This is a genomic window from Saccharopolyspora sp. NFXS83 (assembly GCF_026241095.1).
In the GTDB taxonomy this organism is placed as follows: domain Bacteria; phylum Actinomycetota; class Actinomycetes; order Mycobacteriales; family Pseudonocardiaceae; genus Saccharopolyspora_C.
In genome coordinates this window covers 1-57287 of sequence record NZ_JAPFGB010000010.1, presented here as the reverse complement: position 1 = coordinate 57287, position 57287 = coordinate 1, and the positions used below count along the sequence as shown (strand labels likewise).

Annotated in this window: 53 protein-coding genes and 1 tRNA gene (1 of these 54 running past the window's edge); 36 read left to right on the top strand and 18 right to left on the bottom strand. The window is 71.3% G+C overall.

What is annotated here, in order from left to right; all coding sequences use genetic code 11:
• A protein-coding gene (locus OOZ19_RS13405) for a phosphotransferase family protein (RefSeq protein WP_266090425.1) crosses the window boundary here: on the top strand, positions 1 to 161 show its 3' portion. The gene continues 748 nt to the left of window position 1, outside the view; 161 of the gene's 909 nt are visible here — the last part of the coding sequence; its start codon lies off the left edge, out of view; the stop codon is at positions 159 to 161.
• 154 nt (positions 162 to 315) lie between these two features.
• Positions 316 to 600 (top strand): hypothetical protein, encoded by a 285-nt coding sequence (locus OOZ19_RS13400; RefSeq protein ID WP_266090424.1) that lies wholly within the window; start codon positions 316 to 318, stop codon positions 598 to 600.
• Between the two features lie 229 nt (positions 601 to 829).
• Here the strand turns inward: OOZ19_RS13400 and OOZ19_RS13395 are convergent, their stop codons facing one another.
• The 3 genes from OOZ19_RS13395 to OOZ19_RS13385 form a co-directional block, all read right to left on the bottom strand.
• Positions 830 to 1351, bottom strand: a complete 522-nt coding sequence (locus tag OOZ19_RS13395; protein WP_266090423.1) for a copper resistance CopC family protein — start codon at positions 1349 to 1351, stop codon at positions 830 to 832.
• Positions 1348 to 2097: a YcnI family copper-binding membrane protein gene (locus tag OOZ19_RS13390; protein WP_266090422.1), complete on the bottom strand. Its 750-nt coding sequence runs from the start codon at positions 2095 to 2097 to the stop codon at positions 1348 to 1350. The genes OOZ19_RS13395 and OOZ19_RS13390 overlap by 4 nt, the downstream gene beginning before the upstream one ends.
• A gap of 117 nt (positions 2098 to 2214) precedes the next feature.
• On the bottom strand, positions 2215 to 2646 hold the full coding sequence (locus tag OOZ19_RS13385) for a hypothetical protein (protein ID WP_266090421.1): 432 nt from the start codon (positions 2644 to 2646) through the stop codon (positions 2215 to 2217).
• Between the two features lie 417 nt (positions 2647 to 3063).
• Here OOZ19_RS13385 and OOZ19_RS13380 point away from each other — a divergent pair, with 417 nt between their 5' ends.
• The 5 genes from OOZ19_RS13380 to OOZ19_RS13360 are packed head-to-tail and all read left to right on the top strand — an operon-like array spanning position 3064 to position 8350.
• Positions 3064 to 4731, top strand: a complete 1668-nt coding sequence (locus OOZ19_RS13380; protein ID WP_266090564.1) for a BCCT family transporter — start codon at positions 3064 to 3066, stop codon at positions 4729 to 4731.
• Positions 4728 to 5375 (top strand): ABC transporter permease, encoded by a 648-nt coding sequence (locus OOZ19_RS13375; protein ID WP_266090420.1) that lies wholly within the window; start codon positions 4728 to 4730, stop codon positions 5373 to 5375. The genes OOZ19_RS13380 and OOZ19_RS13375 overlap by 4 nt, the downstream gene beginning before the upstream one ends.
• Positions 5368 to 6579, top strand: a complete 1212-nt coding sequence (locus OOZ19_RS13370; RefSeq protein ID WP_266090419.1) for an ABC transporter ATP-binding protein — start codon at positions 5368 to 5370, stop codon at positions 6577 to 6579. Before OOZ19_RS13375 ends, OOZ19_RS13370 begins: the two co-directional genes overlap by 8 nt.
• Positions 6576 to 7343, top strand: coding sequence for an ABC transporter permease (locus tag OOZ19_RS13365; RefSeq protein WP_266090418.1), 768 nt, complete (start codon positions 6576 to 6578; stop codon positions 7341 to 7343). Before OOZ19_RS13370 ends, OOZ19_RS13365 begins: the two co-directional genes overlap by 4 nt.
• A complete protein-coding gene (locus OOZ19_RS13360; RefSeq protein ID WP_266090417.1) occupies positions 7340 to 8350 on the top strand; it encodes a glycine betaine ABC transporter substrate-binding protein in 1011 nt (336 codons plus the stop codon). Before OOZ19_RS13365 ends, OOZ19_RS13360 begins: the two co-directional genes overlap by 4 nt.
• 58 nt (positions 8351 to 8408) lie before the next feature.
• Here OOZ19_RS13360 and OOZ19_RS13355 read toward each other — a convergent pair whose 3' ends face one another.
• A complete protein-coding gene (locus tag OOZ19_RS13355) occupies positions 8409 to 9167 on the bottom strand; it encodes a DUF6474 family protein (RefSeq protein ID WP_266090416.1) in 759 nt (252 codons plus the stop codon).
• A gap of 244 nt (positions 9168 to 9411) precedes the next feature.
• Here OOZ19_RS13355 and OOZ19_RS13350 point away from each other — a divergent pair, with 244 nt between their 5' ends.
• Complete coding sequence (locus OOZ19_RS13350) at positions 9412 to 11049, top strand: TM0106 family RecB-like putative nuclease (RefSeq protein ID WP_266090415.1); 1638 nt, start codon at positions 9412 to 9414, stop codon at positions 11047 to 11049.
• Between the two features lie 438 nt (positions 11050 to 11487).
• Here OOZ19_RS13350 and OOZ19_RS13345 read toward each other — a convergent pair whose 3' ends face one another.
• On the bottom strand, positions 11488 to 12246 hold the full coding sequence (locus OOZ19_RS13345; protein ID WP_266090414.1) for an SDR family NAD(P)-dependent oxidoreductase: 759 nt from the start codon (positions 12244 to 12246) through the stop codon (positions 11488 to 11490).
• Between the two features lie 255 nt (positions 12247 to 12501).
• Here OOZ19_RS13345 and OOZ19_RS13340 point away from each other — a divergent pair, with 255 nt between their 5' ends.
• Positions 12502 to 13812: a UDP-glucose dehydrogenase family protein gene (locus OOZ19_RS13340; protein WP_266090413.1), complete on the top strand. Its 1311-nt coding sequence runs from the start codon at positions 12502 to 12504 to the stop codon at positions 13810 to 13812.
• A 601-nt stretch (positions 13813 to 14413) separates the two neighbouring features.
• On the opposite strand, the gene OOZ19_RS13335 is transcribed toward OOZ19_RS13340, so the two are convergent.
• From OOZ19_RS13335 to OOZ19_RS13325, 3 genes are read right to left on the bottom strand one after another with little or no spacing between them, the layout of a single operon-like run.
• The gene (locus OOZ19_RS13335) at positions 14414 to 15076 is read right to left on the bottom strand and encodes a response regulator transcription factor (protein WP_184483912.1); all 663 of its coding nucleotides are present in this window, start codon (positions 15074 to 15076) and stop codon (positions 14414 to 14416) included.
• Positions 15073 to 16575, bottom strand: coding sequence for a sensor histidine kinase (locus tag OOZ19_RS13330; protein WP_266090412.1), 1503 nt, complete (start codon positions 16573 to 16575; stop codon positions 15073 to 15075). Before OOZ19_RS13330 ends, OOZ19_RS13335 begins: the two co-directional genes overlap by 4 nt.
• Positions 16532 to 16801: a hypothetical protein gene (locus OOZ19_RS13325; protein WP_266090411.1), complete on the bottom strand. Its 270-nt coding sequence runs from the start codon at positions 16799 to 16801 to the stop codon at positions 16532 to 16534. Before OOZ19_RS13325 ends, OOZ19_RS13330 begins: the two co-directional genes overlap by 44 nt.
• Positions 16802 to 17050: 249 nt before the next feature.
• On the opposite strand from OOZ19_RS13325, the gene OOZ19_RS13320 reads away from it, so the two are divergent.
• The gene (locus tag OOZ19_RS13320; RefSeq protein WP_266090410.1) at positions 17051 to 20296 is read left to right on the top strand and encodes a glycosyltransferase; all 3246 of its coding nucleotides are present in this window, start codon (positions 17051 to 17053) and stop codon (positions 20294 to 20296) included.
• Positions 20297 to 20353: 57 nt separating this feature from the next.
• On the opposite strand, the gene OOZ19_RS13315 is transcribed toward OOZ19_RS13320, so the two are convergent.
• Positions 20354 to 21562, bottom strand: a complete 1209-nt coding sequence (locus OOZ19_RS13315; RefSeq protein WP_266090409.1) for a flagellar basal body-associated FliL family protein — start codon at positions 21560 to 21562, stop codon at positions 20354 to 20356.
• A gap of 224 nt (positions 21563 to 21786) precedes the next feature.
• On the opposite strand from OOZ19_RS13315, the gene OOZ19_RS13310 reads away from it, so the two are divergent.
• Both OOZ19_RS13310 and msrA read left to right on the top strand, forming a co-directional pair.
• The gene (locus tag OOZ19_RS13310) at positions 21787 to 23436 is read left to right on the top strand and encodes an acyltransferase family protein (protein ID WP_266090408.1); all 1650 of its coding nucleotides are present in this window, start codon (positions 21787 to 21789) and stop codon (positions 23434 to 23436) included.
• 22 nt (positions 23437 to 23458) lie between these two features.
• Positions 23459 to 24121, top strand: a complete 663-nt coding sequence (gene msrA, locus OOZ19_RS13305; RefSeq protein WP_266090407.1) for a peptide-methionine (S)-S-oxide reductase MsrA — start codon at positions 23459 to 23461, stop codon at positions 24119 to 24121.
• A 179-nt stretch (positions 24122 to 24300) separates the two neighbouring features.
• On the opposite strand, the gene OOZ19_RS13300 is transcribed toward msrA, so the two are convergent.
• Complete coding sequence (locus OOZ19_RS13300) at positions 24301 to 24852, bottom strand: lytic polysaccharide monooxygenase auxiliary activity family 9 protein (protein WP_323055132.1); 552 nt, start codon at positions 24850 to 24852, stop codon at positions 24301 to 24303.
• 243 nt (positions 24853 to 25095) lie between these two features.
• Between OOZ19_RS13300 and OOZ19_RS13295 the strand changes: the two genes are divergently transcribed.
• Positions 25096 to 25305, top strand: coding sequence for a dodecin (locus tag OOZ19_RS13295; protein WP_184483896.1), 210 nt, complete (start codon positions 25096 to 25098; stop codon positions 25303 to 25305).
• Between the two features lie 52 nt (positions 25306 to 25357).
• On the opposite strand, the gene OOZ19_RS13290 is transcribed toward OOZ19_RS13295, so the two are convergent.
• Positions 25358 to 25430: transfer RNA gene (locus OOZ19_RS13290), tRNA-Gly, on the bottom strand.
• Positions 25431 to 25819: 389 nt separating this feature from the next.
• On the opposite strand from OOZ19_RS13290, the gene OOZ19_RS13285 reads away from it, so the two are divergent.
• The 15 genes from OOZ19_RS13285 (at position 25820) to OOZ19_RS13215 (ending at position 40044) form a co-directional block, all read left to right on the top strand.
• A complete protein-coding gene (locus tag OOZ19_RS13285; RefSeq protein WP_266090405.1) occupies positions 25820 to 26257 on the top strand; it encodes a DUF983 domain-containing protein in 438 nt (145 codons plus the stop codon).
• A 40-nt stretch (positions 26258 to 26297) separates the two neighbouring features.
• Positions 26298 to 27149, top strand: coding sequence for an Fpg/Nei family DNA glycosylase (locus OOZ19_RS13280; protein WP_266090404.1), 852 nt, complete (start codon positions 26298 to 26300; stop codon positions 27147 to 27149).
• A 144-nt stretch (positions 27150 to 27293) separates the two neighbouring features.
• The gene (locus OOZ19_RS13275) at positions 27294 to 28541 is read left to right on the top strand and encodes a GAF domain-containing sensor histidine kinase (protein ID WP_266090403.1); all 1248 of its coding nucleotides are present in this window, start codon (positions 27294 to 27296) and stop codon (positions 28539 to 28541) included.
• 52 nt (positions 28542 to 28593) lie between these two features.
• Positions 28594 to 29493: a S49 family peptidase gene (locus tag OOZ19_RS13270; protein ID WP_266090402.1), complete on the top strand. Its 900-nt coding sequence runs from the start codon at positions 28594 to 28596 to the stop codon at positions 29491 to 29493.
• A 359-nt stretch (positions 29494 to 29852) separates the two neighbouring features.
• Positions 29853 to 30662, top strand: coding sequence for a LytR/AlgR family response regulator transcription factor (locus tag OOZ19_RS13265; RefSeq protein WP_266090401.1), 810 nt, complete (start codon positions 29853 to 29855; stop codon positions 30660 to 30662).
• A 115-nt stretch (positions 30663 to 30777) separates the two neighbouring features.
• Complete coding sequence (locus tag OOZ19_RS13260; RefSeq protein ID WP_266090400.1) at positions 30778 to 31083, top strand: hypothetical protein; 306 nt, start codon at positions 30778 to 30780, stop codon at positions 31081 to 31083.
• A gap of 2 nt (positions 31084 to 31085) precedes the next feature.
• The gene (locus OOZ19_RS13255) at positions 31086 to 32882 is read left to right on the top strand and encodes a sodium/solute symporter (RefSeq protein WP_266090399.1); all 1797 of its coding nucleotides are present in this window, start codon (positions 31086 to 31088) and stop codon (positions 32880 to 32882) included.
• Between the two features lie 521 nt (positions 32883 to 33403).
• The gene (locus OOZ19_RS13250; protein WP_184483882.1) at positions 33404 to 33754 is read left to right on the top strand and encodes a DUF485 domain-containing protein; all 351 of its coding nucleotides are present in this window, start codon (positions 33404 to 33406) and stop codon (positions 33752 to 33754) included.
• Between the two features lie 35 nt (positions 33755 to 33789).
• Positions 33790 to 35397 (top strand): monocarboxylic acid transporter, encoded by a 1608-nt coding sequence (locus tag OOZ19_RS13245; protein ID WP_507028810.1) that lies wholly within the window; start codon positions 33790 to 33792, stop codon positions 35395 to 35397.
• 236 nt (positions 35398 to 35633) lie between these two features.
• A complete protein-coding gene (locus OOZ19_RS13240; RefSeq protein ID WP_266090561.1) occupies positions 35634 to 35975 on the top strand; it encodes a rhodanese-like domain-containing protein in 342 nt (113 codons plus the stop codon).
• Positions 35976 to 36034: 59 nt separating this feature from the next.
• Positions 36035 to 36910, top strand: coding sequence for a DUF4328 domain-containing protein (locus OOZ19_RS13235; protein ID WP_266090398.1), 876 nt, complete (start codon positions 36035 to 36037; stop codon positions 36908 to 36910).
• 33 nt (positions 36911 to 36943) lie between these two features.
• Complete coding sequence (locus OOZ19_RS13230; RefSeq protein ID WP_323055131.1) at positions 36944 to 37768, top strand: glycerophosphodiester phosphodiesterase family protein; 825 nt, start codon at positions 36944 to 36946, stop codon at positions 37766 to 37768.
• Positions 37769 to 37871: 103 nt separating this feature from the next.
• Entirely contained in the window at positions 37872 to 38819 is a 948-nt protein-coding gene (locus OOZ19_RS13225) for a DUF5926 family protein (RefSeq protein WP_266090396.1), read from the top strand.
• A gap of 215 nt (positions 38820 to 39034) precedes the next feature.
• Positions 39035 to 39532, top strand: coding sequence for a SigE family RNA polymerase sigma factor (locus OOZ19_RS13220; RefSeq protein ID WP_266090395.1), 498 nt, complete (start codon positions 39035 to 39037; stop codon positions 39530 to 39532).
• The gene (locus OOZ19_RS13215) at positions 39532 to 40044 is read left to right on the top strand and encodes a hypothetical protein (RefSeq protein WP_266090394.1); all 513 of its coding nucleotides are present in this window, start codon (positions 39532 to 39534) and stop codon (positions 40042 to 40044) included. The genes OOZ19_RS13220 and OOZ19_RS13215 overlap by 1 nt, the downstream gene beginning before the upstream one ends.
• A 67-nt stretch (positions 40045 to 40111) precedes the next feature.
• On the opposite strand, the gene OOZ19_RS13210 is transcribed toward OOZ19_RS13215, so the two are convergent.
• The 5 genes from OOZ19_RS13210 to OOZ19_RS13190 form a co-directional block, all read right to left on the bottom strand.
• Positions 40112 to 40672: a ferritin gene (locus OOZ19_RS13210; RefSeq protein WP_266090393.1), complete on the bottom strand. Its 561-nt coding sequence runs from the start codon at positions 40670 to 40672 to the stop codon at positions 40112 to 40114.
• 119 nt (positions 40673 to 40791) lie between these two features.
• Positions 40792 to 41490: a hypothetical protein gene (locus tag OOZ19_RS13205; RefSeq protein ID WP_266090392.1), complete on the bottom strand. Its 699-nt coding sequence runs from the start codon at positions 41488 to 41490 to the stop codon at positions 40792 to 40794.
• Positions 41491 to 41611: 121 nt separating this feature from the next.
• Complete coding sequence (locus OOZ19_RS13200) at positions 41612 to 42163, bottom strand: DUF5753 domain-containing protein (protein WP_266090560.1); 552 nt, start codon at positions 42161 to 42163, stop codon at positions 41612 to 41614.
• Between the two features lie 120 nt (positions 42164 to 42283).
• Positions 42284 to 43465, bottom strand: coding sequence for an arginine deiminase (locus OOZ19_RS13195; protein WP_266090559.1), 1182 nt, complete (start codon positions 43463 to 43465; stop codon positions 42284 to 42286).
• Between the two features lie 200 nt (positions 43466 to 43665).
• Positions 43666 to 44475, bottom strand: coding sequence for a CPBP family intramembrane glutamic endopeptidase (locus OOZ19_RS13190; protein WP_416309429.1), 810 nt, complete (start codon positions 44473 to 44475; stop codon positions 43666 to 43668).
• A 164-nt stretch (positions 44476 to 44639) separates the two neighbouring features.
• On the opposite strand from OOZ19_RS13190, the gene OOZ19_RS13185 reads away from it, so the two are divergent.
• Positions 44640 to 45017 (top strand): hypothetical protein, encoded by a 378-nt coding sequence (locus OOZ19_RS13185; RefSeq protein WP_266090391.1) that lies wholly within the window; start codon positions 44640 to 44642, stop codon positions 45015 to 45017.
• Here the strand turns inward: OOZ19_RS13185 and OOZ19_RS13180 are convergent, their stop codons facing one another.
• Complete coding sequence (locus OOZ19_RS13180; protein WP_266090390.1) at positions 45018 to 45797, bottom strand: DUF2470 domain-containing protein; 780 nt, start codon at positions 45795 to 45797, stop codon at positions 45018 to 45020.
• Positions 45798 to 46249: 452 nt separating this feature from the next.
• On the opposite strand from OOZ19_RS13180, the gene OOZ19_RS13175 reads away from it, so the two are divergent.
• The 7 genes from OOZ19_RS13175 (at position 46250) to OOZ19_RS13145 (ending at position 56393) form a co-directional block, all read left to right on the top strand.
• Positions 46250 to 47116 carry a hypothetical protein gene (locus OOZ19_RS13175; protein WP_266090389.1) on the top strand — a complete coding sequence of 289 codons (867 nt, stop codon included), beginning with the start codon at positions 46250 to 46252 and terminating at the stop codon, positions 47114 to 47116.
• Positions 47113 to 48318: a fumarylacetoacetate hydrolase family protein gene (locus tag OOZ19_RS13170; protein WP_266090388.1), complete on the top strand. Its 1206-nt coding sequence runs from the start codon at positions 47113 to 47115 to the stop codon at positions 48316 to 48318. Before OOZ19_RS13175 ends, OOZ19_RS13170 begins: the two co-directional genes overlap by 4 nt.
• 69 nt (positions 48319 to 48387) lie before the next feature.
• Positions 48388 to 49020 carry an IclR family transcriptional regulator gene (locus tag OOZ19_RS13165; RefSeq protein WP_266090557.1) on the top strand — a complete coding sequence of 211 codons (633 nt, stop codon included), beginning with the start codon at positions 48388 to 48390 and terminating at the stop codon, positions 49018 to 49020.
• Positions 49021 to 49189: 169 nt separating this feature from the next.
• Positions 49190 to 50692, top strand: coding sequence for a cytochrome ubiquinol oxidase subunit I (locus tag OOZ19_RS13160; protein WP_266090387.1), 1503 nt, complete (start codon positions 49190 to 49192; stop codon positions 50690 to 50692).
• Positions 50693 to 50820: 128 nt separating this feature from the next.
• Entirely contained in the window at positions 50821 to 51828 is a 1008-nt protein-coding gene (gene cydB / locus OOZ19_RS13155; protein ID WP_266090556.1) for a cytochrome d ubiquinol oxidase subunit II, read from the top strand.
• Positions 51825 to 55094, top strand: a complete 3270-nt coding sequence (cydD, locus tag OOZ19_RS13150; protein WP_266090386.1) for a thiol reductant ABC exporter subunit CydD — start codon at positions 51825 to 51827, stop codon at positions 55092 to 55094. The genes cydB and cydD overlap by 4 nt, the downstream gene beginning before the upstream one ends.
• Before the next feature lie 159 nt (positions 55095 to 55253).
• Positions 55254 to 56393, top strand: a complete 1140-nt coding sequence (locus tag OOZ19_RS13145; RefSeq protein WP_266090385.1) for a GAF domain-containing sensor histidine kinase — start codon at positions 55254 to 55256, stop codon at positions 56391 to 56393.
• 121 nt (positions 56394 to 56514) lie between these two features.
• Here the strand turns inward: OOZ19_RS13145 and OOZ19_RS13140 are convergent, their stop codons facing one another.
• The gene (locus OOZ19_RS13140) at positions 56515 to 57150 is read right to left on the bottom strand and encodes a response regulator (protein WP_266090384.1); all 636 of its coding nucleotides are present in this window, start codon (positions 57148 to 57150) and stop codon (positions 56515 to 56517) included.
• Between the last annotated feature and the right edge of the window lie 137 nt (positions 57151 to 57287).

The window sequence follows — 57287 nt, the reverse complement described above, 5'->3', positions numbered from 1 at the left end:
GGTCCGGGTTCCAGGTGCTGCGCGACCTGCGCGAACTGAAGATCACGGTCAGCGTGCTGCCGATCCTGCGCAGCAATCCCGGAGTGCGCGATCAGCTGCGGAGCAGGTTGCGCTCGATGCGGGAGGGCGACGCGGCGGCACGATGGGAGCCGTACAAGTGAGCGGGTTTATGCGTACGATCGGGCGAAGTTCATCGACGTGTAGGGGCCACATCGGTGATTCTTGGTGACGAGCTAGGTCGCCAGTAATGCGTAAGTGTGAGTGTCTGCGGCACGGGGGGCCCGGATGGACGTGATTACCAGGAACGCCGCGCGAATGCGGCGCAAGCTCACTTGGCGCGGGCGGAAGGCCGTGCACTCGGCTCGGGTGCTCGACGAGGTGGTGAACACCGAGGTCCGCCTCGTCCCGGAGCTGACCGGAGAGGCCCAGCGGCGCGCGGTCGACCACCTCGCCGAACTGGTGCTGCTGAGCCAGGCCTACCGGCACTACTCCTACGGCTGGATCGGCCGGCGCGAGTTGGAGCGGCGCGGCAAGGGCGCGCTGGGACGGTTGGAGGCGCTTTCGGCGCCCAACGTCCAGCAGCTCACCGAGCGCGAATGACCGTTCGGCGACAGCCCCCCGTTTTCGCACTGCGGAAAAACGATCGCTGAGTTCGTTCCGGCTGAAGGCGATCGGGGGCGCCGCTCGGCGACACCGCCCGACTCTAGTTCGCGCCGGTTCCCGATGTACCGCCGAACGTGCCACTCCGCGCTCGTGCCGACGACGAAGGCGGGCCGCTGCAGCAGCGACCCGCCTCCGACGCCGAGCGGCCGGTGGGACCGGTCTCGGCTCAGCTCTTCGGCCTGCCCAACCGCAGGGCCAGCACGAGTCCCAGCCCGACCAGCACGACCGCGCCCGCGATCCACGGCCAGATCGGCATGCCGCCCGCGGAGTCGGACTCGGCCTGGTCCGCGGCCGGCGGCGGCGCCGGAGTGCCGCCGCCCGGCTCGGTCAGCGTGAAGGTGACCTTGCCGGGCACGGGGTGGCCGTCGTTGGACAGCACCCGGTAGCCGACGGTGTAGGTCCCGGCGGGTCCGAGCGGCAGCACCGGCGCGACCACCGAGGTGCCCTCGACCCGCACCTCACCTTCGGTCCAGTACGTGCCGTCCGGGCCGACGACGTTGATCGTGTTGTAGCCCTCGCCCGCGCGCACCGGCTGGTCGAAGGTGAGCCGGACCTCGTTCGGCCCGGCAGTCAGCCGGGCGCCCTCCGCCGGATCGCTGCCGAGCAGGGTGTTGTGCGCCAGCGCCGGACCGGCCGCGCCGAGCAGCGCCGCGAGCGTCAGCGCGGTGATCGTGAGCAGTCGCCTCATGCGTTCCCCTTGGTGCCGCGGCGGGCGAGCACCAGCGCGCCCGCTCCGAGTCCGAGGCCGAGCGCCCCGACGGCCAGTCCGGTGCCGCCGAGCACGCGCGCCGTGTCGTCTGCGGCGGCGGCATCGGCTTCGCCGTGCCCCGCGCCGCCGTGCCCGGTGTCCCCGCCGCCGGTCGTCCCGTGGCCGTGGCCGCCGCCTTCGCTGGCGACCAGGGCCAGCGCCGGTGCGGGGTGCTCCGGTTCGGAGCCGTCGGGGGCCGGCGGCTGGTCCCAGCGCACGACCTCGCCGCTGTCGTAGGTCTGCTCGGTGGGCAGCAGCAGCTCGTCGGTGTCGGTCGGGAAGGTGCCGAGGGTCGCCTCGAACTCCTCGAACTGGTCCGGGGCGATGCGGGTGCCCGGCCGCGCGGTCCAGGTGATGCCGGCGACGGCTTCGGTGACCTGGGCGCCCGCGACCTCCACCGGGCGCTCCAGCCGCACCTTCTCCACCTGCGCGGTCCAGCCGGGCAGCGGTTTGGTGCGCACCGAGCTCAGCGGGTGCTCCAGCGGGAGCGCGACGTGCACGCGGACGGTTCCCGCGTCGGGGCGCTCGTTCGGCACCCGGAAAGCGATCTTGGCGTAACCGCCCTGCTCGGCCTGCTCCGGTTGGGCGCTGACGTGCGCGGCGGCGGTGCCCGCGCCGGCGAGGGCGGTGAATCCGAGCACGGCGGTGACCGCGGTGGATCTGAGGGCTGATCGAGTTGTCGACATGGAGATCTGCGACTCCTGAAAGGCGCGAAATGGTGCGATTCGACACGTGAATTGACAAAAAGTGCGAATCGGTCACCTCGGATACGGGCGAGCAACGATCCGGCCGCCAATTCGGTGTCACCCGGGCAGCCGGTGCGGCTGCGCCGGAGGGCCCCGCAGCGCGTGGATCCGCCGCTGGATCAGTTGTTCGATCAGGAGTACCGACTCGGCCGGGATGCAGACCGCCGGGCGTGCCGTCACGAGGGGTAACGGTGCGGGCGTCCTACTAGCAAGAGTCAGCCGTACGGTTGAAACGATTACAAAGAGTGCATCCTCGGCGCGATGCAGCAGGATCGCCACCAGGAGTCCGGCCAGCACATGACCCAGGGTCATGGCGGCGGGATCCAAGGGCAGTCCCCGTTGCCCGATGGAGCCTTGGTGTGAGCCTGCTAGCTGCAGAAATAAATGAAGGGACACCTGCCCGGCGCCGACTGCCCCTACAATGCTGCTCAACCCGCGCTTGCGATCGGCGAGCGCGACACCCGCGGCGGACAACAAGGTGGTGATCACGATGGTGGTTCCGAGGTCAGGCGTGGAACCACCGGCTGCCGCATGTGCTGCTACTGATAGTGACGAAGATGTGGCGGTCAGGCCGAGGCCACGCAGGGCGCGACCAGCGCCTTGCTCAGGAGCGGAACGGATCGCCACGGAAATCCAGTCTAGGTGTCGGTTCAGCCACGCTGTGCGCAGGTGAGCTTGCCTTGATCCGCCGAATGGGTCACGGTTTATGGGTTGCAGACGGCCGGGAATCACCCCTGCACGAGCAGATAGTGACAGGTGAACAGGTGTTCCGGGCCGTCGTGACGTGAGGTACGGAGAGGAGGGGGCGTCGCGAGTTGGGCGCCGGAACCTGTGTCGACTGAAGCAGATCAACGAGAAGGTGGCTCATCGGGCCACCCAACGGAACTACCCGGGGAACCGGAGTTCATCGGTAAGCCGAGGACCGACTGGATCGTCTTCGGTGTCACCGCAGCCATCATGTTCATCCTGGTGGCCTGGGGAACGGTGAGCAAGGAGTCGCTGCTCAGCGTCTCCAAGACCGCACTGGACTGGCTGGTCACCAACATCGGCTGGGGCTTTGTGCTCGCGGCCACCGGGTTCGTCATCTTCGCGCTGTTCCTGGCGTTCAGCCGGTACGGGCGCATCCCGCTGGGCGAGGACGGCGAGAAGCCGGAATTCAGGACGGTGTCCTGGATCGCGATGATGTTCAGCGCCGGCATGGGCATCGGCCTCATGTTCTACGGCATCAGCGAACCTCTCTCGCACTTCACCTCGCCGCCGCCTGGAACCGTGGAAGCGGGTTCGGACGAGGCGGTGGGCACGGCGATGGCGACGTCGCTGTTCCACTGGACCCTGCACCCGTGGGCGATCTACGCGGTGGTCGGTCTCGCGATCGCCTACAGCAGCTTCCGCCGTGGCCGCAAGCAGCTGATCAGCGCCGTGTTCATGCCGCTGATCGGCAAGCGCAACGCCGAGGGGCCGATCGGCAAGCTGATCGACATCCTGGCGCTGTTCGCCACGCTGTTCGGCTCCGCCGCATCCCTGGGCCTGGGCACCTTGCAGATCCAGTCCGGCATGCAGGCGGCGGGCTGGATCGGCAGTACCAGCACCACGCTGCTCGTCGTCATCATCGTCGTGCTGACCATCTGCTTCATCGCTTCGGCGGTGTCCGGTGTGTCCAAGGGCATCCAGTGGCTGTCGAACATCAACATGGTGCTCGCCGCGGTCCTGGCGATCTTCGTGTTCGTGGCCGGCCCGACCGTGCTGATCCTGAACCTGCTGCCGACCTCGCTCGGTTCGTACATGAGCGACTTCGGTGAGATGGCCTCGCGCGCCGGTGCCACCGGTGGTGCGGAGATGCACGAGTGGCTGGGCAGCTGGACGGTCTTCTACTGGGCCTGGTGGATCTCCTGGACGCCCTTCGTCGGCATGTTCATCGCCCGGATCAGCCGTGGCCGCACGATCCGCCAGTTCATCGGCGGCGTGCTGCTGGTTCCCAGCGTGGTGAGCCTTGTCTGGTTCGCGATCTTCGGCGGTGCCGCGATCGACACCGCGAAGGCCGATCCGACCGTCGTCGACGGCGGTGCGGAGGCGCAGACCTTCACGGTCCTCGAACACCTCCCGCTGGCCATCATCACCTCGGTGCTGGTCATGATCCTGGTCGCGATCTTCTTCGTGTCCGGTGCGGACGCCGCCTCGGTGGTCATGGGCACGCTCTCGCAGCGCGGTTCGATCGAGCCGAGCCGCTGGGTGGTCATCTTCTGGGGTGCCGCCACCGGTGCGGTCGCCGCGATCATGCTGGTGATCGGCGGCGGTGCGGAGGATGCCTTGACGGGCATCCAGAACTTGACGTTCATCGGCGCGCTGCCGTTCGCGATCGTCATGGTGCTGCTGTGCGTGGCCCTCACCAAGGACCTCCGCAGCGACCAGATGACGTTGCGCGATGAGAAGGGTGCCGAGGTCCTCGAGCAGGCCGTCATCGCCGGTACCGAGGAGCACGACGGCGAGTTCCAGCTCGTCACGACTCCCGCGGAGGACGACGGCGACGACGCCGAGGGCAAGGACAAGGCGACGCCGGGAGCGACCACTTCGTGAGTTTCCTGGATTACGTCGCTTCCAGGTGGCAGCAATTGCTGGTGGACTCCTACCAGCACGCCAGCATGGTGCTGCAGTGCATCGTGCTGGCGACCATCGTCGGCGTCCTGGTCGGGGTTGCGGTCTACCGCAGCCCCGCCGGGGCGGCGGTGGCCACCGCCTTGTCCAGCGCAGTGCTGACGGTTCCTTCGTTCGCGCTGTTCGGCCTGCTCATCCCCGTGCTGGGGCTGGGCGTGGCGCCGTCGGTGGTCACGCTGGTGCTGTACGCGCTGCTGCCGATCATCCGCAACACCATCGTTGGGTTGTCTACAGTCGACCAGCCGATCTTGGATGCCGCCCGCGGCATCGGCATGAACCGGTTCCGGGTGCTGACCAAGATCGAACTGGCGCTGGCGTGGCCCGGCATCCTCGCAGGCATGCGGGTGAGCACCCAGATGCTGATGGGCATCGCGGCCATCGCGGCCTACGCCAAGGGACCCGGCCTCGGGAACCTGATCTTCAGCGGCCTGTCCGGGCTGGGCAGCGCGAACGCGCTGAACATGGCGCTGGCGGGCACGCTCGGCGTGATCGTGCTGGCGCTGCTGCTGGACGCGGTGTTCGTGCTGCTCGGGCGCCTGACGACTTCGAGAGGTATTCGTGGCTGAGAACAACAAGCCCGACACCGCCGACCGCGCAGGCGGACACGGTGTCGAAATCCGCCTGGAGGAGGTCTCCAAGCGGTACCCGGGCCAGAAGCTGGCCGCGGTCGAATCGGTCACGATGACCATTCCCGCCGGTGAGACGGTCGTGCTGGTCGGCCCTTCGGGCAGCGGCAAGACCACCACCATGCGCATGATCAACCGGTTGATCGAGCCCACCTCGGGCCGGATCACCATCGGTGGCCAGGACGTCCTGGGCCTCGACCCGGACAAGTTGCGCCGCGAGATCGGCTACTCGATCCAGCAGGCCGGGCTGTTCCCCCACATGACGGTGGGCGAGAACGTGGGCATGGTGCCCGGCCTGGTCGGCTGGACCAAGCAGCGGACCGTGGAACGCGTCGACGAGATGCTCGACCTCGTCGGCCTGGACCCCACCGAGTACCGGGGCCGCTACCCGCGGCAGCTCTCCGGTGGTCAGCAGCAGCGCGTCGGCGTCGCCCGCGCGCTGGCCGCGGACCCGCCGGTGCTGCTGATGGATGAGCCGTTCGGCGCGGTGGACCCGATCACCCGCGGCGTGCTGCAGGACGAGCTGATGCGCCTGCAGGCCGACCTGGGCAAGACGATCGTGTTCGTCACGCACGACTTCGACGAGGCCGTCAAGCTCGGCGACCGCATCGCGGTGCTCGGGCAGCGCTCCGAGATCCTGCAGTACGACACGCCCGAGGCGATTCTGGCCAACCCGGCCGACGACACCGTGGCCGGCTTCGTCGGCGCCGGTGCCGCGCTCAAGCAGCTCACGCTGCGCCGGGTGCGGGAGATCGAACTCGGCCAGGTGCCGACCGCCGGTGTGGACGAGCAGCCGAGCGTGCTGCAGGAACGGCTCGGGACCCGGCGCGGCGCGATCGGCCTGGTGCTGGACGGCCGCAAGCGGCCCCTGCGCTGGACGACCGCTCGGGAGGCCGGCGCGGTCTCCTCGCTGGCCCGCGCGGGTCGTGCGGTGGAGGACAGCGTCTCGCCCGCCTCGACGCTGCAGGACGCGCTGGAAGCCATCCTCACCGACGACGACGGCGTCGCCGTGGTCACCGGGGCGCGCGGCGAGTACATCGGCGTCGTCGACATCGACACCGTGATGACGACGATCAAGGACCTGCGCGAGGAGCACGCCGACGACCACGCGGACGAGCCCTCGGCCGCGGGGGACCCGTCATGAGCGGTTCCTACTCCGCGGATTCGGGTTCCCGCACGGCGGAACGGCTGCGGCTGTTCGCGCAGCCGCTGTTCGCGCTGGTGCTGGTCGTGGTGGTGCTCGCGGTCGCGTTCACCCGCGGCGACGACGTCGTCGTCAGCCGCAACGTCAACGCCTCGACCCTGCTCACGCTCACCTGGCAGCACCTGCTGATGAGCGTGGCGGTGGCGTTGATCGTGGTGGTGGTCGCGGTGCCGCTGGGCATGCTGCTGAGCCGGTCCTGGGCGCGGCGGGTCAGTCCGCTGATCATCGGCCTGGCCAACATGGGCCAGGCGGCGCCGTCGGTGGGTCTGCTGGTGCTGTTCTTCCTGCTCACCAACGGCACCACCGGCTTCTGGATCGCGACGCTGCCGATCGCGGTGTACGCGCTGCTGCCCGTGCTGCGCAACACGCTGGTGGGCCTGCAGCAGGTGGACCGCTCGCTGATCGACGCGGGACGCGGCATCGGCATGTCCGGGTTCTCCGTGCTCACGCGCATCGAACTGCCGCTGGCGGTGCCGTTCATCCTGGCCGGGCTGCGGACCGCGCTGGTGCTGGCGGTCGGGACCGCCACGCTGGCCTGGTTCGTCGGCGCGGGCGGGCTCGGCGAGCTCATCGACACCGGCTACAAGCTGAGCAACTGGACCGTGCTGTCCGTCGGCGCGGTGCTGGCCATGGCCTTGGCGCTGCTCGTCGACTGGTGCGGCGGGCTGGCGGAGCGCTACCTGTCACCGAAGGGGCTGCGATGAAGCGAGGAACACAGCTGTCCCGCCGGGGCGCGTTGAAGCTCTTCTCGGCCGCCGCGGCCGGTGCCGCGCTCACGGGCTGCGGGCTCAGCTCGGGCTCGTCGGTGCCGCTGCGGGTCGGGCCCGGTTCGATCACGCCGGTGCCGGAGCTGGAGGGCGTGCCGTTCACGGTCGGCTCCAAGGACTTCACCGAGCAGATCGTGCTGGCCTACATCGCGGAGTTCGCGATGGCCGCGGCCGGTGCCGACGTGCGGGACCTGAGCAACATCACGGGTTCCGCCAGTGCCCGCAACGCGCTGGTCAGCAAGCAGATCGACCTGCTGTGGGAGTACACCGGCTCGTCCTGGATCAGCTACAACGGCAAGACCGACCCGATCCCGGACGCGCGGGCCCAGTACGACGCCGTGCGCGAGCTCGACATCGAGGCCAACGGCGTCACCTGGTTCGCGTTGTCGCTCAAGGCGGACAACACCTACGCGTTCGCGCTGAACCAGGAGAACGCGGCCCGGCTCGGCGTGGAGAAGCTCTCCGACCTCAAGCGGGTGGCCCAGCAGAACCCGCAGGAGCTGAGCTTCTGCGTGGAGAGCGAGTTCGCCAGCCGCAACGACGGGCTGCCGGGCGTCGCGCAGGCCTACGGGTTCCAGGTGGACCAGAGCAAGGTGGAGACGCTGAGCACCGGTCCCATCTACTCGGCCACGGCCACCGGCAAGGCGTGCAACCTCGGCGAGGTGTTCACCACCGACGGCCGGATCCAGTCGCTGGACCTGAAGGTGCTGGAGGACGACAAGCAGTTCTTCCCGCGCTACAACCTGGCGATGACGACGCGGGTGGACATGCTGGAGCGGTATCCGCAGCTGGAGTCCGTGTTCGCGCCGATCTCGGCGCGGCTGGACAACCAGCAGCTGCTGGACCTCAACGCCGGTGTCGACGTGGACGGGCGCGACCCGGCCGACGTCGCTCGGGGCTGGATGGTCGAGCAGGGTTTCGTGACGGCGCCCGACGCCGCCTGAGCCGACGTGAACGGGCCGGTCACCCGCGTGGTGACCGGCCCGTTCTCGCGCGTCGGTGCTACTTCTCGTGCTGCTCGGTGCTCCGGATCCCGAGGCGTTGCAGCAGGTCGTCCTCGATGCGGTCGAGTTCGCCGATGACGGCGCGGTGCGCGGCGCGGCGGCGGGGCGTCGGCATGCGTTCGGCCGCCCGCACCGCGCTGCCCAGCTGGTTGAGCCTGCTGTTGGCCTCGTCGGCGAACTTCTCGACGAGGGAGGTCTCGGCGGCGCTGCGGCCCGCGGTGCGGGTGCGCAGCTCGCGCAGCGCCTCGGCGTCCCCGGCGATGCGGGCGTGCAGCGCGGCGCCGCGGCCGGTGAACCGGCCCAGGTCGTCCACGGCCACCCCGAGCCGCCGCGCGCGGGCCCGGTCGTAGCCGTCCCGGGCGGCGGTGAACGCCTGCCACGCGTAGGGGGCCAGCGCCGGGCCGAGGATCTTGGCCACGCCGACGGCCTTGCGCGCGTCGCCGGGCGTGAACCTGCCGTGCTCGCCCTTCTTGCGGGCCTTCTCGTCGCGCTTGGCGGCCTTCTCGGCGGACTTCGCCTCCTGCTTGGCGGTCTTGGTGGTCGCCTTGGTCTCCTGCTTGACCGCCTTGGTCTCCTGCTTGGCGGTCTTGGTCTGCTCGTGGGCGGCCTTGGCCTCCAGCTTCGCCACCTTCTTGACCTGCTTCGCGGCCGAACGCACGTCGTCGCCGGAGTCGTCGGTCCGGGCGTTGAGCGGTTCGGTCCTCAAGATCTCCGTGGTCAGTGCTGCGGTGGCCGGTTCGCCGGTGCCTCGCGTCATCGCCGCCTCCTGCTGTTGCGGCACGGGTCCGCGCTGTGCCTGCGGCCGTGCCGATCCGGTCCCGGATCCCGTGGCCAGGGCGTTCACCTCGCTCGGGGATCACTGTAAGGAGTTCGCGCGGCCGGTGCCGGTTGACCGAGCGAGGGAGTGATCGACCGGCCGTGCACGGTGCGTAGCCGTCCGTCGTCCTCCGTCACCGGGGTGATGGGCGCGATCGTCAGGGGTACGGCCTACGCTGCGGGACGTGGAGAACGAGGTGCTGCTGGACGCGGGCGTAGTGACGCGCTGTCGCAGGAGGGTGCATCTCGAAAACGATCCACAATCCCGTGACCTGCCGAAATCCCCGATGGATCCGGGCATCGAGCAGCGCGTCGCCGACGCCGCCGACCATCGCCGCGCGATCGCCGACCGGCTCGGGGAACTGCTCGGGGAGTCGTGGACGCGCATCCCGCGCGAAGCGAGCCTGCGCCGGCGCGAGCGGGAGACGCTGGAGGCGATGCGGGACGGCGTGCGGTTCATCTCCGGGGCGCAGCTGCCCGCGAACCCCGAAGCAGGCCGGTTCGGCGGCATCGACCTGCTGGTGCGCAACGGCTCCGGCTACACGCCGGTGCTGGTGGTGCGGCACAAGACGACCGACCCCGGCAGCGGGGCGCGGACCTCGCCGCTGGAGAGCCCGCTGCCGGAATCGGCGAAGCGCAACGGGCGGCGCAAGGTCCGGGCCCAGCCGCGGGACCAGCTGCGGCTGGCGCACCTGGTGCGGCTGCTCGAAGCGTGCGGGATGGCCGCGCCGGGAACGCCCGTCGGCGGTGTCATCGGAGTCGAGGGCGACCTCGTCGTCTGGCACGACCTGCTGGCGCCGAACTGGCCGGGCGGGCGCACCGCGCTCGCCGAGTACGACACGCGGTTCGCCGACCGGGTGGCCGTCGCGACCGCCGCCGCCACCGGCGCCGAACCGCTCGCCCGCCCGTCCCGGGTCACCGAGTGCAAGGGCTGCCCGTGGTGGCCGACGTGCTCGGCGGAGCTGCGGGACGCGCGCGACGTGAGCCTCGTGGTGCGCGGCGAGGACGCGGCGGTGCTGCGCGCCGCGCAGGTGCACACCGTCGACGACCTGGCCGCGATGACACCGGAGCAGGGCCGGGCGACCTCGCTGGGCGCGGCCCGCGCCGACGAGGCGGTGCTGCTGGCGAAGGCGTGGCTGCGCGAGCTCCCGCTGGTCCGCCGCGTGCGGGAGCTGCGGGTGCCGCGCGCCGACGTCGAGATCGACGTGGACATGGAGAGCTACGCCGACTCCGGCGCCTACATGTGGGGCTGCTGGCTGTCCGGCGCGGACGTCGACGAGGAGCAGGGCTACCGCGCCTTCGTCACCTGGGATCCGCTGCCTTCCGATGACGAGGCGCGGTCGTTCGCCGAGTTCTGGTGCTGGTTCATCGCGGTCCGGGAGCGCGCGCACGCGCGCGGGCTCACCTTCCGCGCCTACTGCTACAACGAGCTCGCGGAGAACCGCTGGATGCTCTCGTCGGCGGAGCGCTTCGCGGGCAAACCCGGCATCCCCGAGGTGTCCGAGGTGCGCCGGTTCATCGGCTCCGACGAGTGGGTCGACCTGTTCGCCGCGGTCCGCGACCAGTTCCTGTGCCCGCACGGCAAGGGGTTGAAGGTGATCGCCCCCAGCGCCGGGTTCGCCTGGCGGGACTCCGAGGCCAGCGGGGAGAACTCGATGCGCTGGTACCGCGACGCGGTGGGCCTGGACGGGCAGGAGCAGGAACCGTCGCAGCGGCGGCGGCTGCTGCAGTACAACGAGGACGACGTCCGGGCGACCTGGACCATCCGCCGCTGGATGAGCTCTCCCGAGGCCCAGGCCATCCCGTTCACCGAGGACCTCTGAGTCCTCCTGGTCAGCGGCGAAGCCGAACCTTCGCGGCGAAGCCGTGCTCGTAGGCGCGTGAGCGCTCAGCCCCACGTGCGCAGGTCGACCACCGGCGGGTTCTCAGCGTTCTCCTCGCGAGGACGGCGACGTCCGTCGCGGCGGAGCCACCGGGGAGATCGGTCCCGCGGCGAGAAGAACGCTGGGAGCCCGTCCGCGTACTTGGTCCGCGTTGGTGGTCGCTCAGCGGAACCTCGGCGGCTTCCCCGCTGCGGGACCCATTTTCTCCTGTACGCCGTGCGCAGCGAAATGGCCGTCCTCGCGAGGAAGCCGCCGAGAACCCGCCGGTGGTCGTCTTGCTCGAGCCGGTCACTGCTCAGCGGCTCCGCCGCTGACAGGTCCGCAGACGGGCTCTGCGGTTCCGCTACCCGGACACCCGAGCAAGAAGACCGGCGGAGATCACTTCGGGGCCATCCGCAGGGCGCCGTCCATGCGGATGACTTCGCCGTTGAGGTAGTCGTGCTCGACGATGTTGACGGCGAGCCGGGCGTAGTCGCCGGGCACGGCGAGGCGCTTCGGGAAGGGGACGCCCGCGGCGAGGCCTTCGCGGTACTCCTCGCTGACGGTGGCCAGCATCGGGGTGTCCACGATGCCCGGCGCGATGGTCATCACCCGGATCCCGGCCGACGACAGGTCGCGGGCGGCGGGCAGCGTCAGGCTGGCCACTCCGCCCTTGGAGGCGGCGTAGGCGGCCTGCCCGATCTGGCCGTCGTAGGCGGCGACCGAGGCGGTGTTGATCACGACGCCGCGCTGGCCCTCCCGGTCGGGGTCGGTCTCGCGGATCGCGGGCGCCGCCAGCCGCAGCACGTTGAACGTGCCGAGCAGGTTGACCTCCAGGACCTTGCGGAACAGGTCGAGGTCGTGCGGTCCCTGCTTGCCGCTGATCCGCGCGGACGGCCCGATCCCGGCGCAGTTGACGACGATGCGCAGCGGCACGCTGGCGCCCCTGGCCTGGTCCACGGCGGTCTGCACCTGGTCGGCGTCGGTGACGTCGGCGCCGCAGTAGGTCACCCCGTCGGCGGGCGCCGCGCCGGTCACCGCGTCCGGCAGGTCGACGCCGAACACGTGCGCTCCGCGTTCGGCGAGGGCGCGGGCGGTGGCCGCGCCGAGCCCGGATGCGGCTCCGGTGACGATGGCCGCGGTGCCGGTGATCTGCATGAGGCTCCTCCTGTGCGGGATCGGTTCGCCCGTAGTTAAGCAGTACTGAGCTCGCTTGTGCAGTACTGCTCCGCGGCCGGCGTCCGGTGCTTGAACGGCCGCTCACCGGTGCGCCACCACCTGAGCAGCAGCGTGTGAACAGTTCCCAAAGCACCGCTCCCGGCATCCGCGGTGTGCCACGATTTCGGCGAGGTCAGCTTCCCGGCCTGGGATTTCCCGGTCGGTCCGCACGCTGTCGACGGAGGTAGGTGCACCGTGTTCGCTCGTCGGATCGTGGTCGTCGGGACGGGATACGTCGGACTGACGACGGGTGCGTGCCTGGCGTCGCTCGGCCACCGCGTGGTGTGCAGCGACGTGGACGCGGCGAAGGTCGCGCGGCTCGAGCGGGGCGAGGTCGGCATCCTCGAACCCGGTCTCGGCGAGCTGGTCGCGGAAGGCATCGCGGCGGGCAGGCTGGAGTTCGTGCTGGGCTCGGCGCAGGCCGTGGCCGACGCCGAAGTGGTCTTCCTGTGCGTGCCGACGCCGATGGGGTCGGGCGGTGGCGCGGACCTGGCGGCGGTCGAGTCGGTCGTGGCCGAGGTAGCCGAGGTGCTGCCGACCGGCTGCGTGCTGGTGTGCAAGTCGACGGTGCCGGTGGGCACGTCGGCGCGGGTCGCCGAACTCGTCGGGCGGCCCGACGTGGCCGTGGTCTCGAACCCCGAGTTCCTGCGCGAAGGCTCGGCGGTGCACGACTTCCTGAACCCGGACCGGATCGTGGTGGGCTCCGCGTCGCAGGACGCGGCGGAGCGGGTCGCGGCGCTGTACGCGCGGCTGGGCGCGCCGACGGTGCTCACGGACGCGCCGAGCGCGGAGATGGTCAAGTACGCGGCGAACTGCTTCCTCGCCACGAAGCTGTCGTACGTGAACGCGGTGGCCGAGCTGTGCGAGCGGCTGGGCGCGAACATCTCCGACGTCACCGAGGGCATGGGCTACGACCGGCGGATCGGGCAGTCCTTCCTGCAGCCCGGCCCCGGTTGGGGCGGGTCCTGCCTGCCGAAGGACACCGCCGCGCTGCTGCAGGTGGCGCAGTCGGTCGGGTTCGACTTCGAGCTGCTGGGCGCGACGATCGACTCGAACACCCGGCAGCGGGAGCAGATGGTGGCGAAGGTCGCCGACGCGTGCGGGGTCGGAGTCGCCGGCTCGCTGGACGGGGTCCGGCTCGGGCTGCTGGGGCTGACGTTCAAGGCCGGTACGGACGACCTGCGGGATTCGCCCGCGCTGGCGGTGGCCGAGCTGCTGGCCGCGCGCGGGGCCGAGCTGGTGGCGTGCGACCCGGGGTTGCGCGGTGATGAGGCGCCGCTGCGCGGCGTGGTGTCGCTGGTGGACGACCCGTACGAGGCGGCCAAGGGCTCTGCGGGGCTGGTGGTGCTCACCGAGTGGCAGCAGTTCCGGGCGTTGGACTGGCCGCGGGTGGCGGGGCTGCTGGCCGGGCCGGTCGTGGTGGACACCCGCAACCACTTGGACCCGGACGTGCTGCGCCGCGCGGGGATCTCCTGGCGCGGCGTGGGCAGGCTCCCCGTCGGCTGACCTCGCCCTCCTGGCGTCGGTCGGCCGAGCAGCGACCCGATCACCGTGGGCAGCGGCCGGGCCTGGATCGGGTGAGCCGGAGGTCGCGACGTCCGGTGGGGTGGTGCCTGCTCCTGGGCGGGGCCGAGCCTGTGGACCACCGGTGCGGGCACGGCGACCGACCGGTCGGCCGCCGACCGGTGCCAAGGCCCGTCGGCCGGTGATCACCGCGTGGTCGGAGAAGTGACCCAGGTCGGTCCGCTCCCGGACGGGCCTGCGCAAACAGTTCTTCCACAGCTTGTGGACAACTCCGTTGGCCAAGGTCCGGGGAGTGCGCGGTACCCGCTGCGGACCGAGTTGTGCACAGTTGTGGACGGAGTTGTCCACAGGTGTGCACAACTAGGGCGGCTGTGCCAGGGGAGTCGGCGCGTCGGCCGGATGCGCCCGCGACCCAGGGTGATTCCAGACCACCGGATCTGGGACTGGCGCCAGCGGCGCTCATCGGGCTCAGGTTCAGGGGGCTCAGGATTTCGGTGCCTCCAGGCCTAGCGACCCGAGTCCGCTCGCCCCTGGGACGGACAGCAGCCGGGACATACGGCGCAGCACGCCCCAGCGCGGACGCCTAAGCGCCGAGGCGGTAGCCCATGCCGCGGACCGTGCGGATGCGCTCGCTGCCGATCTTGCGGCGCAACGCCCGCACGTACACGTCCACCACGTTCGAACCGGGGTCGAAGTCGTAGCCCCACACGTGCGACAGGATCTGCTCCCGGGACAGCACCTGCCCGGAGTGCCGGAGGAACAGCTCCAGCATCGCGAACTCGCGGGCGGTGAGGTCCACCGTCGCCTCCGGCAGCTGCGCGCGCCGCGTCCGCAGGTCCAGCGACAGCTGCCCCTCCCGCAGCACCGTCACCTCCGGCGTGCGGTCCGAGGACCGCAGCCGCAGCCGGACGCGGGCCAGCAGCTCCTCGAACCGGAACGGCTTGGTCATGTAGTCGTCCGCGCCGCCCTCCAGCCCGGCGACCGTGTCGTGCACCGAGTCCCGCGCCGTCAGGATGATCACCGGCAACGTGACCCGCTGCGCGCGCACGGCCTGCAGCACCGCGAAACCGTCCTTGCCGGGCAACCCGAGGTCGAGCACGGCGAGGTCGTAGTCCCCGCTGAGCAGCAGCTCCTGCGCGGTGGCCCCGTCGCCGGCCACCGCGGTGCCGAAGCCGTTGGCGCGCAACCCCTTCTCCAGGAACGCCGCGATGCGCGCCTCGTCCTCCACGATCAGGATCTTGCTCATGCGGGGATCTCCTCAACGGTCGCGGGCGCGGCGGGGCCGAGCGCGGCACCCGGTCGAGCGGGCAGGTCCAGGCCGAACGTGGCGCCGGCGCCGGGCTCGGACAGCACCCGCACCCGCCCGTGGTGCGCCTCGGCGATGGCCGCGACGATCGCCAGCCCGAGCCCCGCACCACCGCGGCCGGGCCCGCTGCCGTGCGCGAACCGGGCGAAGATCTGCTCCACCTCGGCGGGGTCCACCCCCGGCCCGCGGTCGGTGACCCACAGCGTCAGCCGCCCCAGGCTCAACGTGGACCCGATGCGGATCTCCGCGCCGTCCTCGGTGTGCTGCACCGCGTTCTGCGCGAGCTGCACCACGGCCTGGGTGAGCCGCTGCGCGTCCACGACCACGTCGCCCTCGCCGATGCTCTCCAGCACCCACCGCCGGTCCGCGATGGAGCGCACCTTCGCGTCGATGTCGCTGGTGAGCTCGGCGAGCGACACCTCGGCGGGGTGCACGAAGTCCGGCCGGTCGGCCTTGGCCAGCATCAGCAGGTCCTCGACGATGCGGGTCATCCGGTCCAGCTCGTCGGTGCACAGCCGCACCACCTCGTCGCGCTCGTCCGGGTCGTCGCCGAGCAGTTCGAGGTGCCCGCGCACGATCGTGATCGGGGTGCGCAGCTCGTGGCTGGCGTCGTCGACGAACTGGCGCTGCGTGCTGAACGCGGATTCCAGCCGGTCCAGCATCGCGTTGAACTGGTAGGCGAGCGCGGCGATGTCGTCGCGGCCCTCCACCGGGATGCGCCGGGTCAGGTCGTGCTCGCTGATCTCCGCGGCGGCCTGCCGCACGGTGCGCACCGGCGCGAGGATCGCCCCGGCCACGACCCACGAGGAGGCCGCCGCCAGCAGCACGCCGAACGCGCTGACCAGCACCAGGATGCGCACCACCCCGTGCACCTCGGCGACGTCGGCGGTGGTGAAGTGGCCGGTGATGAACCAGGCCTGCTGGCCGCCGTCGGTGTGGGCCTGGATCTTGATCCAGCGCAGCGGGCCGGACCCGGTCTGCGCCGTCCCGTACTTGTTCGGGTCCGCGACGATGCGGTCCAGCAGGCCCGGATCGTGCACGACCTCCCGGATCTCCTTGTCCTGGGACTGCATGTGCCACTTCAGCCCGGTGGGGGTGTCCCACGCGCCGATCATGACCTCCCACGAGTCCGGGTACTGCTGCCGGAGGTAGGTGTCGAACAGCGCGCCCGGCTCGGCGATCAGCGCGCCGGTCGCCGGGTGGCGCCCGACCTGCGCGAAGTTGACGAACTCGCCGCCCTCCTGCTCCAGCGAGGCGGTCACCTTGTTCATCGCGTCGTTGTGCAGGAACCGCCACACCAGCAGCACGATCCCGGTCAGCACCACGACCAGCACGAGCAGCATCCAGCCCATGATCTGCGCGCGAGCCGGGACGCGGGTGCCGCTGCGCTGCGGCTCAGTCGTCATCGTCGAGGTCGTCGTCGGGTTCGTCGTCGTCATCTTCCGGTTCCGGCGGCGGCAGGTCGGCGGGCGGCGAAGTGGACGTCGCGGGCGCGAGCGTCGGGCCGCCACCCGGCTGACCGGGGCCCGACACGTCGCCCACGTGGACTTCGGCGGGCACCTGCGGGTTGCGGGGTCCGTTGGTCACGGCGTAGCTGAACAGCACCACAGCGATCGGCAGGGCCAGCGCGGCGATGAGCAGCGGCAATCTGGTCACCGGCCTCATGGCTTCATCTTCGCCGCCGCAGCCTGGAACGGGGATGAAACCGGCATGAGAACTTTCTCATGCGCGGTTCGCCGGGTTGCCCGGATCCCGCACCTCGCGGGGGCGCCGACGGGCTAGCCTGCACCACGAACGGGTGGGTCCGGGCAGGTTCCGCTCCGGCAGGCGCGCTCGTGCGGGCCATCACCGCCGCCGAGGCCCCGCCACCCGCGTGAACAGGAATGACGGGCACTGGGGTCGAGGACAGACGCGATGGATGACGACAACGACCGGCTGATCGAGTGGACCGGGGAGCGTTGCGTGCCCTGGGCCGACGACGTGCAGGTCATCTACGAGCACTACCACCGCTACGCGCTGGCCGCCCGGTTCGTCCGCGGCAAGCGGGTGCTGGACCTGGCGTGCGGTGAGGGCTACGGGGCCGCGCTGCTGGCCGCCGAGGGCGCCGAGGTCGTGGGCCTCGATGTCGACCCGGCGACGGTGGAGCACGCCACCCGCCACTACGGCGGGCGCGACGTCGCGTTCCGCACCGGCTCGATCACCGACCCGCAGGTGCTGGCCGACGAGAAGCCGTTCGACGTGGTGGTGTGCTTCGAGGCCATCGAGCACGTGGCCGATCACGACGCGGTGCTCGCGCTGGTCCGCTCCCGGCTGGAACCGGGCGGGCTGCTGCTGGTCAGCACTCCGGACACGGCCGTCTACCAGCACGAGCACGGCAACGACAACCCGTTCCACGTCAAGGAGCTCACCGCGCCGCAGTTCGAATCGCTGCTGGAGGGCTCGTTCCGGCACGTGGCGGTGTTCCGGCAGAACACCGCCGTCGGCTCGGTGCTCACCCCGTCCGATCCGGGGGACCTCGACACCGCCATCGAAGGCGTCCGGTTGCAGACCCTGCACCGGGAGGAGTCGGGCGCGTGGACGGTCCGCCAGGGCCTGCCGCACACCTACCTGCTGGGCGTCGCCTCGGACCGCAGGCTGCCGAAGCTGCCCGCCGCCGCGGTGCTGCTCGACGACGAGCTCACCCTCGCCCGCCGGGCGGGGGAGAGCGAGGTGCGGCCGATCATCGCCCAGCGCGACGAGGCCGTCGCCGACGTGGCCAGGCTCAACGAGCACTACCAGCGCAGCCGCGCGGAATCCGAAGAGCTCAAGGCGGCCTTGGCGCGGCTGGAGGAGCTCCGCGTGGCCGAGGAGCGCCGCGCCGACGAGCAGGTGCGGGAGCAGCAGCGGCTGCGCACCGAGTTCGGCGCCCTCGAAGCCCAGGTCGACGAGGCGCGGCTCGGCGCGGAGCGCGACGCCGCGCGCATCGAGTGGCTGCGGGACACGGTGGCCCGCGTCGAGCAGCGGGCCGCCGAGGCGGAACGCCGCTCCGGTGAGCTGGAGACGCGCAACGCCGAACTCGTCGCGCAGAACTCCGCGCTGGTGCAGCGCGCGATGCGCAAGTACCGGACCGTCGTGGAGCGCGTCGCCCCGCGCGGCACCGCCCGCCGGGACGTGTACGAGCTCGCCCTGGGGCGGCAGCCGGGCGCGGCGGTGGCCGCGCAGCCGCGGGAGACGGGGCCGCTGCCGGTGCCGCGCAGCGACGACCCGGCGGTCAGCGTGATCATCCCGGTGCACGGCAAGTGGCCGTACACCCGGCAGTGCCTGCGGTTCCTCGCCGGGCACCTGGTGTCGGTGCCGTTCGAGGTGATCGTCGTCGACGACGCGTCGCCGGACGACAGCGCGGTGCGGCTCGCGGCCTGCGAGGGCGTGCGGCTGGTGCGCGCCGAACGCAACCTCGGCTTCATCGGCGCCTGCAACCTCGGTGCCCAGCACGCCCGCGGGCGGCACCTGTTCTTCTTGAACAACGACGCGGAGGTCACCGAGTCCTGGCTGGACATCCTTATGTCCACAATGGACTCAGATGAGCGGATCGGGCTGGTCGGCTCGAAGCTCGTCTACCCCGACGGACGGTTGCAGGAGTGCGGCGGCATCGTCTGGTCCGACGGCACCGGCTGGAACCTGGGCCGCAACGGCGAACCGAACGCCTCCGAGCACAACGTGCTGCGCGACGTCGACTACTGCTCCGGCGCGGCGATCCTCGTCCGCGCGGAGGTGTTCCGCGAAGTCGGCGGCTTCGACACCCGGTTCGCGCCCGCCTACTACGAGGACACCGACCTCGCGTTCGCCGTGCGCGCCGCCGGATACCGCACCGTCGTGCAGCCGAAAGCCGTGGTCGTGCACCATGAAGGCGTCTCCAACGGCACCGACCTGGCCACCGGCGTCAAACGGCACCAGGAGCTCAACCGCCAGGTGTTCGCGGACAAGTGGAAGGACGCGCTCGCCGACCACCTGCCGGAAGCCTCACCGCGCAACCTGTGGCTCGCGCGGGAACGCGGCGACCGCGGCCACCACGGGCCGCTCGTGCTGGTCAAGGACCACCAGGTGCCGCGCCCCGACTTCGACTCCGGTTCGGTGCGGATCCGCCGCCTGCTGGAGCAGTTCGTGGAGCTGGGGGCGCGCGTCGTGTTCTTCCCCGGCAACCACGCCAAGCTGCAGCCCTACACCACCGAACTCCAGCAGGCCGGGGTGACGGTGCTGCCGGAACCGCAGTTGCAGCAGGCGTTCCTGGCCGAAGCGGGCAGCGAGATCACGCTCGCCGTGCTGTCCCGCCCGCAGGTCGCGTGGAGCCTCGTGGAGGAGCTGCGGACCTGCGCGCCGCAAGCCGTGATCGCCTACGACACGGTGGACGTGCACTTCCTGCGGTTGCAGCGCCAAGCGGCGCTGGCCGGGGAGCAGGGCGAGCCGGACGTGGAGAAGTCGTTGCGCCGCAAGGCATTCGCCTCCCGCGAGATGGAACTGGGCCTGGTGCGCTCCTGCGACGTGACCCTCGTCGTGTCCGAGGCGGAGCAGGAACTGCTCGGCGGGCTCGTTCCCGAAGCCGACGTCCGGGTGCTGTCGAACGTGCACGACGTGCGGGACGGGACGGCGCACCCGCGAGGTCGCCGCGACGTGCTGTTCGTCGGCAGCTTCGACCACCCGCCGAACCGGGACGCGGTGCTGTGGGCGGCCCGGGAGATCATGCCGCTGGTGCGCGAGCACTGCCCCGACGCGGTGCTGCACGTCGTCGGCTCGAACCCGACGGACGAGGTGCTGGCGCTCGCCGGCGACGGCGTCGACGTGCACGGATGGGTCCAGGACCTGGACGCGCTGTACGCGAGCAGCCGCGTCACGCTCGCGCCGCTGCGCTTCGGCGCCGGGGTGAAGGGCAAGGTCGGGGAGAGCCTCGGGCTCGGCGTGCCGGTCGTCGGCACCACGCTGGCGATGGAGGGCATGCACCTCAAGCCGGAGCAGGACGTGCTCATCGCCGACGACGCTGCGGGCTTGGCGGAAGCCGCGGTGCAGCTGCTCACCGACGACGCGACCTGGTCCCGGCTGTCGGCTGCCGGGAAGGCGGGGATCGCGGCCCAGTTCGGCCCGGACGTCTCCCGCGCCGCCCTCACCGACCTGCTGTCGTTGAGCTGAGGCGCGAAGAAGAGGGGCCGCTCGACCTGGTGGTCGGGCGGCCCCTCTTCAGCGGTCTCAGTCGCGGACCGTGGGCGGGGTCTGGGCGAGCTGCTGGTCGAGCAGCTGCGTGAACGCCGCCTCCGCCGCGGCCTTGTCGGGGGCGCTGACGTCGACGATGACCGCCCAGCCGTGCGCGACGTAGGCGGTGCGGTACACGCCGCCGCCGGTCGTCATCACCTCGACCCCCTGGTAGGAGAGGTCCTCGTTGACGCTGAGGCCCTGCTGGTCGTCCAGGTAGGCCTGCGCCACGGCCTGCGCCGCCGTCGGGTCCGGCATCCGCACGGTGAGCAGCACCGAAGTCGCCGCGCCGTCGCTGCGGCTGAAGAAGCCGTCGAGCAGGCCGCCCTGCAGCGCGGCGTTGCGCACCGGCTCGCGCAGCACGCCCGCCTTCGGGCTGTTCTCCAGGGCCGGGCGGTCCAGCGGCCCGTTGTACGGGTGCGGCTGGCCGGGCGGCGGGGCGACCAGCACCTCGGGGGTGGCCACGGGCGCGGGCTTCGCGGCCGGGGGCTCCGGCAGCGGTTCCGGTGTCGGCACCGGCGGTGCCTGCTGCTCCGTCGGCTGCGGCGGTGCCGCCTCGTCGTCACCGGAGGTGAAGTAGAAGACGCCGGCGACGATGACGCCGACCAGCAGCACCGCGCCGAGCGAGATGCCCGCGATGGTCTTGCCCTTCGAGGAGCCCTCGCCGACCTCGAAGACCTCCGGGCCCTGGCGCATCCAGCTGGTGTCGCCGTGCTCCGGTGCCGGCGGCTGATCCGGGTCACCCCAGGGCGAACCGGCGTTCTCGCCGGTGTTCCAGCTGGGCTGCTGGTTCCACTGCGGCTGCTGTTGCTGGCCCCACTGCTGCGGCTGCTGCTGGCCGACGTTGACGACCTGCGTGCTCTCGGACTGCTGCGCCAACGGGTTCTGCACGACCTGCGTGGACTCGTTCGACGGCTGCGGCTGCTGCTGGGCGGCCTGCGCGCCTTGCGCGGCGGCGGCGCCCCAGTTGAACGCGGGCGGGAACGGGCTCGGGTTCTGCTGGCCACTTTGCGGAGTCCCCTGTTGGGGGAAGCCACCGGAAGGAGTGCCGGGCTGCTGCTGCGGGAAGTCTCCTGACGCGGGTCCGCCCTGCGCGCTCTGCGACCTGCCGATCAAGGCGTCCCGCCGGGAGCGGTACTCCTCCGCGGAGATCCTGCCTGCCGCGAGTTCGGCGTCGAGGTTGTGCAGCTCGTCTTGCCAGGTCACCGATGCGCCCTTTCCGGTTTTCACGAGTCGCTGCCGATGTGCGATCGCCCGTCATTTTGCACCCCCCAGTGCGCGCGCGATGCACCGGCCGGATAACGATCCGAACGGTGTGAGCAGTGCGCGCGGCCTCGGTCGCCGAAACGGGCGCCGAGATCACGGTGTCACCCGATACGCTACTCGGTGTTGAGGGCGGGTTCGAGGGTGACTTCCTGGGGGTGAAGTGGGTGGGCACGGTGCGTGTCGAGCACGCTCACCCGGAGCGCTTCGCCGACCCCGCGCACGGTTTCGCGTGGATCCGCATGATCGGCGCGTTGCTGGTGATCTACGGGCACAGTTCTCCGCTGGCCGGATCGGGTGAACTGTTCCCGCCGGAATGGCCGTTGCAGCCCGATGAGGGCGTGCTGATGGGTTTTTTCGCGATGAGCGGTTTCCAGATCGCGGAAAGCTGGATTCGCGATCCGCATCCCGTTCGATTCGCCGCGAAACGAGTCCTGCGGCTGTGGCCGCCGATGCTCACCGTCACGCTGGGCTTGGCGCTGGTCGTCGGTCCGCTGGTGACGACGCTGCCGGTGGGGGAGTACTTCGCCGCGCGCGACACCTGGGGTTATGTCGTCAACAACGCCGGGTTGCTGACGTTGAAGCACGAACTTCCCGGAGTGTTCACCGGGAATCCGTGGCCGGGCGCGGTGAACGGCTCGCTGTGGACGCTGCCGATGGAGCTGCTCGCCTACGGCGGCCTGTACGTGCTGCTGCTGGCGGGCGCGGCGAAGCAGCGGTGGCGGTGGCTGGCCGTCGTGGCGCTGGCCGCGCTCGTGGTGTGGGACCGCTACCTGGAGCAGGACCCGGGCGCGGAGTCCGCGGGCTCGATGCTGAGCGTCCCGGTGGAATCGCTGGTCGCGTTCCTGGTGGCGTTCGCCTTCGGCGTGGTGCTGAACCTGTACCGGATCCCGTTGTCGATGACCGCCGCCGTCGCGGGGCTGGCCGTGCTCGCGGCCATGCCGAACAGCATCTCCGCGTCGTTCCTGATGGTGTTCGCGGCCAGTTACGCGGTGGTGGTCGCCGGGCACTTCTGGCCCGCGCGGCTCACGGTTCCGGGGCTGTTCGTCAACGGCAGCTACGGCGTCTACGTGTGGGGTTTCCCCGTCCAGCAGCTGCTGGCGATGGCGGGCATCGCGAACCAGTACCTGATGCTGCTGTGCGCGGCGCCGATCGCCTACGTGCTGGGCACGTTGTCGTGGGTGTTCGTCGAGGAACCGACGATGCGGCTGCGGCACTACATCGCGCCGGAGTCGCGGTCGCGCCCGGCGACCGACCGCGACCGGTTCCGGGACGACGACGCGGATCGGGACGACTGGGACGACGACCGGGCTTGGGACGACGACCGCGACACCGATCGCGATCACGAGTACGACCGGGACTACGAATACGACCGGGACTACGAGTACGACCGGGGCCGGGACGGCGACCGGAGCCGAGGCCGCGCCGACGCGCGGACCGAGGCCCGGGAAGCGGACCGCGCCGACGTCCGGGACGCCGACGAGTGGGCGGAACCCGCCCGTCCGCGAACCGCCGAGCCCATCGCCGACGACCGGCGGGCGCCGGTTCCCGCCGACGCGGCGGAGACCGAGCGCAACTTCCCCCCGGCCAGGCGCGCGTCGCGACCGGAACCGGCGGAGGTCTGGCCGGCGGAGGACCCGGTCGAGCCCGCACCGCGCCGCGGCCTCTCCGGCGATCTCGGCGCCGCCGCGGGCGAACCCGCCGCCCCCGCGCCGCCGCGGCGCGGCAGGCATGCCGCGCGCCGCCCGGATCCGCCGATGGCGGAGGAGGAGACCCGGCCGCTGGGGAGGGTCTCCCGGTCGGCCGACCACCCCTGATCCCGCGCGTAGCATCGGGGGCATGGCGCTGTTCTTCGGTGACAGGACCCGCATGATCGACCCCGACGAGGCGTTGCCGGGCCGCTCGACCCCGCTCCCGGTGCCCGAGCGGCACGCGGTGTTCGGCGACCGCACGATCGTCCCGCCCTTCCCGCAGGGCACCGAGACGCTGGTCGTGGGCATGGGCTGCTTCTGGGGCGCGGAGCGGATCTTCTGGCGGACCGGGGGCGTGTGGACCACTGCCGTCGGTTACGCGGGGGGCTACACGCCGAACCCCACCTACGAAGAGGTGTGCAGCGGTCTGACCGGGCACACCGAGGCCGTCCTGGTCGTCTTCGACCCGGCCGTGATCGAGCTGTCCCAGGTGCTGCGGGTGTTCTGGGAGGGCCACGACCCGACGCAGGGCATGCGCCAGGGCAACGACCGTGGCAGCCAGTACCGCTCGGCCGTCTACTACGCCGACGACGCCCAGCGCGCCGCGGTGGAGGCGAGCCGCGAGCAGTACCAGGCGGCGTTGACCGCGGCGGGCCACGGCTCGATCACCACGGAGATCGCGGCGCTGGGGGAGTTCTACTACGCCGAGGGCTACCACCAGCAGTACCTGTCGGAGGCGAAGAACCCGAACGGCTACTGCGGCATCGGCGGCACCGGCGTCTCCTGCCCGGTCGGCTTGGCCGCGGAGTAGCTCCGCGGCCGGGCAGGGGGAGCGGTGAATGATCGATCAATTCGAATTCATTCCCACAGCTCCGCGAAATTCCCCTTTTTGCCGGTTCGATTCAAGATCGAAATCGGGGTTGCCGACGCGCTTCGCCCCGGCGTGCTCATCGCGCGCCGGGGCGAAGCGCCGGGGAACGGAAAACGGGGTCAGCCGAAGTTGACGTCCGCGCAGGAGTAGAAGGCGTTCGCGGTGTCCGCGATGTCCCACACGCCGAGGATCACGTGCCGTCCGGTCTTGCCTTCGGGCATCTTGCCGTCGTGGGTGTAGGTGTTCGGCGGCTGGGCGCCGCCGTAGTCCACGTCGACGAACGGGGCCGGCTCGAGCTGGTCGCGCGAAAGCGGCTTGTTCGGGTCCCAGCCGTCCTTGGTGACGAAGTAGCGGAACGAAGTCGTGGAGTGCGCGGCCGTGATCTTCCACTGGAACTGGAAGTCTTGACCAGCGGCGACGTCCGTCGTGGGCCACTGGCCACCGCGCGGGTCGTCGAGCTCGGAGAAGCCCTCCTGGCCCGCGGAGCAGATCGAGCCATCACCGGGGCCCGCCTCGGGGAAGCCCTTCGGCCCTTCCACGCTCTGCGGCTCCCACTGGATCGCGCCGCAGTCGTTCAGGGTGCCGTTGGAGCAGGCCTCCTGGCGGCTCGCGGGGCTCTGGACGAATCCGTGGCTGTTCGCGACACCGGAGGTGAAAACCGGCAATGCCAAACCGGCAATGCTGAGCGCTGCGATACCGATCGTGCTTCTAACACGTTTCTTGAGCATGGGAGTGCTCCTTTCTGGATCGGTGCCGCAAAAGTTACTTCTCACCCTTCTGGCTTAATAGCGCCGTTCTGGGCAATATGGAGATCGGCTGGAGCGGGCTACTGGTCCAGACCTTGAGGCCGATTGGTCTAGTCCAAGATCGGGTTCGGCTTGCGGCCGGAGGTGTCCGAACCGACCATCCGGGGCATGGCAGACAACATCTATCGGGTCACCGAGATCGTCGGCTCGTCCGCGGAAGGCGTCGACGACGCGATCCGCAAAGGAGTGCGGCGAGCCGCGCAGACGCTGCGGGAGGTCGACTGGTTCGAGGTCACCGAAGTCCGCGGCCACGTCGAGAACGGCGAGGTGGCCCACTTCCAGGTCGGGCTCAAGGTCGGCTTCAAGCTGGAGAGCTGACCGCCCGCGACGACGAAAAAGGCCCCGCCGAACCCGGCGGGGCCTTTCTGCGAGCGGATGACGGGACTCGAACCCGCGACCCTCACCTTGGCAAGGTGATGCGCTACCAGCTGCGCTACATCCGCATCAGAACCTTGAGGAGCTCGATCACCGGAGTGATCTCCGCGCCCCTCGAAGCGCTGTTGAGAACACTTTAACCCATGGTTCGCGCCCCGTTGCCGGGGGGTCACCATCGGCCCGGTCCGGTCCGCGCGCGGCAGCGCACGGCACCGCGGCGACCGGCACCCGGTCCGGCAGGCGGGACGAGTTCGGCGAGGGCTGGCGGGGGAGGGCTGGTCCATTCGGCCGGTGTGATCGACAATGACCGGGTGCCGCCCGAGTTTCACCCTCCAGGCCGATGACGAGCGCGATACGGTATCGGCACGCTCGGTGACGGTGCTCGACACCGGAACGAGTGGCGGCACGGCTGAGACGACCGATCCGAGAACGCCCGGCGTCGGGCGAGGAGGCGACGATGAACCGGGTGGTTCGGGGTTCCGACGGCAGGCTCTGGAACGTGCGTTCCAGCCTCGAGTGGTCGAACCCGATCGCGGGTGACGACTTCGAGCACGACGTCAACGGTGGGGCCGGGCCCGCGATCCTGATGTTCGGCGTGCTGATCGTGCTGGTCGCAACGTTCGTGCTGTGGACGCCAGCGGGCGTGTACATCCCGATCTGGCTGATCCTCGCGCTGCTCGTGGTGGTGCTGTTCTTCCCGGTGCGCTGGCTGCTGCACCGCCCGTGGACGATCATCGCCGAGACTCCCGGCGACGAGGAGGAGCACCAGCCGGAGCGCTGGGTCGGCGTGCAGCGCGGCTTCCTCAACGTGCGCCAGGAGACCGCGAAGATCGCCCGGCAGATCGAGCTCTACGCCGAACCCGACATGAACGGCTCGCTGCAGCCGACCGAATGATCGGGCGCCGCCCACCGGCGGATCTTGGCAGACTGGTGGGGTGCCTGAGCTGCCGGAAGTCGAGGCGTTGGCGCGCCACCTGCGGGACCACGCCGTGGGGCGCGCCGTGGCGCGGGTCGACGTGGCGTCGTTGAGCGTGCTCAAGACCGCCGACCCGCCGTACTCCGCGTTGCACGGCCGGACGGTCACCGCCGCCGCCCGGCACGGCAAGTACCTGGACCTGGACTGCGACGGCGTGCACCTGGTGGCGCACCTCGCGCGCGCCGGGTGGCTGCGCTGGTCCGACGCGGTCTCGCCCGCTCCGCCGAAGCCTGGGCGCGGGCCGATCGCGCTGCGGGTGCACCTCGGCGGTCCGGGCTTCGACCTGACCGAAGCGGGCACGCAGAAGAAGCTCGCGGTGTGGATCGTGCGGGACCCGTCGGAGGTGCCGGGCGTGGCGCGGCTCGGACCGGACGCGCTGGCGGTGACCGTGGACGAGTTCGCCGGCGTGCTCGCCGGCCGCACCGAGCGGATCAAGACGGTGCTCACCGACCAGTCCCGGCTGGCGGGCATCGGCAACGCGTACTCCGACGAGATCCTGCACCGCGCCCGGCTCTCCCCGTTCGCCACCGCGGGCAAGCTCGACGAGGAGTCGGCAGGGCGGTTGTTCGCGTCGCTGCGGGAGGTGCTCACCGACGCGGTGGAGCGCTCGGCGGACCAGGACGCGGCGAGGTTGAAGGCGGAGAAGCGCTCCGGCCTGCGGGTGCACGGGCGGACCGGGTTGCCCTGCCCGGTGTGCGGTGACCTGGTGCGGGAGGTCTCGTTCGCGGACCGTTCGCTGCAGTACTGCCCCACCTGCCAGACCGGCGGCAAGAAGCTCGCCGACCGGCGGATGTCGCGGTTGCTGAAGTGATCCGGACCGATCTCGTCCGGGTGCGTTCGTTCTGCTCAACTTATGGGGCCGAACGGAGCCGGGAAGAACCGCTCACCGAGGGGATTGGTCTACTCAGCGTAGTCTTCTTGATTCCTTGAGTGTCGGGGAAGAATACTGGTGGGCGTGCCGGAGCTGTTGACCGAGCGGACCGTGCTGACCGCGCTCGCCGCCCTCGCCGTGCTCGGAATGTTCGTGCTGCTGTGCCGTTCGCGCCGGGTGAGCACCTCGGTGGAGGACGCGATGCTGACGGCCTTGCACCACGTGACGGGTGCCGCGCCGTTCCTGAGATCGGGCATGACGCAGGAATCGGCGGACAAGACCGCGCCCCACCTGCGAGAACTGCTCTCGTGCGTGGCGGTGGGGGTGGTCGACGCCGACGGGACCCTGCTGAGCTGGGACGGCGACGCCAACGAGCACTACGCCGACCTGCGCGGCAAGATCGAAGTGGCGCTGCGCGACGGCAAGCGGGAGTACGTCGACCACACGGACCTGCTGTGCGACCAGCGGCCCTGCCTGATGCGGTACGGGGTCGTGGTGCCGCTGGAGGTCTCCGGGGAGATCCGCGGCGTGCTGGTCATCATCAGCGGCGGCGACCGCAAGCGGCTGCTGCGGGCCGCCAGCGAGGTGGCCCACCACGTGTCGACCCACCTGGAGCTGGCCGAGCTGCAGGAGTCGAAGGAGAAGCTGGCGCACGCCGAGGTGCGCGCGCTGCGGGCGCAGATCTCCCCGCACTTCATCTACAACGCGCTCAACACCATCTCCTCGCAGATCCGCAACGACCCGGAGCAGGCCCGCGACCTGCTGATGGAGTTCGCGGACTTCACCCGCTACTCGTTCCGCTCCACCGGGCTCTACACGACGCTGGCCGACGAGATCCGCAACATCGACCGCTACCTGATCCTGGAGCGGGCCCGGTTCGGCCCGGACCGGCTGAAGGTGCAGCTCAAGATCGCGCCGGAGGTGCTGCCGGTGGTGGTGCCGTTCCTGGCGCTGCAGCCGCTGGTGGAGAACGCGGTGCGGCACGGGCTGGCGACCAAGCCCGGCGGCGGCACGGTGTCGGTGGTCGCCGAGGACCGCGGCTCGGAGGCGCTGATCAGCGTGGACGACGACGGCATCGGGATGGACCCGAACCGGTTGGACGCGGAGCTGGCGAACGCGCACCTGACAGGCGCGCACGTGGGCCTGGGCAACATCAACAACCGGATGCGCGCGACCTTCGGGGACGACTACGGGCTGGTCGTGGAGACCGCGGAGAACGCGGGCATGAAGGTGATCATGCGGGTGCCGAAGTTCGCGCCCGGCGTGCTGCCGCTGCCGGTGGCCGCGTTCGACGAGCCGTCCCCCGGCGCGACCGCGCAGCCCAGCCACTGATCAGGACGATTCGGGCCCTCCGGTGGCGCGGGCGAGCCGGTAACGTCGGGGCATGAACGACAACGCACCGCAGAAGTTCACCGACGTCCTGACCGGCAAGCTCGCCTCGAAACTGCCGCCCAAGCTGGCCGAGCGGGCCGAACGCGGACCGGTGGTGGCGGTGGTCAAGTTGCACGGCACGATCACGCCGACGCCCGGCCCCGTCAGTCGCGGCACCATCTCGATGCAGACCACCGAGTCGGCGCTGACCAGGGCGTTCAACCACGACCGGCTCTCCGCGGTGGTGCTGTCGATCAACTCTCCCGGTGGCGCGCCCACCCAGTCGGCGCTGGTCGCGGACCGGATCCGCGGGCTGGCCGCGGAGAAGGAGGTGCCGGTGCTGGCGTTCTGCGAGGACGTCGCCGCCTCCGGCGGGTACTGGCTGGCGTGCGCGGCCGACGAGATCTACGCGCACCGCACCTCGATGGTCGGTTCGGTCGGCGTGGTCAGCGCGAGCTTCGGGCTCAACGGGCTGCTGGAGCGCATCGGCGTGGAGCGCCGGGTCTACACGGCGGGCGAGAACAAGGTCCGGCTGGACCCGTTCAGCCCGGAGAAGGACGAGGACGTGCGCTGGTTGCACGGCCTGCAGAACGAGCTGCACGAGCAGTTCACCGACTGGGTCCGGGAGCGGCGAGGCGACAAGCTCAGCAGCACCGAGGAGCTGTTCACCGGTGAGGTGTGGACCGGGGCCAAGGCCGAGGCGCTCGGCCTCGTCGACGGCTTGGGCACGCTGCGCGGCATCGTGAAGGAGAAGTTCCCGAAGGCGCACCTCGTGGACGTCGAACCGCGCAAGCCGCTGCTGGCCAGGCTCAGCGGGAGCGGCCCCGGGGCCCGGGTCGGCCTCGGATCCTCGGCGTCCTCGCTGGTGGAGGCGCTGGAGCAGCGCGCGCAGTGGTCCCGCTTCGGACTGTGAGCGCCCGGCGGAGCGCGGCGGTGGACGGCCGCTGACCGCGTTTCGCCGACCCCGCCGCCTCCGTGTCCGGTCGAACACCGTACGTTGATTCCGCGGCGTGACACACCTCACTCAGGCGTGCCCGGCGGCGTGCCCTGTGTCGCTCGGCCGAGTGATGCCACGATGATCTGCGCAGCGGCTGCCACGGCATCGCTCGGCGACGCCGCACGTGCGGGCCGGGGATCCGCGACATCGTCGTCGTGGTGCACCGAGCCGAGAGATCTGATCGTGGACAGTGCGCCACCCGGCGCGGCAGGATTGGCGTTACAGTGAGTATTCAACCGGACACCAACGTTCAGCCCGGCGCCTCGGGATTAGTCGTGCTGGCTGTGGACGACGAGATGGCCGGGCTCGACGAGATGAAGTTCCTGCTGGAGAACAATCCGCGGGTGGCGCGGGTCCTCCTCGCGTTCGACGCGGCCGAGGCGCTGCGCCTGCTGCGCAGCGACGACCAGCTGCGCTCCCGGGACAGCGAGGAGTCCGTCGTGGACGCGGTGTTCGCCGACGTGTCCATGCCGGGGCTCAGCGGCATGGAGCTGGCCAGGGTCCTCAACGCCTTCAAGCAGCCGCCCTCGCTGGTGTTCATCACCGGCCACGAGGAGAACGCGCTGGAGGCGTTCGAGGTGGGCGCCTTGGACTACATCATGAAACCGGCCGACGCCGACCGCGTGGACCGCGCGCTGCGCAACATCGAGCGCACCAAGGCCGAACGCGCCGCCGGTGGCCGGCCGGACGTGCCCGCCGCGGAACTTCCCGCCGCCGACGAGGACGAGGTGATCCCTGTGGAGCTGGCCGGGACGACGAAGATGGTGTCCCGCAAGACGGTGCGCTGGGTGGAGGCGCAGGGCGACTACGCGCGCCTGCACACCACCGACGGCGGCTCGCACCTGGTGCGGATTCCGCTGGCGCAGCTGGAGGAACGCTGGGCCGACGCCAACTTCATCCGGATCCACCGCTCGTACCTGGTGTCGATGTCCCTGGTCAGCGAGCTCCGCATGTCGTCGTCGGGCTACTCGGTGCTGCTCGGCGGCGGGGAGCCGAAGGAGCTGCCCGTCAGCAGGCGCCACACCCGCGAGCTCAAGGACCGGCTGGTGCGCGCGCCTCGGCAGGGCTGGGGGTCGCAGGGATGAGCCGCCGCCTCCCGGCCGGTGGGGCATGACGCCGGAGCAGCCGACGAGCGCTCCCGGCGGTCGCCGGCCTCGTCGGCAGCGCGTGGTCCTGTCCGATCGGCGCCACGGAGCGCCGGTGCCCCGTACGATCATGGAGCTCGAGGAGCAGACCAGCGTCGGTGAGGTGCTGGTCCGTTATCTGGTGCGCGCTCAGCTGCGGAGCGCCCTGCTGATGACGGGGCTTCTCGGGGTGGGCCTGTTCGGCCTGCCGCTGCTGTTCTACGTGCTGCCGTCGCTGGGAGACATGGTGATCGCCGGAATCCGGTTACCTTGGCTGGTGCTCGGGGTGTTGCCCTACCCGTTCATGGCGTTGCTCGGTTTCTGGTATTCGCGGGCCGCGGCTCGGCACGAGCGCGATTTCCTGCACATGATCGAGCGGTAGCGGTGGGTTCGGCGGTGCCGGAGGTCTCCGTTTTATGGACGCTGGGCGGGATCGCCGTCGTGGTGGTGGCGACGTTCGCCATCGGCGCGTGGGGGTCGAGCCACGCGCGCGCCACCTCGGACCTGCACCGCGCGCGGCGGCTGGTGCGGGAGGAGCGCAACGCGGCGGCCATCTCGGGCGAGTACCTCTCGGCGGCCTCCTTCCTGGGCGTGGCCGGGTTGATCCTCAAGGACGGCTCGAGCGCGCTGTGGTACCCGATCGGGTTCGCCTCCGGGTACTTGGCGGTGATGTTGTTCATCGCCGCGCCGCTGCGCCGCTCCGGGGCTTACACGGTGCCCGACTTCGCCGTGGTGCGGCTGGATCTTCCGTGGCTGCGCTGGCTGACCACCGTGTTCGTGGTGCTGATCGGCTGGTTGTACCTGGTCCCGCAGTTCCAGGCGGCCGGGTTGACGTTCGCCGTGATCGCCGAGCTGCCGACCTGGGCGGGCGCGGTCGCGCTGCTGCCGGTGGTGCTGGCCAGCGTCTTCAGCGGCGGCATGCGCGCGGTGACGCTGGTGCAGGCGTTCCAGTACTGGCTGAAGCTGTTCGCGATCACGTTCCCGGCGTTCGTGCTGTTCGCCGTGTTCCTGCTCGGCGGTTCCGCGCAGGAGCGGCTGAACGCGCCCGGACCGGTCTTCGAACGCGACACCGACGTGGCCGTCGAGACCTCGGTGACGCTGCAGGTGACCGAGCCGACGTGGCTGCGGGTCACCGCGGAGCCGGGCGCTCCGGGCGGTCCGCTGCAGCCGGACGGCACGGCCGAGGTGTGGGTGCCGCCCGGCGACTACGAGGTCGCCGCGGGCAGCGCGTTGTCCTTCGGTGCGGGCGCCGCGGTGCCGGTGGTGGCCGGCGCCGACGCGGAGAACGGCTCGTGGATGCACCCGGCGAGCGCTGATCCGGCGTCGCTGGCCGGGACGTACTCGCTGATCCTCGCGACCTTCCTCGGCACGATGGGGTTGCCGCACGTGCTGGTGCGCTTCTACGCGAACCCGAGCGGGCACGGGGCGCGCCGCACGGCGCTGTTCGTGCTGGTCCTGCTCGGAACCTTCTACCTGTTCCCGACGGTGCTCGGCCTGCTGTCCCGGCTGTTCGCGCCGAAGTTGCTGGTCACGGGTGAGACGGATGCGGCGGTGCTGCTGCTGCCGCACGCGATGCTCGACAACTGGCTGGGCGCTCTGCTGACGGCGTTGACGGCCGCGGGCGCGTTCGCGGCGTTCGTGTCGACGTCCTCGGGCCTGGTGGTGAGCGTCGCCGGGGTGGTGGCGTCGAACTTCCAGCGGGTCAAGAACTGGCACATGCCGGTCCTGTTGCTGGTCACGGCGGTGGTGCCGACGGGCGTGGCGCTGCTGGTGGCCGAGCAGGACTTGGCGCGCAGCGTCGGGCTGGCGTTCGCGATGGCCGCCTCCACGTTCTGCCCGCTGCTGGTGCTGGGCGTGTGGTGGCGGCGGCTGACGGCGCTGGGCGCCGCGGTGGGCTTGTCGGCCGGGGGCGGTCTGGTGCTGGCCGCGCTGGCGGTGAGCGTGGTGTGGCCGCATCCGGGCGGGCTGTTCGGGGAGCTGGTCCGCCAGCCCGCGCTGGTGAGCGTGCCCGTGGCGTTCGCGGCGATGGTGCTGGTCAGCTTGGGGACGAAGCAGCAGGTCCCGGAGGGCGTCTCGCGGATGATGCTGCGGATGCACGCGCCGGACCGCCTGGGGTTCCACGACGGCCGGGTGCGCAAGCCGGTGGTGACCAAGGAATCCGGTGGCAGGCACCGCCTCTGACCGGGCTCGGCGGACGTCGGTGCTCCCGTGATCGCACTCCGCGTTCCTCGCGGCTCCTCGTTCCCTCCCCCGGAACCGCGAACACCCCTCGTGGGGGACGGACGTGGACCAGGTGCGGGGTCCAGCGCAGCTCAGCGGGTGTGCACGGAGTGCTATCCCCGCAATTTCGCGAGAAATCGGAGCGGATCGCCCCACGCTTCCGCCCGTCCGAGGCGGCGCCGTGCTCGGGCACCCGGTTCCGTCGGACGTACCGGGCGAACCGGACGGGCGATCCGCGCGCCCCGGCGGACTCGACCGCGCCTGACCTGCTTGGGGGAAGACGGATGAGATGCGAGTGACAGAGGTCACGATCCGTGGCAAGCTCTAGTGTCTAAGTCCGACCTGATCACCCAGCGGATTGATATCAATCCACTTTCGGGGCCTTTCCAGATTCAGACGAACTACGTAGCGTTCGCGCGGCGATTAGAGACAGAGGTCACACGGCGCCGGTGAGTGCGACCTCCCGACCCAGGAGGACAACCGTGAGCTCCACGGGCCAGAGCGATCCCAGTCCCGGCATCGATGCCGAAACCTGGGCCGCTGCCCAGAACAGCCCCGAATTCGCCACGCTCCGCCAACGGCTGCGCAAGTTCGTCTTCCCGGTATCGGCGGTCTTCCTCGTCTGGTACCTGGTCTACGTCCTGCTCGCCGACTACGCCCACGGGTTCATGAGCATCAAGCTCGTCGGCAACATCAACGTCGGACTGGTGCTCGGGCTGCTGCAGTTCGTCTCCACCTTCCTCATCACGACGCTCTACGTCCGGTACGCCAACAAGAACCTGGACCCGGTCGCCGAGCAGATCCGCGAACGCGTCGAAGGAGAGCAGCGGTGACCAGCAGATACCAACCCGTGCTCGCCCACCCGTACCTGGCGCAGGCGCCCGACCCCGCGTCGAACCGGTGGCTCAACATCGGCATCTTCGGGCTGTTCGTCCTGGTCACCATGGTGGTCGTGTTCCGCGCGAGCCGGAACACGAAGACCGCGTCGGACTACTACGCGGCGGGACGCGCGTTCAGCGGGCCGCAGAACGGCATCGCCATCTCCGGCGACTACCTCTCGGCCGCGTCGTTCCTCGGCATCGCCGGGGCGATCGCGGTGTACGGGTACGACGGGTTCCTCTACTCGATCGGGTTCCTCGTCGCGTGGCTGGTGGCGTTGCTGCTGGTCGCGGAGCTGTTGCGGAACACCGGCCGGTACACGATGGCCGACGTGCTGAGCTTCCGGATGCGGGAGCGCCCGGTGCGGACCGCGGCCTCGCTGTCCACGCTCGCGGTGTCGTTCTTCTACCTGCTCGCCCAGATGGCCGGTGCCGGCGGCCTGATCGCGCTGCTGCTGGGCATCGAGAGCAAGGCGCAGCAGGCGATCGTGATCGCCGTGGTCGGCGCGCTGATGATCCTCTACGTGCTGGTCGGCGGCATGAAGGGCACCACCTGGGTGCAGATCATCAAGGCCGCGCTGCTCATCGCCGGCGCGTTCGTGATGACCATCTGGGTGCTCGCGAAGTTCGGGTTCAACCTCTCCGGGCTGCTCGGGTCCGCGGTGGAACGAGCCGGTGCCGATGGCGAGAAGCTGCTCAACCCCGGCGCGCAGTACGGCGAGTCCGGAGCCAGCAGGCTCGACTTCCTGTCGTTGGGCATCGCGCTGGTGCTGGGCACCGCCGGGCTGCCGCACGTGCTGATGCGCTTCTACACGGTGCCCACCGCGAAGGAAGCGCGGCGTTCGGTGGTGTGGGCGATCTGGCTGATCGGCCTGTTCTACCTGTTCACGCTGGTGCTCGGGTACGGCGCGGGCGCCATGGTCGGGCCGGAGGCGATCAAGGACGCGCCGGGCGGGGTGAACTCGGCGGCGCCGCTGCTGGCGTTGCACCTGGGCGGGCCGTTGCTGCTCGGATTCATCTCGGCGGTCGCGTTCGCCACCATCCTCGCGGTCGTCGCGGGTCTGACGATCACCGCTTCGGCCTCGTTCGCGCACGACATCTACGCGAACGTGATCAAGAAGGGGAAGGTCGACGACAAGCAGCAGGAGGTGAAGGTCGCGCGGATCACCGCGGTGGTGATCGGCATCGTGTCGATCCTCGGCGGCATCGCGGCGAACGGCCAGAACGTGGCGTTCCTGGTGGCGCTGGCGTTCGCGGTGGCGGCCTCGGCGAACCTGCCGACGCTGCTGTACTCGCTGTTCTGGAAGCGGTTCAACACGGCCGGGGCGCTGTGGAGCATCTACGGCGGGCTCGCGGTGACCATTGTGCTGATCGTGTTCTCGCCCGCGGTGAGCGGGAGCGAGGAGGCGATGTTCCCGTCGCTGGACTTCGCGTGGTTCCCGCTGAAGAACCCCGGTTTGATCTCGATCCCGGTGTCCTTCCTGCTCGGCTACCTCGGCACGATCCTGAGCAAGGAGCCGCACAACGCGGAGAAGTACGCCGAGATGGAGGTCCGCTCCCTCACCGGCGCCGGAGCCGAGAAGGCCACCGAGCACTGATTCGGCTGAGGTGAACGGACCGTTCGTCCGATCCCGTTGGACGAACGGTCCGTTCACCCGCTTCCCCCGGCACCGCGGCGCGTCGGGCGCTCGCGGTGCCGGGTCGGGTTTCGAGTGAACGGACCGCTCGTCCAACCGGCTTGGACGAACGGTCCGTTCACTTCGTCCGGGGTGTGCGCCGACACCTCACGACATGCCCACGGCGGGCGTGGCAGCATCGGGGCGTGACTACCCCGATGCAAGTACCCGGCGTGCCGCCGGAGGAGCTGCCCGCAGACCTGCCCGCCGCGAACTTCGCGCTGCTGGACGTCCGGGAGAACGACGAGTGGGCCGCCGGCCACGCGCCGGGCGCCGTGCACATCCCGATGAACGAGGTCCCGCAGCGGCTCGACGAGCTGCCGGAGGCCGACCAGGTCTACGTCGTGTGCCGCTCCGGCGGTCGCTCGGCGCGGGTGACGGCGTACCTGAACGCGAACGGCTGGGACGCGGTCAACGTGGAGCGCGGCATGAACGGGTGGTCCGCCGCGGGCCGTCCCGTGGTGTCCGACGAGCCCGGCGCCGAGCCGTTCGTGCTGTGACGACTCCGCCACCGGGCGCACCGCCGCCGGAGCGCCGGTCGGGCTTGCGGGTGGAGTGGGTGGCCACTCCACCCGGTGGCCTGCGTCCGCGTCGCCGCACCCGCCCCACCGGTCGCTACACCGGACCGCCGTCGTACCCGGGGGTGCCGCGGTGGGGCTTCCCGCTGCTGGGCTGGCGCTGGCCGTTGGCGCTGCCGACGCGCCCGCAGATCGATCCGGTGCAGCGGGTGACCTGGCTGGCGGCGATGGCGTGGTCGGCGTTGTGGCTGATGGCCGCGGTGTCGGGCGTGGCAGCGGTGGGCGAGGCGTGGCGGTACGTCCTGCTGCTGATGAGCCGCGGTTCGGCGTTGTCGAAGGTGGCCCTGGACCTGTCGGACACGCTGGTGGTGACGGCGGGCGTGCTGAGCTGGCTGCTCGGCGTGACCAGCGGCGTGTTCGCGGTGCTGTGGTTGTTGTGGGCGCGCAAGGCGTCGGCCCGGCGGCTGGAGGTGTCGCCTCGCCGCCCGGAGTGGCAGGTCGTCGCGGGTGTGCTGGTGCCGGGTGCGAACCTGGTGGCGCCGGGGACGGCGCTGGCGGAGCTGGAGCACGGCGTGCTGGCGACCGCGGGCGATCGTCGGCTGGAGTCCAGGCCGCGCCCGTCGCGCCTGGTGGGCGCCTGGTGGATCGCGTGGGCGGTGAGCCTGCTGCTCGGCTGGGTGACGTTCCTGTGGTCGTTCCGCGACGGGGTGCAAGCCATGGCGGACGGCGTGGTGCTGCACTTCTGGACGGACGTCGCGGCGGCGGTGTGCGCGGTCCTCACCATGCGCGTGATCAACTACATCACGACCTTGATCGTCCCGCCGGATCCGGTGTTGCTCCCGCGCCACCGGGTCCTCGGCGTCAAGGACGCGCCCGTGCCGCCGCGCCCGGAACGCCCGTCCACCGCCGCGCGCTGAGAGCTCGCCGCGCGGATCGGGATAATGCCGGGCATGGGTGGTCCGGAGGTCGTCGCGCACCGGGGAGCGTCGGCGGAACGCGCCGAGCACACGCTCGGTGCCTACCAGGTGGCGCTGGACCAGGGCGCCGACGCGCTGGAGTGCGATGTGCGGGTGACGCGCGACGGGCACTTGGTGTGCGTGCACGACCGCCGGGTGGACCGCACGTCCACCGGCCGGGGCGTGGTGAGCGAGTTGACGTTGGGCGCGATGTCCCGCTTCGACTTCGCGCAGTGGCACCACGAGCTGCCGGACTCCGCGGACGACCTGGTCTTCGAACCGCGGGCGAGCCCGGTCGGCGGGAAGTCGCAGCGCCGCATCCTCACCTTCGACGAGCTGCTGGGCCTGGTGCGGGCGCAGTCGCGTCCGGTGCGGTTGTTCGCGGAGACGAAGCATCCGGTGCGGTACGGGGGTCTGGTCGAGGCGAAGCTGACGGCCGCGTTGGCCCGGCACGGGGTGTCGGCGCCCGCGCACAAGGACGATTCGCCGGTGGTGATGATGTCGTTCTCGGCGGCGGCGGTGCGCCGGTTCCGCGCGAACGCGCCGGGGGTGCCGACGGTGCTGCTGTTCGACCGCTCGTCGCGCGTGGTGCGGGCGGGGGAGTTGCCGCGCTGGGCGGATCTGGCGGGGCCGAGCGTCCGGTTGTTGCGCCAGGACCCGGAGTTGGCGCATCGGCTGGCGGCGCGCGGCCGGGACACCTACTGCTGGACGGTGGACGACCCGGCGGACGTGGAGCTGTGCCGCCGCGCCGGGGTGCGGTTCGTGGCCACGAACCGACCGGGTGCGACGCGGGCGAGGCTGGCGGGCTCGCTCGGGTAGGAGTTCGTTCTCGGCAGTCCGGGTGCGTTGACCCGGAACGTCGGGTTCGGGGGCGGCTCGATAGCGTCGGTGGGTCCAATCACACCCAGCGAGGAGGCTTCGAGTGTCGAAGCGAACGGCCCCGTCCCAGCGCGCTGAGGGAGCTGTCGGCCCGAGGCAGCCTTGCCCGTGCGGTTCCGGGAAGCGCTACAAGGCGTGCCACGGTGCCGCGGGCGGCTCCGCCGACGTGATCGTGACCAGGCCTTTCGAGGGTCTCGCCGCGGAGGGCGATTTGGTCGCGCTGCGCGAGTTCGTGCCGTCGGCGACGGCGAAGCTGCCGTTGCGGGACGGCTCCGAGGTCACCGTCGCCTCGGTGCTGCCGATGGCCGCGGCTGCGGTGCGGCGCACCGACGGGCACGCGTTCGTCGGCCTCCAGGTGCAGACCCGTTCGGGTGATCTGAGCCGCGACCTGGCCCGCGCGATCGAGTGGGTGCAGCAGGCGGAGCCGGGCGCGTCGCTGCCGGTGGTGGGGCCGGAGCCGGCGCAGGCCGAGGTGCCGACGCGGTTGCAGGACCTGATCGACCCGGCCGCGGAGCTGGAGGTCGTGCTGCACGAGGACTTCTCGTGGTGGCTGCCGGAGGGCACCGAGGCCACCGGCGACGTCGCGCTGTCCTTGGAGCGGGCGAACGCCGCGATCATGCCGACGGAGCGGTTGTCGGCCGAGGGCGCGCGCTCGGCGTACTGGGTGGATCCGGGCGAGAAGGCGCACTTGCGCTGGGTGCGCCCGGAGCCGGAGGAGAAGCTGCTGGCCGCGCTGGCCCGCCTCGCGGCGCGCGGTGAGCTGGCGTTGGACGAGGACAGCAAGTTCGCCGGTTCGTTCCGCGCCCACGGCGTCCTCGTCCCGGTGTGGGACCTGGATCGCGACAAGCACCCGCGCGAGTGGAACGAGCCCGCCGCCGCCTTGGGCGAGCGCTTGGCCGAGGCCTTGAACTCTTTGGAGTCCACGCCGTTGGACGCCGCCGAGCGCCGTTCCCGCGACGGCCTCCGGGGCCGCCAGGTCACCCTGCGCTGACCCGTCGGGCGCGGGCGCCCGCCGAGGTGCGGGCGCCCGCGTCGTTGGGCCACCCGAGTGAACTCGGGTGGTTCCGGCAACCGCTCGGCCGGGTCGGGCGTGTCCTTCCACAGCACAGGTCGTGGAGGGGAGGCGGCGTGACCGCTCAATTGCCTGCCGTACGCGCCGCTGCAGAGGCGTCGGTGGGTTGGTCACGCCCGGCACGTCAAGGGGACATGGCGACGGAGGACGATTTCGCGGAGTTCGTGCGCGTCGCCCTGCCGGGGTTGATGCGCTACGGCCACGCGCTCACGGGAAATCCGCACGACGCGGCGGATCTGGTGCAGACGGTGCTGGAGAAGGTGGGTGCGCGCTGGCCGAAGATCCGCCAGCAGTGCGAGGAGCCGCGCGCCTACATTCGCAAGGCGATGGCGAACACGCACGTGAGCCGGTGGCGCCGCACTCGTCGGGAGACGTTGCTGGCGGAGTTCCCGGACGTGCCCGCGGTGGAGTCGCCGGACCGGCTGGAGAACGAGCCGCTGTGGCAGGCGTTGCGCGGTCTGCCGCCGAGGCAGCGCGCGGTGGTGGTGCTGCGCTACTACGAGGGACTGTCGGAGGCGGAGATCGCCGAGACGCTCGGGGTCAGCGCGGGAACGGTGAAGAGCCAGGCCAGCAAGGCGCTGGCGTCGTTGCGCCGGAAGCTCGGCCCGGTCTTCGAGGGCGGTGGGGTGTGATGGGCGACCTCGATGACGAGCTGCACCGGATGTTCGCCGACGACCGGCTGGACGTGCGGGTCCGCACCGGCGCGGAGTGGTCGTTGGTGGCGGGCGCGCGACGGCGGCGCAAGCGGCAGACGACGGTGGCCGCGGTGGGCGGCGCGCTGGCGATGACGGTGTTGGTGGGCGGCGGCGCGGTGCTGGTCGCGCGGCCGGCGCCGGATCCGGTGCGCCCGGCGGTGCCGCCGGTGGTGAGCACGTCGGAGCGGTCCCCGGGCGACCCGTCGCTGCCGGACGTCACCTCGACGTTCGTCCCGCACGCGCCGGGCAGGCCCGAGCACGGCTCGCCGGATTCGGGCGTGGTGCCGCGGCACGGTTCGGATCCGACCAGCGAACGGCTGTCGATCTTGCGCGAGTCGACGTCGGCGCCGGATCCGACGTCCTCGGAACCGTCGGACCCGCCGACCTCGGTGCCGTCCTCGTCGGAGCCGACGGCTCCGACCAGCGAACCTCCCGGCGAACCGGGCTGACCGGTTCGGACGTGCGACGGCCCCGGCGCTGAGGTGCGCCGGGGCCGTGCGCGTCGTCGCGGAGGCGTCAGAGCGCCCCGCCGGCCGTCGGGGGAGCGGTCGGGTCGGAACCTTCGTCGCCGACGGCTTCGCGGGCGAGGAAGTTCTCGACGTCGAACAGGTTCCCGTTGGAGCGGTCGACGACCGCCAGCAGCGTCGACATCTGCGAGACCTCTTCGACCTGTTCCTTGAGGAACCACTGGAGGAACTGCTCGCCGAGGTAATCGCCTTCGTCGCGGGCGGCCTTGGCGAGCGTCACGATCTCCTGCGTCACTTCGCGTTCCTGCTCCAGCGCGAGGGCGACGAGTTCGCGGGTCTCGGTGAAGTCGTTGCGGACCTCTTCGATGGACGGGATCGCGACCTTGATGTCGTTGTCCATCAGGTACTGCACGATCATCATGGCGTGGTTGCGCTCTTCGACCGACTGGCGGTAGAAGTGCGCGGCCAGTCGCGGCAGGTCCTCGTTGTCGAACCACACCGCGACCGCGAGGTACTGCTGCGAGGCGGTGAGCTCGTTGCGCACTTGGTCCTGCAGCAGCTGGTGGAACCGGGATTCGCGCGGCTGGATCTTCTTAGCGGTGGTGTTCATGGCTCGAAGAATACGCTCCAATTGACAACTCGCAATTCATCAGGCAACCCTTGGGAATGTTCGCCGAACCTTGCTTAAGTTTACTTTGCCTTATTTCGGCAAGGCAATCCTAAGTGGATTCATCCGAGCCTGGGGTAGGTGTGCTCGGCGCTTTCGCGGGGATCGGCGGACCGCAGCCGTGCGATGATCGTCGCGGCGTCGTCCGTGCTGCCGTGGCTCGTCATGTAGTCGGCAGCGCCATCTGTGACCAGCATGGAGACCTCGCCCTGCCAGTCATGCGGCTGTGCTCGCCGCAGGCCCAAGCCCCACTGGCCGAGGATGCCGGGGTCGGCGTCGAGCACCCCGGCCACCTCTCGTGCGATGCGCCGGGCAGTGGATTCCCGCGACCGATCGGCGTGGCAGCGCACGATTTCCGCGACGTACTGAGCGGTGCGGAATCGTAGCTCTGTGGGAGGTTCCACATCGCCCATGCAATGCAGCGTGAAATCGCTCCAGACGACGTGGTCGCAGCCGTACCGGTCTTCCTGGATCCGAGCGCTAGCGAATCCGCAGCCTTCGATGCCGCAATTGCACCGCCGCAGCACCGTGGTCCGCGGCTGTTCCGGCCAATCGGTCGGCAGCAGCGGACTCGACCTCCCGAGCAGGGAGTCCGGGTCCCGCCCGACGCCCTTCAGCTGCAACGTCCGCCCGAACAGGTCTTCCCCGTCAACGACGAACACCAGTGCGGGCCCGCTCCCGATCCCCGTCTCGGCCTGCTCCACCCGCAGCCCGAACTCGCTGCACGCCGGTTCCTCTCGATCAGCGATGCCGAATCCCATGCCTCCACTCTGGCAGCGCGGGGCGGCGCGCACGCCGGATCGCTCGATCCGGCCGGTTACAGCGCCGCGAGGAACGCCGCCCATCGGGAGCGGGAGAAGCTGAGCGTGCCGCCGGTGCGGTCTACAGATCGCCGGAAGCCGCCTTGATCATCGCTAGCGAATCCTCCCGGCTGAATGCGCTGCTCGTCGCTCCGGCCGGCGCGATGCCGTGTTCGCGGACGGCCAGGTGCGTGGAGGTGAGCTTGGTTGAGGTGGCCGTCTCGTGCCACAACATCGTCGGCAGGCGACCGCTCGGGAAGTCCGAGAGCAGGAACGAGGATCCGCCCACTGCGGCATGGCCGGTGGAGGAGAAGGGGACCACCCGCACTTCGAGCGTGTCAGGGTGCGATTCGATGAGGCGAGCCACGTGCTCCAACTGTGCTTTCAGGCAGCGTGCGCCGCCGATCTGCTGGTGCAGCACGGCCTCGCTGATGGCGGTGCTCAAGTGAAGCGGGTCGTCTCCGGTGATCCGGCGTTGCCTGATCATGCGGGCCTGCACGCGGCGATCGGTTTCGGCGAGCCGGATGTTGGGCGCGGCCGATTCGATGACCGCTCGGGTGTGCTCCTCGGTCTGGAGCAGACCGTTCATGATCGTGTTGCCGTAGCTCTGCATGGACTCCGCGCCGTGTTCCAGGCCGAACAGGCGGACGAGCTCGTCGAACCGTCCGATGTGGACTGTCTGGACCCGGCCTGCGAGGAATGCGGGCGGCAGGCCAGGAATCTGCTCGAACTGCGGCAGCGGGCGCGGCCCCGACTACAGCGATTCGCGGATGATGGGGCAGGACATGCAGCGGGGGCCGCCTCGGCCGGTGCCGAGTTCGGAGCCGCTGATGCGCACCACCTCGATGCCGGCGGCCTCCAGGCGGGAGTTCGTCTCCACGTTGCGCTCGTAGGCGACGACGACGCCGGGGGACAGGGCGAGCGTGTTGTTGCCGTCCTCCCACTGCTCGCGCTCGGCGGTGACCGGATCCAAGCCGGTGTCGATGACGCGCAGCCGGTCGATGCCCATCGCGTGCGCGGCGCTGCGCAGGAACGGTTCGGGTCCGGACACGTCCACGCCGCCGTCCTTCGGGCGCAGCGAGTACGCGGTCAGCGAGTGCTGGATCGCCGGGTACATCACCACGGCGTCTTCGGCGACCATCGTGCACACCGTGTCCAGGTGGATCGACGCGCGCTGCTGGGCGATCGGGACCGCGAGCACCGTGTGCGCGAGGTCGTCGGCGAACATCGAGCGGGCGAAGGACTCCGCGCCCGCCGGAGTGGTGCGCTCGCCGACGCCGATCGCGACGACGCCAGGTGCCAGCAGCAGCACGTCGCCGCCTTCGACGGGCGCGGAGTGCGCGCCGTACGCGCGGCCGGATCGGGAGAAGCGCGGGTGGTAGGCGTAGATCAGGTCGGTGATCGCGGATTCGCGGCGGCGCGCGGGCATCGCGAGCGCGGCGACCGCGACGCGATCTCCCACCCACACCGAGGAATCGCGGGTGAACAGCAGGTTCGGCAGCGGGGTGAGCGCGAAGTCGTGCGGCAGGTGCATCCGGCGCACCAGCGAGTCGCCTTCGGAGGTGGGCAGCTCCTCGAACGTCATGCCCGCGATCAGCGCCTCCGCCAGCGCCTTCTCGTCCACTGTGGACAAGTGGGAGCGGAGGGCGTCGGCGATGTCGGTGCCGATCTCGCGCTCGTCCACCGCGCTGAGCACCGCCGCCGCCCGCGCGCGGGGGTCGCCCAGCGTCTCGATCAGCAGCTCGTGCAGCAGCACCACGTCGATGCCGCGGGCGCGCAGCACCTCGGCGAACGCGTCGTGCTCGGCTTGCGCTCGGTCCACCCACGGGATCGCGTCGAACAGCAGCTGGTCGCTGTTGCGCGGGGTGAGGCGCTTGAGCTCGTTGCCCGGCCGGTGCAGCAGGACGGCGCGCAACGGCCCCACCTCGCTGCGCACGTGCGGTTCGGTCGTGCTGCCGGATTCGTTCACGATGCCGCCTTCAGCCGTGTTCGCCGTCGATACCGGAGCCTAGCTGCCACGATCGAAAACAGCGCTGGTCAGCCGACAAAAACATCGATCGTTGCGAGGAAATGGGAGACGATCACCGATTCGTTGCGTCCGGTCGGCGACTCGGATCGGCGGGTCGAAGCGCGGGATCAGGGCAGCCAGCCGACGTGCCCGCGCAGCGCCGCGTAACCCACGAACGCCACCACGTCGATCAGCGCGTGGCCGATCACCAGCGGCCACAGCCGGTTCGTGCGCTGCCACACCCGGCCGAAGACCAGGCCCATCACCACGTTGCCCACGAAACCTCCGAAGCCCTGGTACAGGTGGTAGCTCCCGCGCAGCACCGCCGACACCCACAACGACCGGTTCTCCGACCAGCCCAGCTGCCGCAGCCGCGTCAGCAGGTAGGCGACCACCAGGGCCTCCTCGGCGAACGAGTTGCCGAACGCCGAGAGCACCAGCACCGGCGCCCGCCACCACGCGTCGTCCAAAGTGGACGGCTGCACGGTGAGGCTCAGGCCGAGCGCGTGCGCCGTCAGGTACAGGCCCAGGCCCGGAACGCCGATCAGCGCGGCCAACCCCGCGCCGCCCGCGGCGTCCCGCCACGGCCGCGAGCGGTCCATGCCGATCCGGTGCAGCGCGACACCACCGCGCCACAGCAGGAAGATCCCCAGCCCGCCCCACGCGAACAACCGCAGCACGCTCGCGAGCTGGCGCAGCAGGTCCAGCAGGCCCGACTCGGCCTGCGGGGCGTTGATCGCCACCGACTGGTCCGCCAGCGACTGGGTCTGCGCCAACGCGTCCAGCAGCGACAGCAGGCTCTGCAAGCCGGACATGCCGAGCGTCACCGCGAACACCAGGAGCAGCTCGACGCCGATCGCCCGCCGCTGCGCCGGACCGGTCAGCCGCGCAGGTTGCTCCGGGCGGGACGGGAACAGCCACTCGCGCACAGTGCTCACCCGGTGAACCGTACCGGTGGGAGCTCGGCGTCCAGCGGAAACGGCGGGGCATCCCGCGCCCGGCAACGGAAATCCGGCAAAACCGGGGACGGGATCGGAGGGAACGAGTCCGCCTTCGCCGACATCCAAGCCCGGCGCGAACGCACGCGGCCGGGAGGAGCGGCATGGACGGATTTCGGGTGTTCCTGCGCGGCGAACCCCGCGTCGACCTGGTGCTGGACTCGCTCCAGCTCCAGCACCCGTTCGTGGTGCTCGACGGCCCCATCGGATCCGCCGGACTCGTCGGGGTGCGCGCGGCGGTGCTCGTGGAGCTGTGCGAGGACCACGACGAACCCGGCGGCCTCGGGCGGTACCCGATGCTGGTGCGCTTCACCGGGACCGACGGCCCGCAGCGGGCGTGGCGCGCCGCGCACGCCTTCCTCTGGGCGGTCACCCGCGGCGGCGAGGTCGACGAGGCGCTGCTGCTCGGGCCCGGCACGGTTCCGCTGCGCTACCACCGGGGCCGCATCGCTCCGGTGCGCGCCGTCCACTCCGAGGACTGATCAGGCCGAGCGCTGACCCGCCAAGAAGGGGCAACCGACCAGGCGGCGCAGTTCCAGACCCAGCGACTCGGCGTTGTCCACCGGCGCCGAGAACGCCAGCCGCACGTCGTGATCGCCGTCGGCCGACTCCACCCGCAGCCGCAACCCGAACCGGTCCAGGCCCAGCGGCCGGATGTGCCCGCCGCGCAGGTCGTCTGGCAGGTGCCGGGCGAGCATCCCCACCACGTCCCGGTGCGCGCTCTCCAAGTGCCGCAGCCAGTCGTCCTCGAACAGGCAGAACGGGTCCGGGCTGGCGGCGGTGAACTCCGCGGCCGGCACCGAGCACGTGCCCTCCGCGTCGGCCAGCACCAGCGATGCGGGCTCCAGCTTCAGCACCGACGCCCCGTGGCCCGCGTCGAGCAGCCGGCTGTCCGGGCGCTGCTCGGCGACCGCCAGCACGTCCTCGCGGGCGTCCGAGCCCGTGAGCACCCGGATCCGGCCGGTCAACCACAGCAGCCCGCGCACCGGTTCGCGCAGCCGCACCGGGGTGGGGTCGGCGACCTCCAGCACCACAGCGATCTCGGTGCGCGGCGCCTGCCACGCGGTCGCGACCAGCGGGTGGTCATCCCCGAGCAGCACCGTGGCGGTGCCGTCGGGATGCACGTGGTGCAGCAGCGGAGCGATCCGAGCGGAACTCTCCCCGGAAGGCATCAACGCGGCCCTGCCACCTCGTCGAGCTATCGTCCTGGCCCGCTCCGCCGGGGTCGGCTTGGCCGGTCGACGTGTCGTCCTCTCGCGCACCGCTCACCTCCAACTTAGGTAAGCCTAACCCAGCAGGTCCGCAGGGGAAAGCCGCTACCCGTATTACCAGTTGATCGGATTTCCGCGGCGCGTCCCGCCGGGTGAATTCCACGCCATGGGACGGGTTTCAGGCCGCCCCGAGATCGACCCGGTGATCGCGGGCGGCTTTCCGGGCACGGCCGCTCCGGCGCGATGGGACGATCGGGCGGGCCTTCGCGACGATCGGGGAGGAAAGTCGTTCCGATCGCCCGGCCGGGCGTGGCGGTTAAGATCAACCCGTTCACCGGAACGGCCCGATCCGGCCGAAGGCCGCCACCCGGCTGGGCCAACGGTGTCGCGAACGCCCGCCACCTGCGGTGATGATCCCCCGAACGAGGGCCGCCGGAGACCGCCGAACGTCCGTATATCGGCCACCTTTGTTCACTGAACGGCGCGGCATTAGCGTGTCTGCCGTGTCAAGCGCTGTTGAGCTTCGCGCGCCGGGTCCGCGCGGCATCCCGCCCCTGTTCGCCCGACTGGTCGACGACGCCGCGCTGTTCCCACCGGGGAGCGCGCAAGTCGCCCAGGCGGTCGACGACCACCTAGCCGCCCGAGCGGGCGAGTACTCGGGGGTGCTGGGCCCGATGCTGTGCCAAGCATCCCGGCTGGCCGAGCTCATCACCGAGCTCGCCAAGGCCAAACCGGCCGAGCCGGTGCCGCTGTCGCTCGTGTGCGACACCGGCCTCGGCGGCGTGCCGAAGGCGCTGTCCATCATCGAAGGCAGGCAGGAACTCCTGGCACTGCGCATGGTCGAAATGCCCGCTCCCTCCGACGTCGACGACGTGTGGCTGGAACGGGTCTCCGAGTTCGTGCCCGAGGACGTCGTCCGCGTCGTCGAACCGCGCCGCAGCCCCGAAGGCTGGTTGGAGGGGATCAAGCGCGTCGCCGAGCACGGCTGCTGGCCGAAGCTCCGCACCGGCGGGCCCACCTCCGAATCGGTGCCGCCCGTCGACGTCGTCGCCGACTTCCTCGCCACCGTCAGCACCCTGAGCGTGCCGTTCAAGACCACCGCCGGAATGCAGGCCGCGATCCGCGGCGCCGACCCGGAAACCGGGTTCATGCAGCACGGCTTCATCAACCTCCTGGTGGCCACGGCGCGCTGCCTGTCCGGTGGCGACGTGCGCGACGCGCTGTCGAGCTCCGACGGGGAAGCCCTCGCCGCCGAGGCGAACTCGCTGTCCGACGCCGCCGCGACCGCGGTGCGCGACGTGTTCTCCTCCTACGGCTCCTGCTCGCTGACCGGCCCGGTGACGGACCTGGAAGGGTTGGGGCTGTTGTGACCTGGATCGAGGACCCCGAGTTCGCCACCGACAAGCCGTTCGGGCCGCAGACGCTGCCCTACGGCGTGCTGGTGACCTCGCAAGGTCCGGTGATCTCCGTGCGGGTCGGCAAGCACGCCTTGCCGCTGCGCGGGATCGCGGACGCGCTGGGGCCTCGGCTGGCCGAGCTGGTCAGCGCGAACTCGCTCGATCCACTGCTGGCCGCCGGACGGGAGCGGTGGCGGGAACTGCGGGAACGGCTCACCGCGATCGTCACGGCCGGTTCGGCGCCGGCCGGGGCGGAACTGGTGCGCACCGACTGGCACACGCTGGTGCTGCCGTTCACCGTCGGCGACTACGTGGACTTCTACTCCTCGCGCCACCACGCCGAGAACGTCGGCCGCATCCTGCGCCGGGGCGCCGCTGAACTCCCCGACAACTGGACGCACCTGCCCATCGGCTACCACGGCCGGGCGGGCACCGTGGGCGTCTCCGGCACCGACGTGCCGCGGCCCAGCGGGCAGCGGCGCACCACCGGCGACCGGAACCCGGCGTTCGGGCCCACCCGCAGGCTCGACTTCGAAGCGGAGGTCGGCTTCGTCTGCGGCGGCGAGACCGCCGCGCGGGTGCCGACGGAGGACTTCGCCGAGCACTGCTTCGGCGTGGCGCTGGTCAACGACTGGTCCGCGCGGGACCTGCAGGCCTGGGAGTCGCAGCCGCTCGGGCCGTTCCTGTCGAAGTCCTTCGCGACGTCCGTCGCCGGGTGGATCACACCGCTGGAGGCGTTCGAGCACGCCCGGATCGCGCTGCCCGAACGGGAGCACGCGCTGCACGACTACCTCACCGAGACCGAACCGTGGGGGCTGGACCTGCGGCTCGAAGTGCGGTGCAACGACATCGTGCTGTCCCGGCCGCGGTTCGCCGACATGTCGTGGTCCCCGGCGCAGCAGCTCGCGCACCTCACCGTGAACGGGGCGACCGTGCGGGCCGGGGACCTGTTCGCCTCCGGCACCGTGTCCGGGCCCGACCGGGACCAGCGCGGCTGCCTGCTGGAGCTGACCTGGGGAGGGTCCGAACCGATCACGCTGGACGACGGCGAGCAGCGCACCTTCCTCCAGGACGGAGATCGAGTCACACTCGGTGGAACCGCGCCCGGACCGGACGGTTCGGTCATCGGCCTCAGCGAGGTGACGGGAACGGTGCTGTCCGCGACCTGGAGGTGACCGGTGACCCGACCCACCGACCCCGCTCGGTCCTCGTTGCCGCACCGGCCGCGCGGGCGTGACGACGCCGTGCCGCCCAAGGAGACCTCGCTGACCTTGGAGCGCGGGCTGAACCTGCTGCAGGCCGTCGCCGAAGCCGACGGTGCCGCGCCCACCATCAGCGACCTCGCCGCGACCGTGGGGGTGAGCCGCGCAGCCGTGTACCGGCTGCTGGGGCCGCTGCAGGCCCGCGGGCTGGTGCGGCGCGAAGGGTCCCGGGTGCGGCTCGGGCTCGGCGTGCTGTGGGTGGCGGGGCGGGTGCTGCCGCAGTTGCGGTTCGCGTCGCTGCCCGCGCTGCGCGGACTCGCCGAGCACGTGGGCGCCACCGTGCACCTCACCGTCGCCGACGGCGGCGAGGCGCAGGCCATCGCCGTGGTGGAGCCGTCCTGGACGAGCTACCACGTGTCCTACCGGGTGGGCACCCGTCACCCGGTGCAGCGCGGTGCGGCGGGACGCGCCGTGGACCTGCCGCCGAACGGGCCGCGCTGGGTGGTGAGCAGCGGCGAGCTGCACAACGGTGCTTATGGGGTCGCCGCGCCGGTCCAGGGCGTGCCGGGACTGCGCGCCAGCGTCGGAGTGGTGGCCCTCGAACCCCTCGTCGGCGACGAGGTCGGACCGCTGGTCTTCGACACCGCCCGAGCCGTCGCCGAAGCCCTCCGCTGACCCGGACTCCGGTTCGGAGGGTTCCGATCTTGGGGCGGGATTGGTAGAAAGATCGCAGCCCCTGGTGCGCGGGAGGACGTAAGTCCTGGTCCGAATAGGGACCTTGGGCCCCTCCAGGAGGGACGGCGGCCCCTGAGCCGGGTCCGGTGCGCACCGGCAGACTGGCCCCGTGGAACTCCTCGACATCGCCCGGTGGCAGTTCGGGATCACGACCGTCTACCACTTCCTGATGGTTCCGCTGACCATCGGACTCTCCCTGCTGGTCGCGGGGATGCAGACGGCGTGGTGGCGCACCGGGAACGAGCGCTACCTGAAGATGACCCGCTTCTGGGGCAAGTTGATGATGATCAACTTCGCGATGGGCGTGGTCACCGGCATCGTGCAGGAGTTCCAGTTCGGCATGGCGTGGAGCGAGTACTCCCGCTTCGTCGGCGACGTGTTCGGCGCCCCGCTGGCGATGGAGGGGATCGTCGCGTTCTTCGTCGAGTCCACCTTCCTCGGCCTGTGGATCTTCGGCTGGGACCGGCTGCCGAAGGGCGTGCACCTGGCCTGCGCGTGGGCGTTCTCGCTGGCCACCGTCGCCTCCGCGTACTTCATCCTCGCCGCGAACTCGTGGATGCAGCACCCGGTGGGCGTCGAGGTGGTCGACGGCAGGCCCCGGATGAACTCGATCTGGGAGGTGATGACGAACAACACCGTGCTCGCCGCGTTCCCGCACACCATCTTCGGCTGCTTCGCCGTGGCAGGCTCGTTCCTCATCGGCATCGCCGCCTACAAGATCGCCGAGCACCGCAGGAACTCGAACCGCGACGACGAGGACCGCAAGCTGTGGCACGGTTCGATGCGGCTCGGCGCGTGGGTCGGCGTGATCGCCTTCGCGGGCCTGGCGCTGTCCGGTGACGTGCAGGGCAAGCTGATGTTCGAGCAGCAGCCGATGAAGATGGCCTCCGCCGAAGCGCTCTGCCACACCGAGGAACCCGCCAGCTTCTCGATCTTCGCCTACGGCGACGTGGGCAGGCAGAACTGCGAGGACGTCAAGAGCTTCACCGTGCCGTACATCCTGTCGTACCTGGCCAACGGCGACTTCACCAGCGAGGTCAAGGGCGTGCAGGCGCTGGTGCCCGAATACCAGGCCGCCTACGGCACGCACTACCCGGACGACCCGCGGCTCGGCGCTTTCGCCGGGCAGCCCATCGACTACGTGCCGAACCTGCCCGCGACCTACTGGGGATTCCGGTTCATGATCGGGTTCGGTGGGATGGCCGCGCTCGGCGCCGTCGCGGTCCTGTGGTTCACCCGCAAGGGCCGGTTCCCGAAGGGGCGCTGGTGGGCGCCGCTGGCGGTGGCGAGCATCGCGACCCCGTTCCTCGGCAACGCGTTCGGCTGGATCTTCACCGAACTCGGCCGCCAGCCGTTCGTCGTCGCGCCCAACCCGAACCCGTCCGGAGTGGACGGGGTGTGGATGTACACGGCCTCGGCGGTGTCCTCGGGGGTGACGCCGGGCGAGATGCTCACCTCGCTGATCGCGCTCACCGCCGTGTACGGCGTGCTGGCCTGCGTCGAGATCTTCCTGATCGTGCGCTTCGTCCGCGGCGGCGTGGCGGCCACGATGCCCCACGAACCCCCGGACGACGAGAAGTCCGACGACGACACGCTGTCGTTCGCCTACTGAGCTGAGGAGGCCGGTTTGGTTTTCATCCGCGTCCTGTCAGCGGCGGAGCCGCTGAGCAGCGACCACCTCAGCACGAGGACCACCGGCACCCGACCCACCGAGCAACTCAGCCACCGATGGAGACCGTGATGGACCTGCCCACCTTCTGGTTCGCCCTGATCGCCGTGCTGTGGCTGGGCTACCTGTTCCTGGAGGGCTTCGACTTCGGCGTCGGCATGCTGCTGCCGGTGCTGGGGCGCGACGAGCGCGAGCGCCGGGTGCTGATCAACACGATCGGCCCGGTGTGGGACGGCAACGAGGTCTGGCTGATCGTCGCGGGCGGAGCCACCTTCGCCGCGTTCCCCGGCTGGTACGCGTCGCTGTTCAGCACCGCCTACCTGCCGCTGCTGCTCCTGCTGCTGATGCTCATCGGGCGCGGCGTCGCGTTCGAGTACCGCGGCAAGGTCGACACGGCGCGGTGGCGGCGCACCTGGGACGTCGTGATCGTCACCGCGTCCTGGATCGCTCCGATGATGATCGGGCTGGTGCTGTCGGCGAGCGTGTTCGGCCTGCCGCTGGACGCCAACGGGGACCGCGTCGGCGGCCCGCTGGTGCTGCTGACGCTGCCGAACGTGCTGGGCGCGCTCGCCGTGTGGGGCTTCTCGTTCTTGCACGGGGCGGTGTTCCTGTCCTTGAAGACCACCGGTGAGGTGCGGGAGCGGGCCCGGAAGTTCGCGCTGCGGTTCGGATCGCCGCTGCTGCTGCCGGTGATCGGCCTGCTGCTGCTGGCGCAGCTGACCCAGGGAGACCCGTGGACGTGGGTGCCGCTGGGCGTCGCGCTGGTCGCCGCGCTCGCCGGGCTCACCCGGATGATCTCGTGGCGGGAAGGGCAGGCGTTCGCGCTGCAGGGCATCGCGCTCGCCGGGGTGGTGGTGACGCTGTTCGGCGCGCTGTGGCCCAACGTCATCCCGTCCACCTTGGACCCGGCGTGGTCGCTGTCGATCGCAGGCACCGCCTCCAGTCCGTACACCCTCACCGTGATCACCTGGGTCGCCGCGTTCGGCACCCCGGCCGTGCTGATCTACCAGGGCTGGACGTACTGGGTGTTCCGCAAGCGCATCGGCACCCAGCACATCCCGCCGGTGCACGCGCCGTGAGCGGGCCGCTGGGCGCGCTGCCCCGGCTGTCGCGTTCGGCACGGCTGGCGCTGCTGGCCGCGGGCGCGCTCGCCGCGGGCAACGCCGCCGCGCTGATCGTGCAGGCGTGGGCGCTGGCGAGCGCGCTCGCCGAGGTCGTCACCCACGGCGTCGACCCGGACGCGATCACCGGGCGGCTCGCGGTGCTGGCCGGGGCGATCCTCGCCCGCGCCGCGTTCGGCTGGGCCACCGAGCTCGTCTCCGCGCGGGCCGCCGCCGGCGCGAAGGAGGAGTTGCGGGCCCGGCTGCTCGACTCGGCGCTGCGGCGCGGACCGGAGTGGATCCAGGAACGCGGGCCGGTCGAGCTCACCGCGCTGGCCACGAAGGGACTCGACTCGCTCGACGCGTTCTTCACGAAGTACCTGCCCGCGCTGGTCACGGCCGCCGTCGTCCCGCTGCTGGTGGGCGCGTGGATCCTGTTCTCCGACGAGGTCTCGGCGGCGACGATCCTGATCACGGTGCCGCTGATCCCGCTGTTCGCGTGGCTCGTCGGCCGCTACACCGAGCAGCGCACCGCCCGCGCCACCGACTCGACGCAGCGGCTGTCTGCGCAGCTGCACGAACTGGTGCGCGCGCTGCCGGTGCTCACCGCGTTCCGCCGGGCGGGCGCGCAGCGGGCCGTGGTGCGCCAGGTCAGCGAGCGGCACCGGCGCAGCACCGTGGCGACGCTGCGCATCGCGTTCCTGTCCGCGCTGGTGCTGGAGCTGTTCTCCTCGTTGTCGGTGGCGCTGGTCGCCGTCGGCATCGGGCTGCGGCTGGTGTCCGGTGAGCTGGACCTGGCGACCGGGCTGATGGTGCTGGTGCTCGCCCCCGAGTGCTACCTGCCGCTGCGCGCCGCCGGAGCCGCCCACCACGCCAGCGAGGACGGCGTGGAGGCGGTGCGCCGCGCGGACGAGGTGATCTCCGCCGATGAGTCCGATGTGGACGATGCGGTGGGGCCCGAGTCCACCGGGCCGCTCGGCGCCGCCGGGGAGCTGCGCGTGCGGGACCTCGCCGTGGCGCGGCGCGGCGGGCACGCGCCGGACGGGATCGGCTTCACCGCCCGGCCCGGCGAAGTGCTGCGGCTCGACGGGTTCGACGGCATCGGGCCCAGCGGCAGCGGCAAGTCCACCACCTTCGGCGTGCTGCTCGGCTTCACCCGGCCCGCACGCGGGACCGTCGAGTACGCGGGCATCGACCTGCGCGCGCTCGACCCGGCGGCCTGGCGCGGGCACCTCGCGTGGGTGCCGCAGCGGCCGGTGTTCACCGGCGGCACCGTCGCCGACGAACTCGAACTCGCCGTCACCGACCAGCCCGACGGCACCGCCGCCGCGATCCCCGACGTGCTCGCCGAAGCCGCCGCCGCCCACCTGCGCGACCGCGCGGTCGACGGGCTGTCCACGGGGGAGCGGCAGCGGGTCGCCGTGGCCCGCGCGCTGCTCCGGCTGCGCGGCACCGCGCGGGTGCTGCTGCTCGACGAGCCGACCGCGCACCTCGACACGGCGACAGCTCGCCAAGTCGACAAAGCGATCGTGCGGGCCGCCGAGCGCGGCGCCACCGTGATCCTCGCCAGCCACCGGCCCGACACCGACGTGGCCGAACCCGAACCGGAACCGGTCGCCGAGGGGGCGGCGGGCGAGGTGCCCGGACTGCCCCCGGCCCGCGGCACCCTCCGCGAGCTGATCACCCCGCGCACCCTGCTCGGCGTGGTGCTGGCGGCGCTGTCGCTGCTGTCGGGTCTCGCGCTGACCGCGACCTCGGCGTGGCTGATCGCCCGCGCCTCGCAACAGCCGCCGATCCTCACGCTGACGGTCGCCGTGGTGGGGGTGCGCCTGTTCGCGCTGTCGCGCGCCGCGCTGCGCTACGTCGAACGCCTCATCACCCACGACGCCGCGTTCCGGTTCGCCGGATCGCTGCGGGAGAAGCTGTGGGACGCGCTGGTGCGGATCGGGCCCGCGCGCACCGCGGGGCTGCGCCGCGGCGACGGGATCGCGCGGCTCGTCGACGACGTCGACGCGGTCCGGGACCTGGTGCCGCGCGTGATCCTGCCGCCGCTGGCCGCCGCGCTCGTCGCGCTCGCCGCCGTGGTGCTGCAAACCCTCGTGCTGCCCGCGGCGGGAGCGCTGCTGGCCGTCTCGCTGCTGGTCGCGGGCATCGGCGGTGCCGCGGCGGCGCTGTTCGCCGAGCGCCGCGCCAGCACCGCCGTCGCCGCCGGGCGGCGCCACGTGGCGGACCGGGTGCTGGCGCTGCTCGACGGCTCCGCGGAGCTGCTCGCGTTCGGCGCGCACGCCTCCCGCCGCGCCGAACTCGCCGCGGCCGACGCCCGGCTCGCGGCCCGCGCCCGCCGCGCCGCGTTCGCCACCGGAGCCGCCACCGCGGTGAGCACGGCGGCCATCGGCGTCGCCGTCCTCGGAGGGGCCTGGCTCGCCGCCGGGGCCGTCGCTGCCGGGCGGCTCGCACCGGAACTCGCGCCGCTGCTCGCGCTGGTCCCGCTCGCCGCCGCCGAAGCCGCCGCGGCCCTGCCGCCCGCCGCGCAGCAGTGGCGGAACCTGCGTGCCGCGCAGCACCGGCTCGCCCCGCTGCTCGCGGCGGACGAGACCGGCACCGGAGCCCCGGAGCCGTCGCCCGACGGGAGCATCGACCTCCGCGACGTCGACGTGCGCTGGCCCGGCACCGCCGAACCCGCGCTGCGCGGTGTCACCCTCACCGTCCCGCCCGGCACCCACGTCGCCCTCGTCGGCCCCTCCGGCAGCGGCAAGTCCACGCTGCTGGCGCTGCTGCTGGGCTTTCTGCCCGCCGAACGCGGCACGGCACGGCTGCCCGGCCAGGCAGCCTGGTGCCCGCAGGAACCGAACCTGGTGTCCACCACCATCCGGGAGAACCTGCGGATGTCGGCGCCGCGCGCCGCAGACCGGGAGCTCGCCGACGCGCTGCGGCTGGCCGGGCTGCCCGGCTGGGGCGAGCGGCTCGGCGAGTTCGTCGGCGCCGGCGGCACCGCGCTCTCCGGCGGGGAGGCGCAACGCCTCGCGCTGGCCCGCGCGCTGCTCGCCCCCGGCCCGCTGCTGCTCGACGAACCCACCGCGCACCTCGACGTCGAGACCTCCACGGCCCTGCTGCACCGGCTGCGGGCGGAAACCGACCGCACCGTCCTGCACGTGACGCACCGGCCCGCCGAAACCGAATCCGCCGACCTGGTCCTGCACGTGCGCGACGGCGGAGTCGTCACCGATGCCCCTCGCCCCGCGTAGGTCCTCGTGCGGCGTCCTGCCAGCGGCGAAGCCGCTGACCAGCGACCGGCTGGGACACCGGCACCGCCGCGCAGATCGTTGAGAAGACATCACCCGAGTCACATCGGACGGCCGCCGCGCAGGTCAGGGCGGGGGAGGAGGGCTAGCCTCGTGCACGCCATGGATTCCGCACTCGCCCGGCGCATGCTGGCCGCCTCCACCGAGATCACCAAGGCGGCGCTGTCCGCCGACGATCCCGACGTGGTGCTTCCGATGGTGGTGCGCCGCGCCGCCGCGCTCGCCGAAGCCGACCTCGGCCTCGTCATGGTGCGCGCCGACGACGGCAGGCTCACCGTCGAAGCCGCCTACCCCGCCCAGCCCGAAACCGCGGGTGATCCCGTCGGTGCGGTGCTCTCCGCGCGCTCCGCCGCCGCCCGCGTCTCCCGCAGCGGCGTGCCGATAGTGGTCGACGACCTCATCGACGACCCGCTCACCGCGCCCTACGTGCCGTCCTCGCTGCGGATCTACGGGCCGTTCGCGGTCGCCCCGTTCGGCACGCGGGAACGCAGGCTCGGGGCACTCGCCGTGTACCGGCGGCGCGGCGCCGCCACGTTCACCCGCGTCGCCGTCGAAGTGCTCACCGGCTTCGCCGCGCAGGCCGGGCTGGCGCTGGTGCTCGCCGAGGGCTCCACCGCCCGCGAGCGCATCGCCGTCTACCAGGAGCGGGAGCGCATCGCCCGCGACCTGCACGACGTGATCGTGCAGCGGCTCTACGCGGCGGGGATGCAGCTCGAAGTGCTCGACCGCAAGCTCACCGGCCGCCTCGCCGCGGAGGACTCGGCGCGGCTCACCGACACCATGGACCAGCTCGACCAGACCATCGCCGAAGTCCGCGCCACCGTGCGGACCCTGCGCTCCGCAGACCCGGAAACGCCCGCGCACGCCCCCGACCTGGCCGATTCGATGCGCTCCGAGGTGCAGATCGCCGGGGAACTGCTCGGCAGGCCGCCGAAGCTGGAGATCGAGGGCGACCTCACCGAGGTCCCGGTCGCGCTCGCCGACCACGCCCGCGCCGCGATGCGCGAAGCGCTGTCGAACGTGGTCCGCCATTCCGGTGCGCGCTCGGTGCTGGTCCGGATCCGCTGCTCGGCCCGCTCCATGCGGCTGCAGGTCGTCGACGACGGTTGCGGCATCCCGCGCGACGTCACCAAACGCGGCCTCCGCCACCTGGAGGAACGCGCGGCGGCAGCGGGCGGCAGTTGCGTCATCCACTCCTCCCCGGACAGCGGCACCACCGTCACCTGGGAAGTCCCGCTCTGACGGGTTTCCCGAACCTTTGATCTCGTCAGCGGCGAAGCCGCTGAGCAGCAACCACCAGAGCAGGGTGACCACCCGCCACGCCGCCACCAGAGCAAAGCGACCACGGCCGCCCGCGAGGAATTCAGCCTTGGCGGCGGGCGACCCAGGCCGCTGCTTGGGTGCGGCGTTCCATGCCGAGCTTGGCGAGCACAGCGGTGACGTAGTTCTTCACGGTCTTCTCCGCCAGGAACAGGCGCTCCGCGATCTGGCGGTTGGTCAGGCCCTCGCCGATCAGCTCCAGCACCTTGCGCTCCTGGTCGGTGAGCGTGTCCAGCTCGTCCGCGGGCCGGTCCGCGCCGCGCCGCATCCGCTCCAGCACCCGCGCGGTGGTCACCGGGTCCAGCAGCGAGCGCCCCGCCGCGACCTCGCGCACCGCGTTCACCAGGTCGCGTCCGCGCACCTGCTTGAGCAGGTAGCCCGCGGCGCCCGCGTTGATCGCCCCGACCAGCGCCTGCTCGTCGTCGAACGCGGTGAGCACCAGGCACTGCGGCGGCACCGGCAACGCCCGCAGCCTGCGGCACAGGTCGAGCCCGTCGCCGTCGGGCAGTCGCATGTCGACCACCGCCACGTCGGGCTCCGCGGCCTGCGCCCGGACCACCGCCTCACCGACTCCGCCGGCCTCGGCGACGACGTCCAGGTCCGGCTCGGTGCTCAACAGGTCCCGCAAGCCGCGGCGAACCACTTCGTGATCATCGACGAGCAGCACGCGTACCGGCACGTCCTCACGCTACGACCGAGTCGCCTGGACGTGCAGGTAAGGGTGCCCTGAGCCGGGCGCGAACGGGACTCGACCCGTCCGACCGTCTGGTCCAGCACCGGTTGAGCGGTCTTGGTGAGCGCTTCGGGATTGCGCAG

Bases quoted from the DNA above. Each gene is read 5' to 3' on its own strand.
- OOZ19_RS13400 (WP_266090424.1), top strand. From the start codon at position 316: ATGCGGCGCAAGCTCACTTGGCGCGGGCGGAAGGCCGTGCACTCGGCT.
- OOZ19_RS13395 (WP_266090423.1), bottom strand. From the start codon at position 1,351: ATGAGGCGACTGCTCACGATCACCGCGCTGACGCTCGCGGCGCTGCTC.
- OOZ19_RS13390 (WP_266090422.1), bottom strand. From the start codon at position 2,097: ATGTCGACAACTCGATCAGCCCTCAGATCCACCGCGGTCACCGCCGTG.
- OOZ19_RS13365 (WP_266090418.1), top strand. From the start codon at position 6,576: ATGAGCGGTTCCTACTCCGCGGATTCGGGTTCCCGCACGGCGGAACGG.
- OOZ19_RS13360 (WP_266090417.1), top strand. From the start codon at position 7,340: ATGAAGCGAGGAACACAGCTGTCCCGCCGGGGCGCGTTGAAGCTCTTC.
- OOZ19_RS13355 (WP_266090416.1), bottom strand. From the start codon at position 9,167: ATGACGCGAGGCACCGGCGAACCGGCCACCGCAGCACTGACCACGGAG.
- OOZ19_RS13345 (WP_266090414.1), bottom strand. From the start codon at position 12,246: ATGCAGATCACCGGCACCGCGGCCATCGTCACCGGAGCCGCATCCGGG.
- OOZ19_RS13335 (WP_184483912.1), bottom strand. From the start codon at position 15,076: ATGAGCAAGATCCTGATCGTGGAGGACGAGGCGCGCATCGCGGCGTTC.
- OOZ19_RS13330 (WP_266090412.1), bottom strand. From the start codon at position 16,575: ATGACGACGACGAACCCGACGACGACCTCGACGATGACGACTGAGCCG.
- OOZ19_RS13325 (WP_266090411.1), bottom strand. From the start codon at position 16,801: ATGAGGCCGGTGACCAGATTGCCGCTGCTCATCGCCGCGCTGGCCCTG.
- OOZ19_RS13320 (WP_266090410.1), top strand. From the start codon at position 17,051: ATGGATGACGACAACGACCGGCTGATCGAGTGGACCGGGGAGCGTTGC.
- msrA (WP_266090407.1), top strand. From the start codon at position 23,459: ATGGCGCTGTTCTTCGGTGACAGGACCCGCATGATCGACCCCGACGAG.
- OOZ19_RS13295 (WP_184483896.1), top strand. From the start codon at position 25,096: ATGGCAGACAACATCTATCGGGTCACCGAGATCGTCGGCTCGTCCGCG.
- OOZ19_RS13285 (WP_266090405.1), top strand. From the start codon at position 25,820: ATGAACCGGGTGGTTCGGGGTTCCGACGGCAGGCTCTGGAACGTGCGT.
- OOZ19_RS13270 (WP_266090402.1), top strand. From the start codon at position 28,594: ATGAACGACAACGCACCGCAGAAGTTCACCGACGTCCTGACCGGCAAG.
- OOZ19_RS13240 (WP_266090561.1), top strand. From the start codon at position 35,634: ATGCAAGTACCCGGCGTGCCGCCGGAGGAGCTGCCCGCAGACCTGCCC.
- OOZ19_RS13230 (WP_323055131.1), top strand. From the start codon at position 36,944: ATGGGTGGTCCGGAGGTCGTCGCGCACCGGGGAGCGTCGGCGGAACGC.
- OOZ19_RS13220 (WP_266090395.1), top strand. From the start codon at position 39,035: ATGGCGACGGAGGACGATTTCGCGGAGTTCGTGCGCGTCGCCCTGCCG.
- OOZ19_RS13215 (WP_266090394.1), top strand. From the start codon at position 39,532: ATGGGCGACCTCGATGACGAGCTGCACCGGATGTTCGCCGACGACCGG.
- OOZ19_RS13210 (WP_266090393.1), bottom strand. From the start codon at position 40,672: ATGAACACCACCGCTAAGAAGATCCAGCCGCGCGAATCCCGGTTCCAC.
- OOZ19_RS13205 (WP_266090392.1), bottom strand. From the start codon at position 41,490: ATGGGATTCGGCATCGCTGATCGAGAGGAACCGGCGTGCAGCGAGTTC.
- OOZ19_RS13185 (WP_266090391.1), top strand. From the start codon at position 44,640: ATGGACGGATTTCGGGTGTTCCTGCGCGGCGAACCCCGCGTCGACCTG.
- cydB (WP_266090556.1), top strand. From the start codon at position 50,821: ATGGACCTGCCCACCTTCTGGTTCGCCCTGATCGCCGTGCTGTGGCTG.
- OOZ19_RS13145 (WP_266090385.1), top strand. From the start codon at position 55,254: ATGGATTCCGCACTCGCCCGGCGCATGCTGGCCGCCTCCACCGAGATC.